Here is a 57671-nt window from a genome sequence, read left to right on the forward strand (position 1 = left end):
TAATCAATTAATTAAAATAATAATATTGAATATCTAAAAACAAAAAGTCGGAAGAAAAAATCTTCCGACCATGACTAGAAAAATTTCCTGTCTTTTTATTTTAATGATAAGTGATAAATAATGCAATGCTTGAATGTAACGCAGAGATTTAGTAACTACAGTTGTATTTTAGGGAGCAAAGATGGGAATCAACTTCATTGATTCTTTCTAAGCGAATGGATACCATCAGACCTTGTCGCTTTCTTAGCTCCCTTAAAAGTTTAACAGCAAGTACCTCACCTTTGCGTTAAATTAAACTATGATTATTGTTACAGGTAAATATTTTATAAATTTCAGATTTCCTGTATTTATTTAAAAATCCAATCTTGTGATTAATCTATTCTATTTTCTTCCCAAAAAAGTCTGTTTCACCGTGTAAGTGCCGGATTATTTTCTCAATATTCCGTTCGATGCTGGCTTCGGTTTTTAGATTATTGATATAACGGATCAGCTCATGCCTTCTTGAAGGAATTAGATTTTTGAAATTTTCTGTTGCCAAAGAACTTTCTTTGATGGCTTTTTCCAATTGAGGATGAATAGAAAGACTTCTGTCAGAATCATCATATTCCAGCACCACTTCAATAACTTCTCCGATTCTCTTTGGTGAATTTTTCAGCATCGTCAGGTTGATATACAGCCTCCATTCACCGAGGTATTTCATTAGGTTTTGCTTAAATTCTTTCCCATTCACCATTCCTTTTACAGCAATGGGACTTTTATTTCTCCCAGATTCATCAAAAATGTTTTCCAAAATTTCTTCCGGAATAAAAACAAAAGGATTGATTCCTATGATTTCTAATGTAGCTGTGAAACTGTTGTTTTTCATGGATGTCAAATTTAAAAGCTAGAAGCTAGAAGCTAGAAGCTAGAAGCTAGAAGCTAGAAGCTAGAAGCTAGAAGCTAGAAGCTAGAAGCTAGAAGCAAAAATAACTATTTGGTTTAAGATCAACATAAAATTATTTTTTTCATTCACTAAAACCCTCTCACTCACAAACTCTCCTACACTCAACCCCTCTTACCCTTAACTCTGTAACTCAAAATTCATATCTCAGAACCCAATTAATTCCCTATCTTTGTAACAATAAATCTATTTATCAAAATGAAATTTTTTATTGACACAGCTAATTTAGAGCAAATCAAAGAAGCCAGAGATCTTGGAATTTTAGATGGTGTAACTACCAATCCTTCATTAATGGCTAAAGAAGGTATTCAGGGAGCTGAAGCAATCAGAAACCACTACAAAACGATCTGCGAACTTGTAGACGGAGATATTTCTGCGGAAGTTCTTTCTACTACGTATGAAGAAATGATTAAGGAAGGAGACGAATTGGCTGCTATTCACCCAAATATCGTTGTAAAAATCCCAATGATCAAAGACGGTATCAAAGCTTTAAAATATTTTTCTGATAAAGGAATCAAAACGAACTGTACATTGATCTTCTCTCCGGGGCAGGCTCTTTTAGCAGCAAAAGCAGGAGCAAACTATGTTTCTCCATTCTTAGGAAGATTAGATGATATTTCTACAGACGGTCTGAATCTTATTCAGGAAATCAGATTGATTTTCGATAACTATATGTACGAAACTGAAATCTTGGCAGCTTCTATCCGTCACTCAATGCACATCATCGACTGTGCTAAAATTGGAGCAGATGTTATTACATCTCCACTTCCTCCGATCTTGAGCTTATTGAAGCACCCATTAACAGACAGCGGACTGGCTCAGTTTATTGCTGATTCTCAGAAATTAGCATAATCACTGACTCTTATTCAGATATAAAAAATCCCAAAACTTTGCTTCGGGATTTTTTGTTTTCCATCATCTGGAATTATATTCAGATTTAACTAATAGCTGGTATCCGAATCAAAAACAAAAAGAGCCATGAAAAAAAGTATTCTTCTATTGGCATTATTTTCTTTTGTTTTCGGATTCTCTCAAAACATTACTTTTTCAAAAGAAAAACTGGAGCAGCTTAATCAGTTTAATCTTGAAAATAAAAGCCGTGCTTTTATCATTTTTCAGGATGGAAAAATCATTAACGAACAATATTTTGGAACAAAAATTATAGACAAAGCGCCTTTTGATCAAAATTCCAATTGGTATTGGGCTTCTGCGGGGAAATCTCTCACGGCTGTTCTTATCGGAATTGCCCAACAGGAGAAATTATTAAACATCAACGATTCCGTATCAAAATATCTGGGAAAATGGACCGGAATGGATAAAAATTCTGAAGATAAAATCACGATCAGAACTCTTCTGACCATGACTTCCGGACTTGACTATTCCCAGGATCAAACCTGCAATTACAGAAACTGTTTTGCTATGAAAAATCCGGCAGGAAGCTTCTGGTATTATGATACCTCAGCTTATTCTCAGCTGGCAAAAGTAATCGAAAAAGCAAGTCATAAAAGTATTGATCAGTATACTTCTGAAAAGCTTTCAGGATCCGGTATTTCCGGAAAATGGATTCCTTATGAAAACGGCCTTGTATTTTCCAGTACGGCAAAGAGTTTTTTGCAATTCGGAAAGCTTGTTTTAAATAAAGGAAAATTAAATGATAAAGTTTATTATCAATACAACAGTTATTTTCAGCAGATGACAGACACTTCTCAGGAAGTTAATCCTTCCTATGGCTATTTGTGGTGGCTTAATGGGAAAAACAGTATAAGAGTTCCGGGATTTGAGCAGTCTTTCAATCAATCATTGGTTCCTGATGCTCCCAAAGATATGTTTTGTGCTTTGGGTAAAAACGGACAAATCCTTGATATTGTTCCCAGTAAGAATCTCATTATTATCAGAATGGGAGAAAACCCGAATGCATACAGCAATATGATAAAATTTCATAGAGAGCTCTGGAATAAGATTTTACAATAAACGTAAGGCAGCCTCAAGAGTTACATTATATTTCTCCTGAGACTGCCCTTTGCTTTTATGATAAAACAGATCTATTTTATCAGATCCAATTCAAGAATATTGTTTTGTCTTTTGATATTGGCCTTCGCTTTAGTTTCCTGATCTCTGCTTGCCTTTACCGGATCCAGCACTTTTCCTGAGCTGTCTCTCATTTCAACAATGGTTCCCTCCGCAAGCATTTGCTTCTGGCTCTTCATGGGATCCAGACGGTAATCGGTAAGCGCTTTTTTAAACTTCGCTTCATTGATTGTCACCAGAGGGTTATAACGTTCCTTATCTTTGGTACTTTTCCATTCATATCCAGACGAAAGTTTCTTGCTTCCTTTTAATTCGAATGAATGAGAATGGGTATTATCTTCCACTTTTACAATCAGCCCAGGAAGTCCATAAAATTTATACGGTCCATCCTGAATGGGAAGATCTGTTGTGAACCATGCCGTCCATTTTCTTCCGGCGAAATCACAAACTGCTTTCTGTGCATTAAACTCACCTATTTTTTCTTTTTCCGGCAGAATTTTCCAGTTTTGTTTTCTGTTTTCCTGAACCTGGTATTCGTCAGAACCTAGTGTAGTAAAGAAATTGGTAGAATAATCCGGGTACATTTTTTCAATATTGTAGCGTATTTTACCTTTAAATTTAAAATTTCCGAGATTAATATTCAGACTTTGGGTATCTTTTGCTACCATGGTCTGCATGGTGGAGTCTGACTGAAAGTAGTCTTTACTGTAAAATTTGGATCCTTTGGAAGCTACTTCAAGATACATGGTTTCTGTTTCCTGTTTATCTCTGGCGGTAGAGTCTGTGATAAATTTATACTCGTAGATAAATCTTTGATTCTGGGCATTAGCCATCACAGCCATTATCAAGCTGAATAGGATGATTACTTTTTTCATGGTTAGTTTATTATAGTTTTTAGTTTTTTTCTGTTATATTTTTCACAACCTTACAAGGGTTGCCCACTGCTACTACATGATCAGGAATATCTTTCGTTACCACACTTCCTGCTCCAATCACAGAATTATTTCCAATGGAAACACCTGGAAGCACAACCACATTTCCTCCCAACCATACGTTATTACCTACTTTGATTGAGTGTGCATATTCTAAACCTTCATTTCTCTGTTCTGCATCCAGCGGATGTCCTGCCGTATAAAAACTGCAGTTAGGACCAATGAATACGTTATCCCCAAACTCTACTTTAGCACAATCTAAAATAACAAGATTATGATTGGCGTAGAAATTCTCACCCACTTTTATATTATAGCCGTAATCACACCAGAAATTGGGTTCTATACAGATATTTTCTTTGATACTGCCCAAAATTCTTCGAAGGAGTTCGTATCTGTTTTCTGCATCAGAGTTTTTCAATCCGTTATACTCCTGACATAGATCTTTACACTGTATCCTCTCCTGAATCAATTCTTTGTCATAATTGGCATTGTATAAAAGTCCGGCTGCACATTTTTCCTTTTCTGTCATGAGATATAATGTTGATTATTGTTGCTTATTGCTTATTGCTTATTGCTTATTGCTTATTGCTTATTGCTTATTGCTTATTGAAAGATAAGAAATCTGTTTTGATAAACTTAGTTGACATTTATCATTAACCTCTGTACCAAAGATTTGTATTATCTAAAAAAACAAAAACAGGATGACACTCTTGCCATCCCGCTGATATTAGAAAATATATAATTTTACTTGAACAAATCCGGTTCTATTTTATTATTATTTTTTAATCGGTCTTCTTTTGCTCTTTTTTCCATGTTTCTATACACTTCATTCATGTCAATGCTTTTACCATCCTGATTTTTCATTTGCACTACAGCTCCTGTCGGAAGAGTGCTCATGCTCTGTTTCATGTCTTTTGTAGGATCCAGCAGATAATCTTTCCACGCTTTTTTAAACTGTTTTTTGCTGATCTCTATTTCTTTACCTCCAAAACCTATTCTGGTAAGACCGGGTATTTCAACATCTTCTTGCGATACGACTTCCGTTTTTTTGTTACCAATCAGAGTCATTATATGAGAGCCTGTGGTATCTTCAATTTTAACAATGAGTCCTGGCAGTCCATAGAATTTATAAGGTCCATCCTGAAATGGAATATCTGTTGTAAACCATGCAACCCAGCTTCGTCCTCCATAGTTGGTGGTTGCTTTCTGGGTATTATATTCTCCAATTTTCTGTTTTTCAGGAAGAATTTTCCATTCCGGTTTTTGATCTTCCGGCATTTTATAACTGGTATTCCCAATATTTTCTGAGAATGAAACACTGTAATCCGGATACTTTTTTGTAACCGTTGAGGAAATGGTCCCCGGTTTCATTTTTCTTTTGATATTAAAACTTCCCCCGAATCCACTTTTCATCTGCTTAGCAATATCTGCATTTGTTGCGGAATCTGCAACAAACTTTTCGCGACTGTAATATTTGGATCCGTTTTTATCAATGTCCAGAAACATTACATCACTTTTCACATCTGCTTTATTGGTAGAATCAGAGATATACTTGTAGTCATAAAAAAATCTGTTGATTTGAGCGTTGGCAAGCACCCCTAAAAATGCTAATATAATCAAATATTTTTTTCCCATAGTTTATTTAAATATTAGTAAAAAGGCTTCGCCAATCTGAAACTGACAAAGCCTGATGGAACTTTATTTCTTTGTCTCAATTCTTACTTCTCCCTGCTTAAGCTCACCTTTCTTCTGAGTATTGACATTCACTTTTGATATATTGCTTGTATCTAAGGAATTTACATCATCCTGAGAAACTTCTCTCCCATCAATATAATACTTGTATTTTACGTCATCAGTACCGGTTATTTTAAACTTCTTCACCCCATTCATTGCAATGTTTCCGTTGCCGTCTTTTTTGATAAAATCTGCATTCATTACAATAACTCCAGGTGAACCGCTGCTTACTTTAATAAAAGTACCATCTCTGAAACTAGCTGATCTTTTTTCGGCTTCTGCACGGGCTCTTTCAACATCTCTTCGGATTTTATCTCCGTCAATCCTGATTTTTTCGCTCATTACTCTTATTATTTCTCCTTCAGCTCTTGCTCTGTCGCCTTCCATTCGAGCCTTGTCTCCCTCTACTCTGGCTTTGGTTGCTTCGGCCAATGCTTTTTTAGCTTCAGCCATTGCTTTACTTATTTCTTCTTTCTCTTTAGCGCTTAAATCTTTATAATTAACGATTTTGTTTGTTTTAAAATACGTTATTTTCGGTTCTTTTGGCGCTTTAGGAGGTACAGGAATTTGCATTTTTCCTATTCTTTCAGCCTCTCTTTCCGCTTTTTTTGCTGCTCTTTCTATTTTACGGAGATCTTTTTTACTAAGAGGTTCCATATTTTCGAGCTCCTTCATCTGATTTTTCCATTCCGCAGAATTGAAATACTGATCAACTTCAACTTTTGAGGCTACCTCTCCTATCTCTGATGCCAGATTACTTATTTCTTCTATTTTATCACTGAAGAGACCACTTTCAGGATCTAAACCTTCCAGCTCTTTTTCTTTTTCTTTTATTTTCTTTTCAAGACCTGCAATTTTTGTATGTTCTTCAGGCGATACGGTTTTCAGTTCTGCAATTTTTTCCTGACCAGATTTTTCAGGTCTTATCGTATCTTTCTTGATTTCTGAAACTACTTTTTTTATAGAAAGATTTGTTTCTTCAATTTCTCTGTTTTTAGCATTTACCAGATAAGCAAAAGCTATAGAGAATACAACCGGTAATGCAAAAATTCTTCGCGCATATCCGAATTTGGTTTTTGGTTTTTGTAACATCTTAAGTCTCTTTTTAAGGTTTGAACTTAGAAACGGACTGGTAACAGGCAACTGTGTTCCGGAAAAGTGGCTTGCTAAAAGCATCTGCGCAAATGCTTTGGTGTCCGATTGTTTTACGGCTTTTTTATCAGCCAGATATTCATGGATTAAATTAATTTCTCTTTTAATGAGATGAAAGAACGGATTGAACCAGAAAACAGAGGTAATAATCTCGATAAAGATCTTATCAAAAGAATGTTTCTGTTCAATATGTACCATTTCATGCTTTAAAATCTGTTTTCCGATATCAGAATGCAGGGTAATTGTATTCTTCCAGAACAGGTTTTTAAAGTAAGAGAATGGAGCTTCGGTAAGGTCTGTACGGTAAAAATTGATCCCGTCAAAACTTTCTTTCTGAAATTGGTTTTTAAACTGCTGGATTTTGAAAATCCCATACAGCAGCTTTCCTAAAAAATAGAAAGAAACCAGTCCCAGAGCTGAAAAAATAATGTTAAAATAAAGGTTACCATTGTCTATGTTTTTTTCTGTGTTAAAATTCTGAATTTTGTCAAGAAGCATATACATATCATTATTTACCTCTATCGTAAAATCGTCTACTCTGATGAGTGGCAATAAAAGTGATATTACAATCGCTGCCAGCAGATAAAATCTGTTATAATGATGGAATGTCTTGTCTTTTAAAGACAACTGATAGTACAAAAACGTTACACCCGAACATAAAATAGTTTTCCCAAAGTATAAAAGTATTGCTTCCATAGGTCTTAGTCTTTCTTTTTGAGTTCATCTAATAACATCTCAAGATCTTCTACTGTCATTTCATTTTTTTCTACCAGAAATGAAACGGCACTTTTGTAAGAACCTTTAAAATAGTTTTTTACAAGGCTCTTAATCGTTTTCCCGGAGTACTGTTCTTTTGAAACCAAAGGAAAATACTCATGCTGTCTTCCATGTACATCATAATCTACAAACTCTTTATCCTTCAATACTTTTAAAATGGTAGAAACCGTATTGGTATGTGGTTTAGGTTCCGGAAAAAGATCAAGCACATCTTTTAAGAAGCCTTTTTCTAATTTCCATAAATACTGCATTACCTGTTCTTCTGCTTTGGTTAGAGTCTGAATTTTCATATTCTGTTCATTTATTAATTATAGTGATAAACAATCATCACATTCTATATCACTAATAAATTAGTTATACAAATGTAGAAATAAAAATGAATCAAACAACTATTTTTTTAGTGATAAACAATTCGAAAACACAACTTACTGAATATCAGTGAAATAAAAATAGTTAAAATTTATTAAATTTTTAATGAATAGAATTATTGGGTGTTTATTTTACACTAAAAACGTCTAATTATTCTTGGTCTTTAATCAATCGGAAAAAATCCTTGTCAAGGTTCATAACCTTGACAAGGATCAAAGACTAAAAAAATAATATTGCAAAAGGATTTATTGCCGTAAATTTGATATTCTGATATTTCCGAAGAATGATTTTGGCAAGAAATTAACCTCTAAAAGTCAAAATTGCAGGAAGACTGATCAGTAATTCAACATATAAATTAATAGTAAAATCTTTTTTAAATGAAAAAAATACTTTTTATCGGAATGGTGCTTATAGGGATTATAGGACTTTCATCATTTATTAAATCAGATGATTCTACAGGTCCGAAACCTGCAAAATCAATTTATGATTTTAAGATTGAATCCATAGACGGTGGAAAAATTAATTTCTCCGATTACAAAGGGAAATACATTCTTATTGTAAATACGGCATCCAAGTGCGGATATACTCCTCAATACAAAGGATTGGAGCAGCTTTACAAAGATTATGGTGACAAACTGGTTGTTGTAGGTTTCCCATCTGATAATTTTGCAGACCAGGAGTTTCATGACAATGTGGAAATCAAATCTTTTTGCGAAAAGAATTATGGCGTAACCTTTCCTCTTACCACTGCTGTGGATGTAAAAGGGGCAAAAATCACTCCGGTATTTGATTATCTTACCCACAAATCTCAAAATGGGGTAATGGATGCGAAAATAAGCTGGAATTTCAACAAGTTCCTGATCAGCCCCGAGGGAAAATTACTGGAATATTTTGATTCTAAAGTAGTTCCTGAAAGTGAAAAAATCACTCATTATTTTAAATAAATAATCCTTAGAAAACACTACTATTGTTATCATAGTAGTGTTTTTTTATTTATATGCCCTCATCCCTACTATTATTCTTAAACCATAATCGCCAAAGCAGAGAATAATATTCCACAAGGAAAAGCAAATCAGACAGATAAATTGAGTTTTATTAACATTTTTAAATTACAAAAATCACTTCAATAAAGACTCTAAACGCATCATCTATACAACAATGAATACGATACATTATAAATTTGTTAAAATTTATTAAATAAATATTAAAATGTATTTGTTTTAACTGGAAAAATATATTTATTTTAGTGCTTTAAAAATTTCTCATGAAAAGATATAATTTATTGATTGTACTATTACTGCTTATTTTCAATGTTACTACAGCGCAAAAGAAGGGTTCTCCTGCTGCCGATCTTAGCATATTAAAAGATACAAAATCAAAAATCGAAGCTACCGTTCCATTGGTTATCCAACATCTTCAGACGATTGCAACTAAAGAAGGAGATAACAATATTGTCAACAACGGAAAAATAGCAGTAGGTAAACAATACGGAATTTTAGAATCTGAATGGTATTTATACAGAAATAATATGAAAAACTGTATCCTGAACAATTCTTCCAAAAAAGCTAAGAAATGTATGGAATACCATAACAATATGTTCAGAGGTACAATGATCAACTACAACAATTATATTACCAATCTTACAAGAAAAAATGGATATCTGGGTGTTGAAGGAGATACAAAATTTGAATTTAAGCCTGCTGATATCGCAACAAAACTAGGTGAAGCTTACCTGAATGCAAACGAAGCTGCTGGAAGAATGAAAGCTGATCAGAAAAGAGACTTTTTAGGGCAGACGATGTCTGATGACAATAAGCTTACTTCTTATGCTCAACTGGCACAATAATATTTAAATCATATTAAAACATAAAAAAGAGAACTGCAATTGCGGTTCTCTTTTTTATTTAAAAGCAAAAAATCTCCGCCGGAAAAAGCAGTTTTGTGGTACTAATCATAAAACCCTTGGGGAAAAAGTAGAAAATTAGGCAGAGATTTTTTTGCATACACTCTACAGATCAACTGTCCTACCCATGATCTGTAAGAGCTTTACAAAAATAGAACTATCCCCTTCTGCAGGTTGAAAATATATGTAGAATTAAACGTGCACAACTGTAGAACTAATACTACTAAAAAGAAGCTGGAAGCATCCTGTTCCAGCCTCCAGCCTAAAAATCATCTGTCACTTTTCTGTCTATTTCCACCAGTAATAGTAATTATGAAGTCCATCATATTCAAATCCACAGCGTGGATATAATACATTTCCAATATCATTCGTTTTTTCGGTTTCCAGCATCAGTCCGCATGCTCCTGTTTCTTCACACCATTGTTTACTGCGGTCTATTAATGCTACAGAAAGTCCTTTTCCTCTGTAATCGGGATGAACAAACAGGTCACTTAGCAGCCATTGTTTTTGTAATTTAGTATAGTGAAAGAGCTTATAAAGTTGTACAAAGCCTACTGCTTTGCCATCAGCCACTGCAAGGAAAATATCCGATTCACTGTTTAAAAACCGTTCTTTAAGAAAAGCCTTTCCTTTTTCAATATCTGATTCCTGTCTGTAAAAAATACGGTAAAGGTTAAATAATTCTGCCGTTTCATCAAGATCCTCAAGGCTTGCTTTTTTAATACTGTAATTCATAGTTATGTATTTTAATTAACAGGGCAAAAGTAGCCTTAAACAGGACTGGTTTTATATTCCAGATTAGGATTATACAGGTAGTCCAATAGTTTTAATTCTTATCCCTATAAAATAAATACCGCATGTTCCGGATTTTATCATAATGAATATCTTCTGAATTTTGCAGTATTAAATCAAGACAATGAAAGATATCATCCAAAAAATTGAAAATACAGATTGGCAGCAACTTACGGAAACAATGCATAAAAACGGATACGCTGTAATTCCTAATCTGTTATCAGATAATGAATGTGAACAATTAAAATCCAACTACGACCATTCCGCTCTTTACCGAAAAACAGTGGTCATGGCCAGACATCGTTTTGGACTGGGTGAATATAAATATTTTAATTATCCGCTTCCTGAAATCATTCAGACCATACGAGCCAATATCTACCCGTATCTGGCTCCTATAGCCAATTTATGGTTCAACGCTTTACATATCGACACTCAATTTCCATTGGATCATCAGGAATTTTTACAGCAGTGTTATGTTAACGGACAGCAAAAAGCGACTGTCTTAATTTTAAAATATGCGGAAGGTGGTTTTAATACTTTGCATCAGGATTTGTATGGAGATATATACTTTCCTATCCAGATTGTGTTAATGCTCAGCGAGCCTGATCAGGATTTTGCAGGTGGAGAATTTATTCTTACCCAACAGATTCCCAGGGCACAATCAAAGGCTATTGTTTTAAAACCTAAAAAAGGGGATGTTCTTATTTTTACCACCCAATTTAAGCCTGAAAAAGGAACTAAAGGATATTACAGAGTGAATATGAAACATGGAGTGAGTGAGGTCAGAGAAGGCAGCCGCTATGCCTTAGGAATTATCTTCCATGATGCAATAAGTTAGTTATCGTAAATCATACATTACAATGATTCAGCATTCTCAAATATCAAGCGAAAATCTAAGGCGCAAAATTCACAATGGAGAAGTTCATTTTGGAGGAAATAAAAAATTAAAAATCTATGGATTATTAAGCTGTGGATCAGGTAAAAAAATGAAAAAAGAAAACAGGGTTTTCTTCAACAATGAAAAAGAAGCACTTGAAAATAAGTTCCGGCCTTGTGGGCATTGTATGAGAGAAGCTTATAAAAAATGGAAGGAATGTCTATATTAATTAAACACAAAGATTAAATAATTGATGTTAAACTTTTAAGGGAGCAAAGATGGAATCAACTTCATTGATTCTTTCTAAGCTAATGCATATCATACACCTTCATCATCTGCTTTCTTTCTTAATCCACATTATAAAAATGTGTATCTTAGTGCTATTCAAGCTTGAGATTGCTTCACTTTGTTCGCAATGACGGCCCATAAATAAAAAAAGAGAAGCAATAGTATTGCTTCTCTTTCGTTTAGTAGCGGGAACCGGACTCGAACCGATGACCTTCGGGTTATGAGCCCGACGAGCTACCTACTGCTCCATCCCGCGATATTGGATTGCAAAGGTACGAATATTTTTTACAAATCCTAATTTTTCTTTTAAATAAAGGACTTTTATGAAAACTATTTTATTATTTGTATCTTTGTTTTATGGCAAAAATATTAAAAATTTATCCAGACAACCCACAGGAAAATCTTGTGAATGAGGTTATTAAAACCCTTAATAATGGCGGGCTGATTATCTATCCTTCAGATACGATTTATGCGTTAGGCTGTAATATTTTTGATATAAAAGCCATGGAAAAGCTGGCACAGCTCAAAAAAATGAAGCTTGAGAAGTCAAAATTCTCGATTATCTGTAATGATCTCAGTCATCTTTCTGACTTTACAAGACCTATTGAAACTTCAGTTTTCAGATTTCTGAAAAGTCATCTTCCAGGACCATTTACCTTTATTCTTGATGCCAACAAAAGTTTACCATTAGCCTATAAAGGCCATAAAACAATCGGTATCCGTGTTCCTGACCACCCGATCCCACAACTTATTGTCGAAAAACTGGGACATCCTATTGCTTCCACTTCCATTAAGGATGATGATGAAATTATTGAATATTCTACCGACCCTGAACTTATTGCAGAAAAATATGATCATTTGGTAGATATTGTCATTGATTCCGGATATGGAGATAATGTGGCTTCCACTATTGTAGACCTTACTTCTGGAGAACCAGAGATTATTCGTCAGGGAAAAGGGATTATCTAGTTAAAAAATTCAAAGTTTAAGGTTTAGAATTCAACGTCTACGGTTGAGAGATTAGGTTATGGGGATTAATGGGAAATATTCTATAGGAATTTTACTCACTTTTGTGCTTTTGGCGGCTGCAATGCTTTACGCTTTTCCTATTGTTACAATAATAACGGGAGTGCGGGGGATTACAGAAACCAATTTTCTTCTTACCAGATTTATCATTTGGGGGATTTTCCTTATGGTATTTCTTTATAGTATTTTTATCGAAAAGGGTTCATTTTTATTAAAAAAAGAGACCCGGTATTCAATATTATTCTATATAAAAGCAGTGATCTGTCTCTATTTTATCTGTAGTATTGGTGGAGCATTATTGAATGTGATGATTCATCTTCTGTTTCAGGAAAAGATCAGTGACAAGCTTTTTGAACTCACACCTATTTTTAAAAACAATTATTTTTTACTTATTTTTACATGCTTTACGGCTGGAGCTGTGGAAGAATTCTTAATGAGGGGCTATATACAGCCCAGGATTGAAAAACTATACAATAGTTCCACTTTAGGAATTATTTTTTCTGCAGTTTTATTCGGAATTTTGCACAGCACTTACGGAACCATAGGTCAGGTTGTGATACCTTTCTTTATTGGAGTCGTTTTTGCTATGTTTTATAAAATTTATTCAAATATTAAAATCCTGATCATCTGTCATTTTCTGATTGATTTCATTTCTCTGATGGCTATGAATTTTATGGATATTAAACACTTATCTTTATTTTAGCATTATGAAAATTATAACATCACCTGCCAAATTAATGAACGTAGAAAACGCAACGGATCTGTTGAAATCTTCTACTCCAAAATTCATTGAAGACGCAGCATTGATACAGTCTTATTTAAAAGAAAAATCACCAAAATATCTTTCCGAACTGATGGAAATATCGCCTAAGCTGGCTGATGAAAACTGGGAAAGAAATCAAAAATGGAAATCCAAACCTACCGCAAAAGAATCGGCTCCGGCTATGTTTGCTTTTACAGGAGAGGTTTACAGAGGATTGGATGCCAAAACACTGGATAAAAATGCAGTAGATTATCTGCAGAAAAATTACAGAATGCTTTCCGGGCTTTATGGTCTGTTGAAGCCATCTGATAAAGTAATGCTTTACAGATTGGAAATGGGACGCCCTTTTGCGTTTGAACAGTACAAAAACCTGTATGAATTCTGGAGAGAAAAAATCACGGAACAACTGAATTCTGAAATGAAAAAAGGAGAAATCCTGCTTCACCTTGCCAGCAATGAGTATGGAAAAGTAATCGACAGAAAAAAACTCAACCACAAAGTAATTGATTTCGATTTCTACGAATTAAAAGATGGAAAACTGAAAACCATCGTAGTGTATACCAAGCATGCAAGAGGTCTTGTGGTGCGATTCTGTGCAGAAACCAATGCCAAAACACTGGAAGATGTAAAAGCGTTCAACTATGAAGGGTACAGAATTGATGAAGAAAAATCTACGGATACAAAACTGGTTTTTACAAGATAAATGACAATTTCAACATTTAAAAAATATTTCAAAACAGAACTTTCCGACCTTTATACTGAGTCGGAAAGCCTGTTTTTATCATCACTTTTCATTCATCAGATCGTAGGTTTTGACCATTTTCAGCAAAGAAGGTTTTCTGAACAGCAACTTCTGATTGATGATGAAGAAAAACTTTGTCAACTGGTTTCAGAACTTAAAACAGGAAGACCTTATCAGCAGATTCTTGGTGAAACAGAATTTTATGGAATGAAATTCTTTGTAGATGAAAATGTCCTGATTCCACGTCCTGAAACAGAAGAACTGTTGGAAATTGCTATTCGGGAAATTCAAAATTCAAAGTTTAATATTAAAAATATAAAGATTTTGGATATAGGAACCGGAAGCGGTGTGATTCCTTTGGTTTTAAAAAAGCATTTTCCGGAAGCCGAAGTTTCATCCATAGATTTCTCTGAGAAAGCGCTGGAAACTGCGAAAAGAAATGCAGATTATCATCAGTTGGAAATACAGTTCATTCATGCTGATTATCTTCATTTTGAGCCGATTGAAAATTATGACATCATTATTTCAAATCCACCGTATATTGCTATTGAGGAAGAGATTGAAATTGCCGATTCTGTGAAAGAATTTGAGCCTAAAACGGCCCTTTTCTCCCCTAATGCTGATGCTTTGATTTTTTACAGAAAAATAGCAGATGATGCTAAAAAACATTTGAATAAGGATGGTCTTTTGTTTCTAGAAATCAACCAGAAATTAGGTCCTGAGACCCTGGAGTTATACCAATATTTTTCTAACGCTCAATTATTGAAGGATTTATCTGAAAATGACAGGTTTATTTATGGAAGGAAATAAGTAATTTTGCTTTCATACACCTAACCTATGAAAACTTTAATATGGAATTCCCTCATTGGTATTTCACTGATTACACAACTGTTTTCCTGCAAACAGCATCCTAAGGATGTTGTGAGTAAATATTACAATAAAGGAGAATTCAATGGCTCTGTTCTGATCGTAAAAAATGGCCAGATTGTTTGTGATACAGTTTTGGGCTTCCGTAATATTGAAAAAGGGCTGAAAGCAGATAAAAATACTTCATTTTATATTGCATCCCTCAGTAAATCTTTCACTGCCACGGCGATTTTAATGTTAGAACAAAAAGGATTATTGAAACCTGATGACAAAGCCTCTCATTTCATTGCACTTCCTGATTACGCCCAAGATATCACTGTAAGGCAGCTTTTGCATCATACTTCGGGGATTAAGGATTACGAGAATTTATTTTCGAAAAAAGGATTGGCCAATGAGGAGGTGATAGATTGGCTGTTTCATCTTAAAAACCTGGATTTCATTCCGGATAGCCAGTTTAAGTATAGCAACAGCGGATATATCATTCTGTCCCAGATTATAGAAAAGCTTTCCGGAAAAACCTATTCTGCTTTTATCAACGGACATATTATCAGTCCTTTAAAAATGAACAATACCTATGTGTATGAACCAGATACCGTTATTCAAAATAAAGCGTTTGGATATAATAAACAGAAGAAACCTGATGATTATTCAATCTTAACGACTGGCGACGGTGGCATCTATTCTACTCCTGAAGATTTGTATAAATTTGATCAGGCGTTACGGAATAATACTCTGATCAGTAAAGAAAATACAGCTCTCATGTATACTCCATTCAAATTATCTGACGGTCAGATTTCCAACTATGGATTTGCGTGGTTTTTGGAGGATAAACATGGTGAAAAAACCGCTATGCATACTGGTGGGCTCAATGGGTTCAAAGCTTTATTCTGGAGAGACCTTCAGCATAACAGCTGTATTATAGCCCTTACCAATCAGGGAGATACATTTCCTTTAGACCATTTTTTACATGATATAAGAAAAACAATTCAATAACAAAATGACTATTCAATCTCACGAAATTAATTCTATAAAAATTGCGGAAGTTATTTCCGATGATATGATCATCCAATCTGTTCAGGACGGGCTGGATCTTATGGGAAATATTTATTATCAAGGTTTTGATAAAGTAATTCTTTACGAAAAAAATATTACGCCCGAATTCTTTGATTTAAAAACCAAAATTGCAGGAGAAATTCTTCAGAAATTCTCGAACTATCGTATCGGACTGGCTATTGTAGGAGATTTCAGCAAATACGAAAGCAAAAGTATGAAGGACTTTATTTTTGAAAGTAATAAAACAAAACATATCAATTTTGTAAGCACTCTGGAAGATGCGTTAAATAATTTTCCAAAATAGACTCTTTTTCAATTCTTTATAATAAAAAAGGGAAAATTTTTCTTCATTTTCCGTTATCAATACCTCTATAAAATCTATTTTTTAAGATTTCTTAATACAATACAAAGATTAGCATAATAAAAACAATCTCATTTATTTGTGAAATACGTAAAATTTTAAGCCAAAATATGTTAATTATTAAGGAAAATTTAGAATTAATTCTATAAACACCAGCCTATTGATATTTCTTTGTATATTTGCAAAAAAACACGAGGGAATATGAATCTTACTTATTTAAGAGCTTATACGGCTACATAATTCAAATTTATTTTTCCGACTATTTCAGATAAGGCATGAAGTTGTCCTCTATAGGGCATTATGTTATATCTGTTATTGGCTTTTAGAAACCCAAAGATTTCTTCATGTCATTCTATGAACACAATTCATTATTCAAATGAACTGTTGGTGATACTTATTCCTTTATGGAAACGACCTGGCTGAAAAAATGCCCTCAAAAAAAACATAAAAAAACATACACAAATTAAAAATTATTAAGAACATCATGATTAAAAAATTATTTCTACCAATCGTTTTAGTAAGTTCATTTTCGTATGCACAAATTGGGATTAACACACCCACACCAGATGCCAGCGCAGCTCTTGATATTTACAGTCAAAGTAAAGGAATGCTGATGCCAAGGCTTACTACAGCACAAAGAAATGCTATTGTCAATCCGGCTAACTCCCTTCTTATCTATGATACTGATAAGAAATGCTTAAGCCAGAATGTAGGTACACCTACCAGCCCTGATTGGCTATGTATCAGCAATAATGCAGTAAAAATGTTTTACATGCCTAGTGTTTCTTTTGATACTTCTACTACCGCAATTGGTAGGACTAAAGATTTATATACATTATATAAAACTCAATTCGGATCTCCAAGAGCAAAAAGTACAAGTGCTCCTGCATCCATTCCTTTTTTTCCTTCCAGCAAAGACCTTTACTATTATGTAACTGATGCTGATACTAACGTATTCAGTAATATTACTATTACTGATGATGGTGTAATGAAGTATGATGTAAAAGCAGCGGCTACAGACTGTTCTTTTATTAATATTGTTTTCGTTGTTAAATAATTGAGCTATGATAAAAAGTACCTCAATTGTACGATACAAAAGACTTTTACTAGCATTTCCGCTGTTTATGCTGTCTCAAAATATAAAGGCACAGAATGAACAGGGAACAGGATATCCGTATTTCGTGAACTTCACTCAGGGGTTACAGCCTCAGGAAGCCTATAAAGTTGCCACAAGTGGTGTTCAGAATGATGCTACTTTCACTACAGACGGATTAAGACTAACCCGAAGTGTGAATAATATTTCAGGAGGGGTAATTCTTGCTGATAAGATATTCAAAAGTGATCAGGGAATTAAATTCGAATTTGAATTCGCCATATATGGAGGAAATACAAACGGAGGAGATGGTATTTCTATATTCTTAGTAGATGGATCTATTCCTAAAACCCAGCTTAATCTTGGATACTTTGGTGGAGGATTAGGATATAGTTTTGTACGTGGTGGTGAGTCTACAGAAGGACTTAGAGGAGCCTATCTAGGGATTGGTTTGGATGAATACGGAAATTTTAAAACAAGCTTTAATCAGGGTGAAAGGGTTAGAAATGGAATTTTTGGTGTTGGATTAGCCGATGGAAGAAGTAATGTTTCTTTAAGGGCTAAACGCGGAAATCAGTCTCTGTCATCAGCTGAGCCTGCCGGATACAATGGTTACCCGCTGCTTTACAGTACAGCTACGAATGCCTCCCCTTCCAGCAGCAACAGGTCTGCTTATCTGGATCCTGCAACGGGAAAATATATCGGTATTAAAAATACGACTCTTCAGCAATTCAGCATTGAAAGTGGTGGAACAACCTTTCCACTTAATGAAAACGATGCGAGATTCCGTAAAGCATTTGTCACATTAGTGCCCAATCCTGCCGGTGGTTACAATATAACCCTGGAAATACAGCACGGAACTGTGAAAGAAAAAGTGATTGATAATTATTATTATCCTACTTCACTGAAATATACTGAAACTACAATATCCAACAGTACAGTAAGAACTTTGGATACCTCAGCTCCTTCTACTTTCAGAATTGGGTTTGCTGCCTCTACCGGAGCCGCTAAAAACATCCACCTATTGAGAAACTTAGGAGTTACCAGACCTTATGCAGCGGAAGTAACAGATGATCTGTTTGCAGGATGTCCGGGGATAAAATCAACGTATTATCCTTTGCTTAATGATGCAGCTTATTCTTCAGCAAGCGGTCAAAACCCGCCAACGCTTTCCTATAACAACCTTGATTTTAATTCATTCCGTTTTTTAGATAACAATGGAGCGGTGATTCCGAATATTACGGGTGGTGTTTATACCAACAGCCAGGGAACGTGGACCTATTACCCTTCTACCGGAGCACTTTCTTTCAGACCTGCGGTTGGATTCACAGGAGTTGCCCAGGTACAATATGATATTAAAGGCGGTGGAAGCAATGGTACCGAAGCTCCTTATAATAGTGAAGAGTACAGATCATTGCCAGGATTGGTACAGGTTAATATTTCAAGTGCAAATAACTGCAGCAAAGCCTGCGTTGTTTCCAACAAAAATGTAACTCAGAAAATCATAAGATAAAGTAATAAAAACCAGCTTTTAAGAGCTGGTTTTTTTATGATTAACAGGATTTTTAATAAAATACTGAATGGCATCTTCGATTGCTTTGTCAACAGGCTGGTATTGAATACCCAACTCCTCTACCGATTTCTGATTAGAATAATAATTACAGATCTGCAGTGCTTTCATATTAGAGGTACTGAGATTTGTTTTTATTTTTAATCTTCTTAAACCGTCGCCCATCAGTCCCAGAAAGCTTAACACTTTATTGGGAATAGCTATCATCATTGGGTTTTGATTGGTAACCCGGTTTACTTTTTTAAAAAATTCTTTATAGCTTAAGTTTTCATTGGCTAAAAGGTATTTTTCGCCTGCTTTTCCGTTTTCAACAGCATTTACTATTCCGGTGGCAGCATCTTCTACGTGTACAAAATTTTTTCCTCCTTTCGGATAAAAAAGCAGTTTCTTCTTCCACGCCCAGAAGATGATTTTTCCGGAACTCGGCTTACTGTCATAAGCACCAATCATAAAGGTTGGATTAACGATAGTTACCTCAGTATTTTTATTGTTTTTTAAAAGATAATCTTCAGCAGCCAGCTTACTTTGGGCATAGAATGAATGGGTAAAAGGATAAATTTGTGGTGCTTTTTCACTTCCCCAGAACGCCGTGTTTCCAAATCCCAGGGTATTTGCTGTACTCACAAACAAAAACTTTTTTACACCCATCAGCTCTGCATAGGTAAACAGGTTCACAACGGTAGCGTAATTCACTTTTTTATATTCATCATAACCGATGAGATTTTGGCGTGTTTCTGCCGCAATATGAATAATACAGTCTATATCAGTAAGAAGTGTTGAAATATCGGATGACAGATCCACTTCCATCAGTTTCAGATTTTCGTTTTCTTCACCCAGCCAGCTGCTTTTCTTGCGCACCAGAGCAATAACAGAATAACCATTTTGTAATAATTTAATGATAACATTAGTTCCAAGAAGCCCTGTCGCTCCTGTTACACACACTTTTTTCATGCTTCGATCTCTCTTTTTATTGCCTGGGTCATCAATGGAAGCTTTATCCATATGGGCAAAATTTTCATCACCAGCCAACTGATTGGGTTCACCATAATTACGGAATCTTTTTTAAACAATTGGCGAATACAGTAGGAAGCTACTTTATCAGGATTTAAAAGGGTTAATCTCCCCATAAAACCTTGCTTTTCTATTCTTTCAGATACATCCCTATTGGTTTTCATTGCTCCAGGATTCACAACACTTACAAAGACGTTGGTGTCTTTCAGTTCTTCATGAAGTCCTCTTGAAAATGAATGGATAAAGCTTTTGGAAGCGGGATACACCGTTTTAAAGCCAATGGGAGAAAAGGCAGCCATGCTTGAAACGTTCAAAATATAGGCTTTAGGTTGTTTGAGAAGATTGGGAAGCAGCTGATGGGTAATCAGTGAAGTGGCTGTTACATTCACCTGTAAAATAGTGTTGATATAATCAGAAGAAGCTTCAGTGAATTTTTTAGTTCCGCCAAGCCCTGCATTATTGATCAGAATATGAATATCAAAAGAACGGTTGAGCCATTCTGTAAGCTTCATTACATTTTCATGAACAGAGAGATCTGTTTCATAGTAATGAACTTTTACATCATACAACTTCTTTAAATCCTCAGAAAATTCTTTGAGGTTCTGATCCGGAAGGCTTACAAGAATAACATTGATCTTTTTCCTGGCCAGATTTTCAGCGAATGATTTACCGAGCCCCTGACTTGCTCCCGTGACCACAGCATATGATTCTTTGGTGTCCATAAGTTTACATTTATGGTACAAAGCTATCTCGAAAAGCAGGTTTAAATGTTCCGGATTATCTGAACGAACTGATTTCCAAACGAAAACTAATAAACACATAAGGTTTTAAAAATCAATTATTTAAAACCATGAACAAGTAAAACCTTATAAACCGGAACTTATTTTTTAAACTCAGAAGGGGTTTGTCCGGTCACTTTTTTAAAAGTGGTATTGAAAGAAGTTTTCGAATTGAATCCGGACTCGTAAGCAATTCCGAGAATAGATAGTTTACTGTTTGGTTCTTTCAAAAGTTTTTTGGCATAATCTACTCTGTACTCATTTACGTATTGGAAGAAATTTTTTCTAAAGCCTGTATTGATCACATAGGAAAGATGATGCGTTGAAACGGATAACATTTCAGCCAGCCTGATCAGGTTAAGTTCACTGTCAAGGTAGGGTTTTTGCACTTCCATAATACTTTCCAGTGAGGTCTTAATCTTTACTAATTCTTCATCTGAAATCAGTTTTCTCTTTACTTCTTCCGGATCGGAATCTTCCTCAATTGAGATTAGTTCCTGTCTTTGTTTTTCTTCTAAAGGGTAAATTTCATTTTGTTTCAAAGAATAATATCCCACCCAATAAATAACGGATAAAAAAACGGCATTGATAAAGAAGTTCAGTGATTTTGGATCATAAAACAGATTATAAATCACATAGATGATATTCACCATAAGAAGTACCAGTATAATATACTCCAGCCAGTTCAGATTTATTCCTTCCGTATTGGAGGAAAACTGCTGGATCTTCCGCTGGTGCTTTCTGATGGTAATATAAGAAAGGCCAGTATAGAAAAGTGCCTGAATCAGAATGAGAATAACACTCAGATAGTCAAATGGTTTTGCATATCCCAATTTGATCAATATAAGACAAACCAGAAAAGCTGTGGGAAGTATTAAAAACTTGAGATCAGTAATTTTAAAGGTAAAAGAGGGGTTGGTATAGAACAATACACTGAAGTAAAAAACAATGGGTGTAAAAAACTGAATGAACCTGACCCAAAACAGAGAATGAAACTCAATGGTGGAACCCGTAATAAGAAACAGAACTTCATCCAGCCAAAAAGTAGACCATAGAAACAGAAAGATCCCGAACCAGAAATTGGCTTTATGGTTTACTTGTAAAGGATTGGCCAGCTTCAGCAGAGAAAGCAAAACCAATGAACCATAGATAAGTATCACGATGAAACTGTTTAACTCTGATGTGTTCATTGGTTTTGATATTTTGATTAAAAATAGTCTTTTTATCCTATTCGCTTCCTTACAAAAATTTCATATCCTAAATAAATTAGCGGAAGCGACATGATTCCTAAGAAAAGAATATTGCTCATGGCCAGCTGCGGATGCATTACAATGGAGTAAACCAGCCCGAAAAAGGCACCTCCAAGGTGGGCAGCATGTCCCAGATTGTCCCATTGCTTTGGATTCAGCATCATATAAACAGAATATCCGAAATATAATGTTCCAAATAACCATCCTGGTAAGAAGTTTACACTAATCTCATTGGGTGCCATAGCTATGGAAGCAAAAATGATTCCCGAAACAGCTCCTGACGCTCCAATAGCTGAATACCACGGTTGATTTTTATAAATCATCAAACTGAATAAATTCCCAAGAATCATAGATCCAAAATAAAGAATTACAAATCCTATTTCACCAAAGAAACTCACAACAACTCCCTGGAAAAAGTACAGAGAAAGCATATTAAAAAATAAGTGCATAAAGTCTGCATGCAAAAATGCAGAACTGATAAGCCTTATATATTCTTTACGATTCGCAATAGCCCCTACATTGAATTTATATTTTTCAAACAAAGCTATATTATTGAATCCCATGTAACTGAAAATACATGTGACTGCAATGATAATTAAAACAACTGTATCCATCGTATTTTTTTATGTTATACCTGAGCAGACATTCTATTCTAAAGTCTATTCATTTTCATTATTCCCATCCTCCTGAAACAGATCTCCGATAATTCCTCCGTCTTCATCCATATCTCCGCTTGGTTCCGGATCTTCGTATACTTCAGGTTCTTCTATAGGTTCAGGAATCGTAATATTAATTGCTTTTACTTTGAACTTTGTAAACTGATTCCCGATTGCTTTTATCCCTTTTACGGCAATAAATTCATCAATGTTTATCGTTTCCGGCTCACGTTCTTTTCCTTTATCTTTCGCAAAAATGATTTCTGCTGTTACATCATTGGCTACAATTACGTTCTCAATGAATGATTTCGGGTGTTCAGAAGGCATGAAGGTCTGTACATTCACCGTATTTTCCAGTAAGAATCTCTTGATAAAGTAAATGTCTTTTTCTCCGTCATAATAGATACAGGTAATCGGTTGTGCAGGTCTCCACTTTTCCAGAACCAGATATTCATCATCAAAACGGTTGCCAAGGTCAAAAGAAACCAGTTTTACTTCACCATTGGTATTGATTGTTAGAATTTTATCATCCCCTTTGAAACTTCCGAGAAATGTTCCTCTTACATCTGCATTCAGTCTCCTTACAGTATCATCAAACCAGATTTTTCTAGGTGCCAGAGTAGAAACTCCCTCTTCCTTCATATCTACTTTCTTTACCGCATATTTTGTCACCAGGTTTCCTTTGGAATCACGTCCTTTGATCGCAAGATCGGAAAAATTAATCTCCATTTTGTTCTTTCTGATTCTTGGATTGGGCTTTAACAATACTGTTACTGTTTCTGCTTCTCCATTAGGATTTGCTGAAAAATAAAGCGTTTCTGAGCCTTTTTTATCTGAAGCGAGCGGATAATCTGTATTTCTGGTAACTCCGGTTACAGAGAACCGTTTCATGTAATATGGTCCTTCTCTGCCTTCACGATAGATCATGTTATATACTGTTCTCTTATCGTTTTTTTTCCAGATGGCAACATGCAGAATATCTTTTCCGACAAATGTTTTAGCTTCTACTTTTACCACTTTCATACTTCCGTCTTTTCTGAAAATGATGATATCATCAATGTCAGAACAATCAAACAGATATTGGTCTTTTCTCAGAGATGTTCCGATGAAACCTTCTTCAAAATTGGCATAGAATTTTTCGTTGGCTACTGCTACTTTTGTAGCATCAATGGTATCAAAGATTCTAAGTTCTGTTTTTCTCTGTTTGTCTTTACCATATTTTTTCTGAATATTTAAATAATAATCAATAGCATAAGCAATCAGATTAGCCAGGTGGTATTTTACCTGTTCTATCTTACCTTCCAGAGATGCAATATTTTCTTTAAATTTATCTAAATCGAATCTTGAAATTCTCTTGATTCTGATCTCGGTCAGTTTTAGAATATCCTCTTCAGTAACAGCTCTTAAAAGATGTTTTGTATGAGGCTTTAATCCGGCATCAATGGTCTTTATTACATCTTCCCAGGTTTTCACCTCTTCGATATCGTGATAGATTCTATTCTCGATGAAAATTCTTTCCAATGAAGAAAAATGCCAGCTTTCCTGAAGCTCATGAAGTTCAATTTCAAGTTCCTTCTTCAATAATGACACGGTATGATCCGTATTCATTTTCAGAATATCGGAAACATTCATAAACATAGGTTTGTCTCCTACGATGACACAGGCATTCGGAGAAATAGTTACCTGACAGTCTGTGAATGCATACAAAGCATCTATCGTCTTATCAGGAGATACATCATTATGAATATGAATCAGAATTTCTACTTTATCTGAAGTATTATCCTCAATTTTTTTGATTTTGATTTTCCCTTTCTCATTGGCTTTTAAAATAGAGTCAATGAGGTCGGTTGTAGTTTTTGAGTAAGGAAGTTCAGAAATCACCAACGTATGTTTATCCGTCTGGGTAATTCTTGCCCTTGCTCTTACTTTTCCTCCTCTGTGACCGTCATTATATTCAGAAACATCAAGATAACCGGCTGTTAAAAAGTCCGGATACAGTTCAAATTTCTTTCCTTTCAAATAGGCTACAGACGCATTAATAAGCTCATTGAAGTTATGCGGAAGTATTTTTGTAGAAAGTCCTACTCCAATACCTTCTACTCCCTGTGCAAGAAGCAAAGGAAACTTTACAGGTAAATCAATAGGTTCATTATTTCTTCCATCATAAGACTTGGTCCATTCTGTAGTTTTAGGATTAAAAACCACTTCCAGAGCAAAAGGAGTAAGTCTTGCTTCAATATATCTTGCCGCCGCCGCAGAGTCTCCTGTATAGATATTTCCCCAGTTCCCCTGAGTATCTATCAACAGTTCTTTCTGCCCCACCTGTACCATAGCATCTGTAATGGAAGCATCTCCGTGCGGGTGATATTTCATCGTATTCCCCACAATATTGGCCACTTTATTATAACGGCCGTCTTCCAGCTCACGCATAGAGTGCATGATTCTTCGCTGAACAGGTTTTAAACCATCATACACCGAAGGGATAGCTCTATCCAAAATTACATAGGAAGCATAATCCAGAAACCAGTCTTTGTATAGACCGGAAACTTTCTTTAAGCTTTCACCTTCATGCGAATGTTCTTCTGTCGTCATTTGTTTTTAATCTTTTTTCTCTTTATTAGTTTTCACTACTTTGTTCAGCGAGAGTTTCAAATCGTTTACTTCTTTCTGGGTCAGATAAGAAATCTGGTACTTAAGTATTGTAGAACCATTATTCTTACTGGAAACGGTAATGTATAGTCTTTTGAAAAAGAGAATACTTACCACATCATATTTTATCAGTTTGTATTTTGGAAACTCATCGTGAAGAGGCTTGTCTAAAAAGGGAATAATATTCCTGTTTTTAAAATTCAAAGCTTCTCCATCGCTGTCATATTCAAAAATCTGCCTTCCGCTGATATAAAAGATAATCAGCAGCAGAACAGGAACAATAATCAATAAATAACTTTCTTTACCTAGTGCATTAAATCTATATTCATTGGCTATAAATATGATGATTCCAAACATGGTCATCATTAAAAGTAAAGTACTTAAAGAGTTATAAATTGATACTTTATTACGGTTGCTTAATCTCATTTTGATTTTTTGGGTGTAATTTTGCTTAATTTTTTATACCTCATCCAAAATGTGTGTGTTTTTTTTCAGTCTTTGCATTGCTTTTAACGAGCTGTTTTTTAAGTTGATCTTTTTAATTATCTACTTCATCCAGTAATTGTTTTTTATCAATATCAGTATCATCTTCTACCACAAGATTTTCAAGAATAAATACCTGTCTGTCCGGAGTGTTCTTTCCCATATAAAACTCCAAAAGCTGGTCAATGGTCTGATCTTTTCCTATCACTACAGGCTCCAATCGGATGTCTTTCCCGATGAAATGTTTAAATTCGTCAGGAGAAATCTCTCCTAATCCCTTAAATCGTGTTATTTCAGGGCTTTTCCCCAGATCATTTAATGCTTTTACTCTTTCGGCTTCTGAATAACAGTATCTTGTTTCCTTCTTATTTCTCACCCTGAATAAAGGGGTCTGAAGAATATAAAGGTGTCCGTTTTTAATCAGATCCGGGAAGAACTGCAGGAAGAAAGTAATCATAAGGAGACGGATGTGCATCCCATCTACATCGGCATCGGTAGCAATAATCACCTGATTGTATCTCAAGTCTTCCAGGCTTTCTTCAATATTTAAAGCGGCCTGAAGAAGGTTAAATTCTTCATTTTCGTATACTACTTTCTTAGTAAGACCATAGCAGTTCAGGGGTTTACCTTTCAGTGAAAATACAGCCTGAGTTTCTACATCCCTGGATTTTGTGATAGATCCTGATGCAGAATCTCCCTCGGTGATGAAGATCTGAGAATCTCCTTTTCTCTCCGCTTTCTGATCATTGTAGTGCTGTCTGCAGTCACGAAGCTTTTTGTTGTGAAGAGAAACTTTTTTGGCTCTCTCTCTTGCCAGTTTCTGGATTCCGGAAAGTTCTTTTCTTTCTCGTTCGGAAATCAATATTTTTCTTTGGATTGCTTCAGCTATTTCCGGATTCTTATGTAAGAAGTTATCCAGTTTGTTTTTAAGAAAATCAATGATAAATGTTCTTACAGTAGGTCCTTTCGGCCCCATATCATTTGATCCTAACTTTGTTTTAGTCTGAGATTCGAAAACAGGCTCTTCTACATTGATCGAGATTGCAGCAATGATAGATTTTCTAATGTCTGATGCATCAAAACTCTTATTGAAAAATTCACGGATGGTTTTCACATACGCTTCACGGAATGCATTAAGGTGTGTTCCACCCTGGGTTGTATTCTGTCCGTTAACGAATGAGAAATAGGTTTCTGTTTGTGATTTATCAGAATGGGTAATAGCCAGTTCAATATCCTCATCTTTCAAATGAACAATCGGATAAAGAATATCACTTTCCAGTTCTTCTTCCAACAAGTCTTTAAGACCATTTTCAGAAAAATAGGTTTCTCCGTTGAAAAGAATTTTTAATCCTGGATTCAGATAGGCATAATTACGGAGCATTCTCTCGATATACTCTTTTCTGTATTTGAAATGCAGGAATATTTCTCCATCTGGGATAAAAGATATCTCAGTCCCATTTCTGTCCGAAGTATCTTTTTCCTCAAGGTTTTCTGTGATCATTCCACGGGAAAATTCGGCAACTTTCATTTTTCCGTCACGGAAAGAACGCACCCGGAAGTAATCCGAAAGAGCATTTACCGCTTTGGTACCAACCCCGTTCAATCCTACAGATTTTTTAAACGCTTTACTGTCGTATTTACCACCGGTATTCATTTTGGATACAGCGTCTACAACTTTCCCGAGAGGAATTCCACGTCCAAAGTCACGGATGGTAACTTTTCCGTCGTCCAGTTTTATTTCGATTCTTTTCCCCGATCGCATCCTGAACTCATCAATAGAGTTGTCTAGGATTTCTTTAAGCAGGATATAAATACCATCATCAGCAGAAGAACCGTCACCGAGCTTCCCGATGTACATGCCGGGTCGCAGACGGATATGTTCCTGCCAATCGAGGGTTCTGATATTATCTTCGGAGTAGGTTGGATTTATTTCTTGTGACATATAGATTTCAGCAAACATACAAAAGTACAAAATTGTCTAAAATTATCCGAATTTTAAAAATCATTTTTTTCTAACTTTTCTCGTTCAGTCAGGAGAGTACTAATAGAATTTTAAGTCAATTAAATTTGTCACAGCACAAAAACAATCAGAGTTTATTCTAAATCCTAAAATTTTCGTTAATATATAACATATTGTAAAAATCCTGCTTTTCACACACCAATAAGTATTTTATTTTATATTTTCCTGTTTATCCACGATATTTTTGAGTATACTAGTAACAATAAGCTTGTGAAAAGGACGTACAGGTAAGAAAATACGACACATGTTTACAATCATTTTCATCGTGAAATCTAATATTCAAGCTATTAAATTTCTCAATTTCAGATTTAAATCTATGTTTTATTTAATTTTATTTCTTTAAGTTCAAACCGTTTTTAAATATTTCATTAATTTCGATCAACAAAACTTTTTTATGATACAACTTCCTTTGTCTAAACTTTCCAATGTAGGAACTACTATTTTCAGCCAGATGACTCAACTTGCCAATGAAAATGAAGCCATCAATCTGTCTCAGGGATTTCCAGACTTTATGCCGGATCCAGAATTATTAAACCACGTAGATCATTTTATTAAAAAAGGATTTAACCAGTACGCTCCACTCGGAGGAATGATTGGTCTGAAGGAAGAAATTGCCCGAAAAATAGAGAACAGCCATCAGGCAGTCTACCATCCTGACGCTGAAATAACAGTTACAGCAGGCGGAACTCAGGCTATTTTCACCGCTATCGCCTCTTTTATCAAGAAAGACGATGAAGTGATTATTTTTGAACCTGCATATGACTGCTATGAGCCTACTGTAGAACTTTTCGGAGGTATTGTAAAACGTTTTGAAATGAAAGCTCCGGATTATGAAATCGACTGGACAGCTGTAAAAAATATGGTGATTGACAAAACCAGAATGATCATCCTTAATAACCCCAATAATCCTTCAGGAAAAATCCTGAAAGAAAAGGATATACAAGAGCTTATTCAACTGGTAAAAGGGACTTCCATCCTTATTTTAAGTGATGAAGTATATGAGAATATTGTTTTTGATGGAAAACAGCATTTAAGCATCTGCAAATATCCTGAATTGAAAGAAAGAAGTCTGCTTGTTGCCTCTTTCGGAAAGCTCTTCCATGTTACCGGTTGGAAAGTGGGATATTGTGCTGCTCCTAAAAGCTTAACTGATGAATTCAGGAAAGTACATCAGTTCAATGTGTTCTGTGTAAACACACCTATTCAGCTTGCATTAGCAGAATACATGAAAAATGAAGATCATTACACCTACCTGAACCAGTTTTTTCAGGAAAAAAGAGATTTTCTGAGAAAAGGGCTGGCAGGAACATCTTTTGAACTGCTGGATTGTGAAGGAACTTATTTTCAGGCTGTAAAATATGATCAAATATCAGATAAAAATGATTTTGATTTCGCTTCTGAACTTACTATTAATCATAAAGTGGCCAGTGTTCCTTTCTCTTCATTTTATAACAATAAACTGAATGAAAATGTGATCAGATTATGCTTTGCCAAGAAACAGGAAACTTTGGAAAGAGCGATTGAAAACTTATCAAAAATTTAATTTTGTTGGTAAGCAGAAAGATAAATAATCGTGGCGGCTCATTCTGAGCCGCCACGATTATTTTAGTTATAACGATTTGTCCAGGATTAAATATTATAAAAACATTCCCCCTGAAACTTCAATTCTTTGTCCGTTGATCCATCTTGCATCTTCTGTACACAGGAAAGCAACTACTCCACCGATATCATCAGGAAGCCCTACTCTTCCAAGAGCTGTAGCACCCGCTACCATGGCATTGATCTCTTCATTATCTCTCACTCTTCCGCCACCGAAATCTGTTTCAATAGCTCCCGGAGCTACCACATTGGCTTTAATCTTTCTTGAACCTAATTCTTTAGCCATATATTTAGTAAGCATTTCTACTCCGGCTTTGATTGATCCGTAAACAGAGGATCCAGGCGTAGCAAACCTTGCCAATCCTGAAGATACATTGACAATTCCACCTCCATCATTGATGAATGGCAATAGTTTTTGAGTCAGGAAAAATACTCCTTTAAAGTGAATATCTACCATATCATCCAGCTGTTCTTCCGTGACTTCCATAATCGGTGAATACAAAGCTGTTCCTGCATTATTGATAAGATAATCAATGTGAGTGCTTCCAGTATTTTGCTGTAAATGATCTGTCACTTCTTTTACAAAAGCATCAAAACTTTTTAAATTTTTTGTATCCAGCTGGAAAGCCACGGCATTCCTTCCTATTGATTTGATCTCATTTACTACAGCATCTGCCTCTTCTTTGTTGCTTCTATAAGTAATGATGACATCCAATCCTTTTTGAGCTATTTTAAGCGCTGAGTTTTTTCCCAATCCACGGCTTCCTCCGGTTACCAGTGCGATATTTGTTTTTGTGTTCATTGTATTTTGATTATTTTGATGGTACAAAGTTGGGATATTTTCACATTGGCGTGTTTGCTTGAATCAATCTGAAATTTGCAAAATTCAAATCACGAGCGAAATTCCATGGGAGTAAATGAAGTCTTTCTTTTAAAAAAGTTGGAAAAATGGGCTATTTCTTCAAAACCCAGTGCATAAGAAACTTCCGAAACGTTCCATTTGGTCTGTCTTAAGAGAATCTTAGCTTCCTGGATAATACGGTCAGAAATAAATTCAGTTGTTGTTTTTCCGGTACTCTCCTTTAATTTTTTATTCAAATAATTGACATGAACTGCTAATCTGTCGGCATAATCTTTTGCTGTTTTCAGCTGTAATCTCTGATCTGAGGACTCAATTGGAAACTGTCTTTCAAGGAGTTCAATAAACAATGACACTACTCTTAGCGAGGCATCATTGGAGGCTGAAAGTTTTGCGGCAGGCTGCAATTTCTGTCCATAATGAATCAATTCCAGTACATAATTTCTAATCAGGTCATATTTGAAAATATAATCTGAAACTATTTCCTTTTTTATTTTTGCAAAAAGAATTTCTATTTCATCTGCCAGTTCATCCTCAATTTCAAACACAGGAATATTACCCGGCTGAAAAATGGGCAGATCTTCTAATGAAAACCGGGATTGCGCCTTGATAAAAAAATCTTCTGTAAACACACAGAAACTTCCCGACTGATCAGGATCTTCCGGCACCCAGTGATAAGGAACTTTTGGGGTAGCAAACAATAAAGCATTTTTTTCAACGGTAATGATTTTATCTGCATATTCCGCCCTGTTTTTCCCTCTTATAAGGCTTATTTTGTAGTATTTCCTCCTGTTATAAGGCATTTCTGAAGTAGTTCTCACTCTTTCAATGGTCTGCTTTATATCAAAAACATTAAAGTGTCCGATATCTTTATGAAGTCCTTTTGGAAAAATACTTTCGAGGTCTTTTCCCAGTTTGGCAGCCATCTCTTTATAGAAATCTTCCAGTGAGGTATGTGCTACTTTTTCCATTGCAGATGATTTGTAAAATTCAAATATACGAACTTATGAAATAGCTTGCTTTAAATAGGTTACAGATTGCTCGCCAGAATTCCAAACTCTTTCTTAAAAGCAAATGAAAAATGGGATAAATCCTCAAATCCTAAATCAATGTAAATATCTGAAGGCCTCTGTTTTTTTTCTTCGATCAGAAATCTGGCTTCCTGTAAACGCCTTTTGACCAGCCAGCGGTTGGGTGTTTCGTTGAATATTTTTTTAAAATCTCTTTTAAAAGCAGACAAACTACGTCCGGTAAGGAATGCAAAACGTTCCAGATTAACATTAAATTTATAGTTTTTCTGCATAAATTCTTCCAGATCCAGCCGTCCGGGAATAGCAAAGTCAAACAAAACGTCTGATAATTCGGGATGCAGCTGTAACAGAATGAGCAATAATTCTTCTCTTTTTAAGTCTGAAAATGCATTATTTATTTGCCCAGATTCTGTATAATAAGGTTCCAGTGAAAGCAGAAAACTATTGATCAGCGGATCTTTTTTAATGGGAATAAAAGCATTTTTGGACTCGTGATTCTGAAAAGAGAGACTGTGTTTTTTATGAAAGTTCATCAAAAACTGTTCATCAAACATAAAAATAACTTTTTCAAATTCGTTATTGTCTTTCTGTTTGTTATAACGAGCCAGGCGGTTTTTGCGTACAATACAGCTGTCACCAGGTTTTAAAACATAATGTTTATTACCGTCATATCCGTTCATTGTTCCTTTGGCCAGAAACAAAAAGAAATGTTCAGCTATAAATTGTTCCGGTGAAACTACAGGACCTACGAAACAGGATTTTATCTCAGTTATTTTCATTGTTCATCATTTTATAGTTTTCCACCATTGTTTAAACAACTGTGTACTTTCATCCAGCCTTACCTTTTCACCAATCATAGGAGTGGCAAGACGATACTGTTTTCTTTGTGACAGTGCAGAAATACGTTCTAAAGGTTCATTCCACGGGTGTCTTGCCAGGGTAAATTTGGAATGATGAACAGGCAGCATATTTTTCGCTTTTAATTCTGTAGTTGCCAATGCTACTTCTTCAGGCAATTCATGTACAGACTGCCATGCTTTATTGTATTGGCCGCACTCCATGATTGCCCAATCGATTGCAGGATATTTTGCAGCAATCTTTTTAAAACGATCGCTATACCCGCCATCTCCGCTGTAATATACATTCATAGCAGGAGCCTGAATGAAAAATGAGAGCCATAGGGCTTGTGAGCTTTTAAAACCTCTCCCTCCGTCATGATGAGTACTCTCAGCAAAAATGGTAAAATCTGGTTTCACCTGTACTTTTTCACCCCAGTCTTTCTCAATGATCTGCTGCTTAGTATATCCCCATCGTTCATAATGAGCTCCGGCTCCCAACCCGCAAACAACATATTTTACTTTTCGCTGTAATGCAGTTACAGTTTCATAATCAAGATGATCATAATGGTCATGTGAGAGCAGCATGTAATCAATCTCAGGTATATCATCTGCTGTATAAATATCACTTCCCTTGTAAGCAGTTACTCCCCAAGGCAATGGTGATGCTTTTCCACTAAAAATAGGGTCTACTAAAATTTTCACTCCGTTTAGCTGTAAAAAGAAGGAAGAATGCCCGAACCATACTATTAAATTTTCGTGGGCAGGAATTGCTTTCAGGTCCGTTTTTATAGATGGAAGTACATCAAGAGGCTCTGTATGAGGAAACTCTTTCGTAAGGGATGTCCATATTTCTCCTACCATGCTATACCCTTTGGTAATTGTAGGTTTTTCTTCCAGATTTCTAAACTTTCCTTCTTTATAATGGGGTGATTTTTTGATCAATTCCAGCCTTTCTCCTTCTGGTAACGCCCCAAACTGAGGTTTTTTCATATAAAACCAGGTTATAAAAATCATAATCAGGGCAAGGGATAGAACGGCAATTAATGTCCTTTTTACTATTTTTAAAAATGTCTTCATCGGGCTGATATTTTAATATCTTTCACTTCCAGAACAGCTTTAGGATAACCTTTGGAAACGCAGTGAATCATTGCTAATCCCACTTCTTCCATTTTGCAGATCCAATCAGGAAATATAAGGTACCACAACGGTGATATTGCATCAAAAATACGGTAAATAAAACGAACATTCTTCTGTTCTTTTACAGGCCTCATGAATCCGGGACGAAAATTATACACTGCTTTAAAAGGGAGTTTAAGCAAAGCGTTTTCCGTGCGTCCTTTTACTCTTGCCCACACTACTTTCCCTTGTTCAGTACTGTCAGTACGGTTTCCTGAAACATAGATAAAAACCATGGAGGAATTTATTTCGGATAAGGTTTCTGCAAACGGAACAACAAAATCATAGGTTTTTCTGGTAAAAGTTTCTTCTGTTTCGCCTACAGAACTTGCTCCTGCACAAAACAAGCAAGCATCATATCCGCTCAGTTCAGAAGCATAGTTTTTGATTTCTGAAAAATCTTTTACTATCAATTCTTTCAGCTTATTGTGCTTATGATTAATTGGTTTTCTGCTGATGCTTACAACTTCTGTTACTTCCGGATTTTCCAGACAAACCAGTAAAACTCCTTCACCTACAAGTCCTGTTGCTCCTGTAATAATAACTTTCATTTTTTTAAATCTGATTAAATTTAATTAAACTTTCTGCTGCTGCCAAAATAGCTTCGTCGGCCTTTCTGGGTTTCCACCCCAAGAGTTTTATAGCTTTTTCACTGCTTGCTCTTTTTACCAGTCCTAAGTGTGGAACAATCATTTCCAATTTTGGATTAAAAATAGCGAGCAACCTAATGAGCCAATTGGGTAATTCTTTTGTGGGAGCTTTCTCTGCAGCTTTTCCTAATTTCTTTCTGAGAATAGCCGCCACTTCCAACATAGAAAGTGCTTCTCCTGATACCGCAATAAAGCGCTGGCCGTTTGCTTCAGGCATACTAAGGGCTTTAAGATGCAGATCTGCAACATCACGAACGTCTACAAATCCTGTAATCAGCTTGGGACAGCCTTTCATTTCTCCATTGAGCATTTGTTTTATGAGCTGAATAGAATGGGCATAATCATTCGATAAAACAGGTCCCATTACCGTTGTTGGATTCACTACAGATAGTTCCATCCCATTGCCTTCATTTTGGATAAAATCCCACGCCGCTTTTTCCGAAATGGTTTTAGAGCGTTGATAAGGAGCAACCGTGTCATTAAGTACGGTCCAGTCTTCTTCTGTATAGGGTGTATTTTTCCAGGTTCCATAGCTTACCGCTCCAAATGCTGAAGTGAGCACTACTCTTTTAACCCCTGCTTTTTTTGCAGCTCTCAATACAAACAACACTCCGTTTTTGGCAGGAATGACAAAATCATCTTCTGTTTTGGCGTTGGTATGAGGAGTGGGTGAAGCAGTATGAATAACATATTGACAGCCATCTGCTGCTTTTTCCCAGCTTTTTTCGTCTTCTAAATCCGCTTTTGCAAATGATAAATCTTCAAAAGACAATATTCCTCCTTCTTTCAACATTTGTTTTACCAGTTCGCTTTTCTCCAAAGAACGAAGTGAAGCTCTTACTTTATATCCATTGTTAAGCAGGGCAATTATGCAATAGCAGGCTATGAAACCTGAACCTCCTGTTACCAAAACGGTTTCTTTATTTTCCATTTTCTACAATATTAGTAAGACAAATTTCCAAAATAAAACTTTTTATCACTGTGTTGAAAAGTCCATTTTAATTGTGCTGAAAGGTTCAATAACCTATTAATATCAATTTGAAATTAATTACCAATCTTACCATACATTATTAAAATATTTCTTCATTTTATATAAACATAGTGATATAATTCATTTATTTTTATTATTTTCGTTAAAACCAAATCATTAAAAATCAAACCTATGAAAAATCAAATCAATCAAATCGGAAAAAAACTGAACAAAAAACAATTAAGAGTCATTACTGGTGGAAAAGAAATGTGTCTGCTTCCAGATTTAACATGTAAGAAGTTTTCTTTTGCTTGTGCAGAGCTACAATGCCAGCCAGGTATTGAATTGTAATCTATAAAAAAACTAAACCATAAAAACTTTAACTAATGAGAAAACAACATTTAAACAATGGGAAGAAACTCAATAAAAAAGAGTTGAAAACCATTAAAGGTGGAGTAAAGATATGCAGTATACAGAATGGAACTATATGTACACAAATTCATCCATCATGCTATGAACCGCAGTGCCGAACTGGTCAGCCAAATCTAACATGTACAGATATAGTTGGCAACTGTGTTATTGTCTCCATAAGCTGCATAGAGCCAAAATGCCGATTCGAAACAGGTATCTAGCTTTAAAAATAAAACAAAAGAACTGTTCTCTGATTTCAGGGAGCAGTATTTTTATCAACAGCATTTGTTTCGAACTTCAAATAAGAAATATAGATGCTGTAAGTACACGCAAAAAGCGCTCCCAAATACATGGAAGCGCTTTTTATTATAACGAACTTTAATATTTTCTTATACGTTGAATCTGAAGTGCATGATGTCCCCATCCTGTACAATATATTCTTTACCTTCTACAGATAGCTTTCCGGCTTCTTTTATCTTTACTTCAGAACCGTACGTGATATAATCATTATACTTGATTACTTCTGCACGGATAAATCCTTTTTCAAAGTCTGTGTGGATTACTCCTGCAGCCTGTGGAGCTGTCCACCCCTGTCCGATAGTCCAAGCTCTTACTTCTTTTACTCCTGCAGTGAAATAGGTCTGAAGTTTTAAAAGATCATATGCTTTTCTGATCAAACGGTTAACTCCCGGCTCAGTAAGACCTAACTCATCAAGAAAAATTTCTCTTTCTTCAAAAGTTTCAAGTTCATTGATATCTGCTTCAATTTGCGCTGCTAATACTACCACTTCAGCTCCTTCATTCTTAGCCATTTCTTCAATCTTACCAATCCAGTCATTTCCATTCTTGATAGAATTTTCGTCTACATTACAAACGTAAAGAACCGGCTTATTGGTCAACAACTGAACTTCTCCGATAACTGATTTCGCAAAATCATCAACAGCAAATTCTCTTGCATTTTTACCATCTTCTAAGAATTTCTGTAAATTCTGAAGGGTTTCATAAGTAAGGATATCTTCTTTCTTCCCTGACTTGATGAATTTTTTAGCTTTCTCAACTGCTTTTCCTACGGTTTCAAGGTCTTTAAGCTGAAGCTCTATATCGATAATTTCTTTATCTCTTAACGGATCTACAGAACCTTCTACGTGAACGATATTTCCATTGTCAAAACATCTTAAAACGTGAATAATAGCTTCACACTCACGGATATTAGCCAGGAACTGGTTCCCCAATCCTTCTCCTTTGCTGGCTCCTTTTACAAGACCTGCAATATCAACAATCTCAACTACAGCTGGTAAAACTCTCTCAGGTTTTACGATTTTCTCCAGTTCAAACAATCTTTGATCCGGTACAGATACTGTTCCAAGGTTCGGCTCAATAGTACAGAAAGGATAGTTTGCTGATTGAGCTTTTGCATTACTCAAACAGTTAAAAAGTGTTGATTTACCTACATTCGGCAGGCCTACGATTCCACATTTCATATTGTAAAATTCAAAGTTTAAGGTTTAGGAGCAACCCAAGGTATTCTCAACTTTAAACATTGAACTCAGAACCTTGAATTACGAGTGTGCAAAGATAGTGATTTTTGAGGGAGTTTCATAATAAAAAAATCTGCCAATATTCTGACAGATTTTCAAAAGGTTTGTATTCACCGGATATTTTATGGATTGTTTCCCGTGGCATTCTGAGCCAGCGGAACATCATTCGGTGCTTCCTGTAAAGTTTTATCTAAAGTAAATAAAGATTCGTCAGTAGCTCTGTCACCTCCTGCAATTTTCAATTTATCTATTAAATTCTGAGCCAGTGTTTCTTCCTCAATCTGCTCCTGCACAAACCACTGCATAAAATTCCAGGTTGCCCAGTCTTTTTCTTCCATAGAAAGATCTACAATGTTGTAAATAGCAGTTGTATTATCCACTTCATGTTTAAAAACACCATCAAAACATGCCGTGAGTGTTTTGGGGTCAGCCGGAGGAGCTGGAATAGCGTTTACTTTTGGTTTTCCGCCTCGGTTTAAAATGTATTCCATGAATTTGATGGAGTGATTTCTTTCTTCCTGAGAATGTCTGTAAAGAAAATTGGCAATTCCCTGATAGCCTTTGTCATCTGCCCAAATTCCATACGATAAAAAAATGTGTGATGCGTGAATTTCTTTGTTCATCTGGTCACTAAGTGCTTTTTCCATTTTTGCGGAAAGTCTTTTAGTATTCATAATGTTATATTTTGGTGATTATAGAATGAATCATGCAAAAACAGTTCCGATAAGATTATTATTTTATACCAAATCTCAAAACAAGCTTTAAAACACATCTGTATTTCAATAATTTAAGTTGATAATTTATAGTTATTCTAAAATAAAAACCAGCTCTTTTTCGAGAACTGGTTTTTAAAATTATGATTCAGATTGCTTCGCCTTTTGTTTCGCAATGATAATTTTTTGCTTTTTGTCCAAAATGCTATTTAATTTTTCTGGCTGTATAATCACTTTCATTTCCTAATCTGTCGATGGCTTTAATGGCAACAGCATTCAGTTTTTTTCCATCTTTAAATTTAGGAATGTCTTTTGAAAGGGTATCCAATGTTAAGATTTCGGTCTGCCAAACTCCATTGTATTGTGTGAAAAGAGTCCATAGGAAGACATCAGCAGCATTTTTTGTACTCCAGTTTGTCTGTGCAAAGCTCCCATTATCCGTAATGAATAAGGTAGGAGTCCGCAATGGTACAGCTTTGATCCATGGGGATTTCGGAACCAATGCTTTTTCACTGTATGGTCCGCTTTTCAAAGCAGGAAGCATGTTCGGGTTTTTGGTAAGCCCGGCAATACTCCAGTGAATTTCTCCGGCATCATTTTTCAGGATATTTCTGGAAATAGCAATCTGGTTTTTGATTTCTGTCGGACGGTCTGAGACTTTAATCTCAACAGTATTCAATCCCGGCCATAAGTGACGGTTCATTGTATTTTCAGACTGCCACCAGCTTAACAGGGCTTCAAAGCTTTGTCCCTTGGAGTCAATAGGCCAGTAAAGCTGTGGTGAGAAATAATCTACCCAGCCTTTATTTAACCATAGTTTTGCATCTGCATATAATTCGTCATATTGAGAGGAACCTACAATTCCTGCAGGATATCCGGGTTTCCATATTCCGAACGGGCTGATCCCGAATCTTACATTATTTTTTTCTGCGTGAATTTCTTTATAGATTCTTTCTACAAATTTATTCACGTTATCTCTTCTCCAATCTGCTCTGGATAATGTACCTCCGCTGCTTACATAAGCATTCCATGTTGCATTATCTGGGAAATCTGCTCCTTTATTGTAGGTAGCATAGGGATAGAAATAGTCATCAAAGTGAACAGCATCAATATCGTATCTTTTTACAATATCTTTCACCACATTAGATACGTGGCCTTGTGTTTTCGGATTAGCCGGATCAAACCAGTACATTCCGTTCTTTAATCTTATCACAATATCAGACAGCTTATTGGCCATTGACAGGCTATTCACAGCACCGCCGTTGGTGTGGTGTGCACGGTAAGGATTTAACCAAACATGGAGTTCTAAGCCTCTTTTATGAGCTTCTTCAATCCAAAACTGAAGCGGGTCATAATTTGGAGAAGGAGCAGTTCCAGTTTGCCCGGTAAGGAAGTAAGACCATGGTTCAATGTTACTTGTATAAAGTGCATCCGCAGAAGGTCTGATCTGGAAAATAGCAGCGTTGAAATTGTTGTCTTTCAACATATCAAGCATGCTGATTGCTTCTGCTTTTTGTTGATCCACCGTAAGGTCATTTCTTGAAGGCCAGTTGATATTGGCTACACTCGCAATCCATGCACCACGAAACTCTCTTTTGATTTCCGGAAGGTTGGTTATGAAATTTTCATCAGTTGAGGCAGTAGTTCCTGTAGTTGGTTTTGTTGTTACGACAGGTACTTTTGGTGGAGTTGTATTGTTGGTGGGTTTTGTCGGGTTCTTTGTGGAAGGTGTTTTTACAACATTATTCTGTACAGAACATGAGGTGGTGTAAGAAGCAAAGAAGCCCAATAAAACGATAAGTTTTAATTTATTCATTCTCATAGTCACAAAACTACATTAAAATTTATTTTTATTCTTAGAGATTATTATGCCAAAATAAGCATTTTAATGGGTTGGCATAGAAAAAAAGCCCCGAAAATCGAGGCTTTATTATATTTTAAGAATTTGAGATTATGCTTTCGCTCCTCTTTCAACTCTTTTTCTTTCTTCTTCAGAAAGGATTTTCTTTCTCATACGGATGAAATTTGGAGTTACCTCGATCGCTTCATCACCCTGGATGTATTCCATACACTCTTCAAGAGAGAATAAGATTTTTGGAGCAACACCTGTATCTTTATCTTTTCCTGAAGCTCTCATGTTGTTCAACTGTTTTGCTTCTACGATGTTTACTACCAAGTCTCCTGGTTTGTTTTGTTCACCAATGATCATTCCTGTGTAGATTTCTTCACCCGGATCAACAAAGAACTTACCTCTATCCTGTAATTTAGCAATAGAATATTCTGTAGCAGGACCTGTAGTTTTGCTGATCAAAACACCATTGTTTCTTCCAGGGATAGTTCCTTTGAAAGGCTTATATTCTGTGAAACGGTGTGCCATAATAGCTTCACCAGCAGTAGCTGTTAACATTTGAGAACGTAGTCCGATTAAACCTCTTGAAGGAATTTCGAACTCCATGTGCTGCATTTCACCTTTAGTTTCCATAATGTGAAGGTCACCTTTTCTCTGAGTAGCCAAGTCGATTACTCTTGAAGCAAATTCTTCAGGAACGTCAACAACCAAAGATTCATAAGGCTCACATTTTTCACCGTCAATTTCTTTGAAGATAACCTGCGGCTGACCGATTGTCATTTCATACCCTTCTCTTCTCATTGTTTCAATCAAAACAGATAAGTGAAGAATACCTCTACCGAATACAAGGAATGTATTGGCATCGTCAGTCTGCTGAACTCTTAATGCAAGGTTTTTCTCTAATTCTTTTGTTAATCTTTCTTTCAGGTGGTTAGAAGTAACATATTTACCGTCTTTACCGAAGAAAGGTGAGTTGTTGATAGAGAACGTCATGTTTAGCGTAGGCTCATCAATTGCCGTTCTTTCCAATGGTTCAGGATTTTCAAGATCTACGAAAGAATCACCGATCTGGAAAGCATCGAAACCTACTACAGCACAGATATCTCCAGCTTTTACTTCAGTTACTTTTTTCTTTCCTAATCCTTCGAAAACGTAAAGTTCTTTTACTTTTCCTTTTATAATTTTACCTTCTGCCTGAGCAAGACCAATCCACTGAGATTCTTTGATCTCACCTCTTGTTACTTTCCCGATTGCAATTCTTCCTAAGAAAGAAGAGAAGTCAAGAGAAGTAATCTGCATCTGAAGATTTCCTTCTGTAACTTTCGGTTCTGGAACATATTGTAAAATACCATCCAATAATGGTAAAATATCTTCAGTCTGCTCTAATGAAGTGTTGAACCAACCTTGTTTTGAAGATCCATAGAATGTAGGGAAATCCAATTGCTCTTCTGTAGCCTCAAGGTTGAAGAACAAGTCGAATACTTTATCATGAACTTCGTCCGGACGACAGTTTGGTTTATCTACTTTATTGATCACCACTAATGGTCTCAATCCTAATTCCAATGCTTTCTGTAGTACGAATCTTGTTTGTGGCATTGGTCCTTCGAACGCATCCACCAACAAAATAACCCCATCAGCCATTTTCAATACTCTTTCTACTTCTCCACCAAAATCGGCGTGACCGGGAGTATCAATTACGTTAATTTTTGTGTCTTTATAAGTAACAGAAATATTCTTGGATAAGATGGTGATCCCTCTTTCTCTTTCAAGATCGTTGTTATCCATAATTAACTCCCCACTCTCCTGATTTTCTCTGAAAATGTTGGTAGCGTGAATGATCTTATCAACCAAAGTCGTCTTTCCGTGGTCAACGTGTGCGATAATCGCAATATTTCTAATGTTTTGCATAAAAGATTTTTACGGGTGCAAAAGTAGTGAATTTTAATGAAAAAATATTTAGTTATACAAATATTTAATATTTTGTTTAAAATACTTATTGCCAGGATCATAAAAAAAGAGTGTTCAAAAAACACTCTTTAAACTATCTATATGCAGATCTGTACTTCGCATGGATCTACTGCAGGCGGTTCTCCACATATAATGTCGAATTCACCGCAATTGCTGGAGAATCCGGTTCCCCACCCCCATTTCACTATACATGTATCAGCATCTTTACATCTTACCATTCCTTTTGCAATTCCTCCCTGAACTAATTTCATCTCAGTTCTGGAAATTTTTCTAAGATTTCTCATGTTGTTTTGTTTATTTGTTATTAGCCTGATAAAAATAAAAAAAAATACAATAACAAAGTATGTTATTAAAATATTTAACATTCACTATCAATGTCTTAACAATCTGTAAAACAAAACCAGGTCTATCAGCACAACCAATACAAATTTCATGAGAAAAGATTTTTTGGAAACTTTATGATTGAAGAGAATCATTCCGGCAGTGGCTCCTATAAATCCACCCAACAGAGAAATTCCTAAAAGGGTATTTTCGGAAATTCGCCATTGATGCTTTTTGGCCTGCCATTTATCAAAACCAAAAGCACCTAATGCAAGCACGTTTATTATCAACAGAAAAGGAATCATTCTTCATTTAATTTGCCGCAAAAATAGAGCTTAATTTATAGAAGATAATTAAACTTATTAAAATGTTCAATATTTTTAAACCGTTAAGAATGTATTTAAGAAGTATAGTTAAGATTAATCATTCTGATTTTTTTAAGCTTACAATGAAGATTATTTAATATGATCTTAATGTTTTAAATTTGCTCTTTTAAAAATAAATCAATGACAGTACACGATCTGGTGGGAAGTTACTCTATTGAAGGGAGTAACCAGGAGGAATCTTCTCTGCCAACTTATCATGGTATATTAACCTTATCTGTTGATGAAAATAACCGCATTATTGCTCAGTGGATGATTGGTGAACATCAGCAAAACGGAACAGGATTCTATAAAGATCAAATTTTAGTGATCAATTTCAACTATGAAGGTGAAGATCATACAATTTATAAAGGAGTTGCGGTATACCGCTGCCTGAATAAGGATGTGCTGGATGGATTTTGGTCTGAGAAACACGGCAACCCTTTGTATCTTGGGAGTGAATACTGTGAGAGAATTCAGCATTCAAAGATTTTGAATTAATTTCTTTTGGATTAAATAAAAAAGCTGCCCTCATGAAGGCAGCTCAGTAGTTATTAAGATTTAAATAACTTATTTTTTAGCTTTTACATCGATAGCAATCTCGATATCTTTGCTGATCATCCATTCTGCAGGATCTGCTTCAGAAGTACCGAATTTAAGTCCCCAATCTGCTCTGTTTACAGTAAATTTAGCCTGAATAGCTGCTGAGTTTTCAGCAACGTCTACTTTAGCAGGGAAAGTAACATTCATTGTTTTTCCTGATAATGTAAGGTTTCCGCTTACTGTTTTATTAGCTCCTGCTACAGCATCTTTTGGTGCTTCTTTCAAATCTGTAACACTTGTAATTTTGAAATCTGAAGTAGGGTTTTTCGCTACATCAAAGAAATCAGGATTTTTAAGGTGCGCCTCAAGATCTGCCGGTTTTTTATCTTTTTCTGTTACTGAAGCCGGATCTACTTTGATAGAATTCATATCGATTACAAAGTTTCCAGCTGCAACTTGTCCTCCATCAATGCTAAGATCTCCAGACTTTACGGTAAGAGTTCCCCAACGTGGAGCCATACCTCCTTTGTGGAAAGCTTTCCAGTTTACTACTGAACCTACTGTATCTACTGCCAGTGTTTCACCTTTGCTTTCTGCTACGGTTTGTTCCTGAGCGGTAGCTGCAGTTTCTGCCGTTTTTCCTTTATCACATGATGCCAAAAGCAATCCTACTCCTACTAATGCAATTACGCTAATTTTTTTCATATTGAACTGTTTTAAAAAGTTTATTGAAATTTTGTTGTTTTCGGGTACAAAAATAGAAAAACCTGCTTTGCATCATCTTAACATATATCAAGAAATGACTTTTTTTGTTTTTTTATTGATGGTGTAAATTTATAATTCTCAGTTTTCTTGATGTAAATGTATAAAATTATTAAATTTTTCAATACAAAGAACTGTAAAATACACTTTTAGCATTTACTTAAGTCTTAGCTTTATTGTTTTATAATTTTCATTATTCCAGATCATAATAAAAATGTAATTTTGGCGCTTTGTAGGAAAAACGCAAATTTTAATGGAATATGTCAAAAAAACTAATAACACTCTTAGCAATAAGCGCCATCTATTGCCTTCATGCACAAACCAAGGCTGAAGAAGCTCTTAAAACATTTGAACAAAAATATCCTCAGGAAAAAATACATCTATTACTGGACAAAAGCAGTTATACAGCAGGGGAAAACCTGTGGTTTAAGTCTTTTGTATTTGATGGCTATACTACCTCTACTATTTCCACTACCCTTTTTGTAGAGCTGTATGACAGTAATAAAAATCAGATCAGCAAAAAATTAATTCCATTAATTAACGGAGAAGGAAGTGGTAACATTTCTCTTGCAAGTTCTTTAAAAGAGGATGTTTACTATATCAGGGCTTATACCAGCTGGATGGCCAATTTTAATGAGGATTTCCAACTTATAAAGCCTATTGTTGTTTACAATCCTTCGTCTCCTGAGAAATTAATAGCCAATCCAACTTCCTGGGCTGCTTCAGCATATCCAGAAAGCGGTAGTTTTATCGATGGAATTACTACAAAAGTTGCGGTAAGGCTACAATCCAATGGAACAGTTCCTTCTGAGTGGGAAGGCTATATTGTGGAGTCTGATAATCCTGACACAAAAATCACAACATTTAAAGGGCTTGACCCAAATATTGGATTATTTACGATCACCCCTAAAGCCGGAAAAAAATATCAATTGATTGTTCAGGATAAAAATGGGCAAAAACAGAACATTCTGCTTCCTGAAGTCTCTACATCCGGGATCAACCTACAGGTAACAAGTGATAAAGACCATGTAAAATATACAATAAAGGCTAAAAATCAGCCTCAGGATTCGCAATATTATACTGTTTTAGGAACCATCAACAATCAGCTTGTTTATAAGGCTAAGATTAACAAAATCAATAATGAAACTCAATATTCTATTTCCAACAATCAACTAGTTAGTGGAATTTTGCAGCTTACCGTTTTTGATGATAAAGAGAATGTTGTTTCCAACAGACTTGCTTTTGTGCAGCCTCAGCTATTACAGTTCAAACAGCCTTCACTGCAATCTGTTTCATTGAAAGATACCCCACGAAGCAGGAACTCATTTGATATTCCTAAAGACGCCAATTATTCCAACTATACCGTTTTAGTGCTTGATGCTAATACTAAAAGTACGGAAGAAGATCAAAGTTTATTAAGCTCTTTATGGCTCACCGGAGATATCACGTCATCCATTACCAATCCGACTCAATATTTTACAAAAAACCGCAATACTGAAGCATTGGATGCCTTATTGATTTCAGAAAAATGGAAACGTTTTGAGTGGAAATCTATTATGACAGGAAATTATCCGATGATCAAGTATCAACCGGAAAGTTATCTTTCATATAAAGGAAAGGTAAATATCCAAGGGAAGCCAGCTCCCAATACGGAAGTAAACTTAATTTTCGGTTCGGAGCCAGGCTCCAGAATGTCTCAGATAAAGTCTGATAACAATGGCTTTCTGACATTGAATAATCTGGTTTTTGAGGATTCAATGAAGTTTTTTTATCAGTTAAATTCTGAACCAAAGGATCTCAATAATAATTATTCTGTTTATTTCCAGCCCACATCCAATTTTGTTCCTTACAAAAAGAATCTTCCTGTAAGTTCTTACAAACTGGTTCAACGTCCGGCTGACGACAATCCTTCTAATGAGGTCAGCAGATCTCTTACAGCCCTTAATGCTCAAAAAGTGATCAGTGAGAATATCACCAATATTGAAGAAATTAAATTAAAGGGAGAAGTAAAGAATAAGACTAAAAAATTAAATGACGAGCTGAGCAGCCCACGATTCAAAAGTATGAATGAGCAGGTTTTTGATTTTGTAAATGACTCAACAATGGTAACTTCAACTAATATTCTGAAGTGGTTACAGGGAAGAGTGGCAGGTTTAACAATTCAAATGCAGCGTGGTAGCTACACGGCATCCCTAAGAGGAGCGGAAGTAGGTATCTATCTTGACGAAATGCTTGTTGATCCCAGCCAGGTAGACAATATTTCTACATCAGACATTGCTATGGTAAAAGTGATTAAAGGATTTTTCGCAGGTGGTTTTAGTGGTGGTGGTAACGGAGCCATCGCAATTTATAGCCGTCGAGGTGCTTCTTCCGATAGAATTGTGTCATCAAAATTAAGACAGATTACCTTAACCGGATATGACAAAGAAGCCCCATTTGAAAGCCCAGATTATGGTAATGAAAAATTTAAAGGTGTTGCTCAGGATACCCGAAGTGTTCTTTACTGGAATTCTTTTCTTGAAGCACAGCCTGAAGAATCATCTAAGGTACAGTTTTACAACAATGATGATGCAAAAAAATATAAAGTAATCATCATGGGATATGATAAAAGCAATGATACTCCGCTTTATTATAATGAGGTCCTTCCTTAATTAATCTAAAATCTATGATACAGCCTGATTGCATTTTATTGCAATCAGGCTTTTTTATGCAGTAAGCACTCTACATTCACCTTTTCTATTTCCTGGAAATTCCGTACCTTAGGATTCCATAATCTACTGATTTTGTCTTTACTTACATCTCACAGATTATTCCATAAAACTTCAATTACCAAATTCAAAAAAAATGAATCAGCAACTATTCGAAAAAGTAGACCATTACATTAGTAATCTGGTAGCACCTGAAGACCATTTTCTCCAAGAAACAATTCAGTCTTTAGATGATGCTTCCATGCCTCAAATCAGTATAACTCCTACGCAAGGCAAGTTTTTGCAGGTTATGATGCGTATGTGTAAAGCCAAGCGTGTATTAGAATTAGGCACTTTAGGAGCCTACAGCACTATTTGGATGGCAAGAGCGATTCCTGCAGACGGTAAGGTTATCACTATAGAATACGACCCTCACCATGCTGATATTGCCAGCCGGAATATTGCAAAAGCAGGACTTTCTGATCAGATTGATCTTCGGGTTGGCAAAGCGATGGATCTATTAAAAGAACTTATTGCAAAGAATGAAGAAGCTTTTGATTTTATTTTTATTGATGCCGATAAACCACCTTACACCGAATATTTTGAATTAGCACTTAAGCTTTCACATTCTGGGACAGTGATTGTTTGTGATAATATAATCAGGGAAGGTAAAGTGCTGGACGAAAATACAAGTGATGAAAGAGTGAAAGGTGTACAGCGTTTTAATAAAATGCTGGCCAGCAATCCAAAAGTTACCGCTACTATTATGCAAACAGTGGGAGCAAAAGAATATGACGGAATGTCAATTGCTGTTGTCAATTGATTTGAGACCGTAATTTTGGGCAATAAAAAATATTTTTAAAGGTGGGGAAACTCACCTTTTTTCTTTATAAAAATCTTATTTTAGCTATCCGAAAACAGAACAATGACGACCGTAGAATTTATACAGAAACAGCTCAATATTTCTGAAAAGAGCATCAACAATACTTTACAATTATTAGCAGAAGACTGCACCATTCCCTTTATTTCCCGTTACCGAAAAGATAAAACCGGAAATCTTGATGAAATACAGATCGAACAGATCTCCAAGATCAGCAAGCAGTTTGAAGATATTGTCAAGAGAAAAGAATCTATTTTAAAATCGATAGAAGAACAGAATGCCCTGACTCCTGAGCTTCAACAAAGAATTGAAGACAGCTTCGATATTCAGGAACTGGAAGACCTTTATCTTCCTTTCAAAAAACGTAAAAAAACAAAAGCTGATACAGCGAAGGAAAAAGGACTTGAACCTTTAGCCAGGATCATTATGAGCCAAAAGAATAACGATGTGCAGTTTTTGGCTTCAAAATACCTGAACAATGAAGTTTCCTCTGAGGAAGAAGCACTTCAGGGAGCGAGAGACATCATGGCAGAATGGATTAACGAAAACATGTACGTCCGTAAGAACCTCAGAAGGCTTTTTCAACGCAAGGCAATGGTTACCTCAAAGGTTGTAAAGGCTAAAAAAGATGAAGAAGACGCACAGAAATTCTCTCAATATTTTGAATGGGAGGAAAGTCTTAGCAGAACTCCTTCTCACAGACTTTTGGCCATGTTAAGGGCAGAAGCTGAAGGTTTTGTAAAAACAAATGTAGGAATAGACAAAGAAGAAGCCATTGACTTCATTGAAAAGGCTATAATCAAATCCAATAATGAAAGTTCTGAACAAATTTCATTGGCCATAAAGGACAGCTATAAAAGACTTCTGGAACCAGCTATTTCCAATGAAGCACTGCAGGAAGCCAAAGAAAAAGCAGATAAAAAAGCCATTGAAATTTTCTCTGAAAACTTAAGCCAGCTTCTACTAGCTCCGCCCTTAGGAGAAAAAAGGATTCTGGCAATAGATCCGGGGTACCGAAGCGGATGTAAAGTAGTTTGCCTTGATGAAAAGGGAGATTTACTGCATAATGAAACCCTCTACCCTCACGCTCCACAGAACGAAAGCGGAATGGCCATGAAAAAAATCCGTTCTATGGTAAATGCTTATAATATTGAGGCTATTTCTATTGGTAACGGAACTGCAAGCCGTGAAACCGAATTTTTCATTAAAAAGATTGCTTTTGATAAGCCTTTACAGGTATTTGTGGTATCAGAAGCAGGAGCATCTGTCTATTCTGCAAGTAAAATTGCAAGAGAAGAGTTTCCAACATATGATGTAACAGTGCGTGGAGCAGTTTCTATCGGAAGAAGACTTTCTGACCCGTTAGCAGAGCTGGTAAAGATTGATGCCAAGTCTATTGGTGTCGGACAGTATCAGCATGATGTAGATCAGACTCAATTAAAAAATGAGCTGGATTCTACGGTGATGAAATGTGTAAATTCTGTTGGAATTAATCTCAATACAGCAAGCAAATCACTGCTAAGTTATGTTTCCGGAATTGGAGAGAAGATGGCTGAAAACATCATTAATTACCGTGCTGAAAACGGAGCTTTTGAAGACAGAAAACAGCTTAAAAAAGTTCCAAGGCTTGGAGAAAAAGCTTTCCAACAGGCAGCTGCTTTTGTGAGAATTGCTAATGCTAAAAATCCACTGGATAATTCTGCCGTACATCCGGAAGCCTACGGAATTGTAGAAAAAATGGCAAAAGATTTAGGTATTAAAACCGATGAACTGATCGCCAATAAAGATAAAATAGCCATGGTAAAACCAGAAAGCTATATCACAGGGGAAATCGGAATTTTAGGAATTAAAGATATTTTAAAAGAACTTGAGAAACCTGGATTGGATCCAAGAAAAGCTGCAAAAGTATTTGAATTCGATCCAAACGTTAAAAGCATTAAAGACCTGAAAGCAGGAATGATTCTTCCGGGAATTGTCAATAACATTACAGCTTTTGGATGTTTTGTAGATCTTGGAATCAAAGAAAGCGGACTGGTCCATATTTCTCAGTTGAAAGACGGATTTGTATCAGACGTAAATGAAGTGGTAAAACTTCATCAGCACGTTCGGGTAAAGATAACGGAAGTAGATGAGGCAAGAAAAAGAGTACAACTGAGCATGATTTTGTAATTTTTATTTACAAATTAAAATATAAACACAAAATATTTATTTTGAGCACAAAACATTTAATTTTCGATCTGGACGGAACATTATGGGATTCCAGAGCCACGATCATCAAAATATGGAATGAAGTATTGGGCAGACATCATTTGATCCAAAGAAACCTGAAACCTGAAGATATGAATCAATACATGGGATTATTGGCTCATGATATTGTAAAAGATATTATTCCAGGTATTTCAGATCTACAGGCGCAGGAACTTCTTTCTGAAATTGTTGCTGAAGAAAATAAAACACTGCACCTACAGGGCGGAATTTTATATGATGGTGTTGAAAATACTTTGAGAAGCCTGGCTAGCACCCACTCTCTTTTTATTGTAAGCAACTGTCAGGATGGTTATATTGAATCCTTTTTAGATTATTATCAATTCAATGATCTGTTTGTCGATTTTGAATCTCACGGACGAACCCAAAAACCAAAATCTGAAAATATACAGCTCCTCATGGAAAGAAATCAGCTATCCACTGATGATTCTGTATACATTGGCGATACTCAAACCGATTATGATTCCGCAAAGGCGAATGGATTGCCATTTATTTTCTGTACATATGGATTCGGAAAACTTTCTGATTCACTATACGAGCCATCAATTCTTGCATTTTCAGACTTGAGAACTCTTATTTCTGCTGTTACAAAATAGAATATCAGAATATTTTAAATTTTTAAAATATATAAGCCAAAAACAATATTGTTTTTGGCTTATATATAAAATCATTATACTTAATTAATATTTTATAATAGGCATTAAAGCTGTATTACGTGGACGAGAAACACCATTTGCAACATCATTAGTCATATCAAATGGAGTTATCAAACCTCATCGCACGTTAGTGTAAAAGGTGACGGAAGTAGATGAAGTGAGAAAAAGAGTACAGCCAAGCACGATTTTGTAAATAAAATAACAACCCCTGAAGATTCAGGGATTGTTACATTACTTCACATTTTCTAAAAATGATTTTATAATTTAGCTATGCTAAATCTGAAAAATGCTGGATTCCATGCTTTAGTAACTCCCACAGCATCTCCATTACTTTCCTTACCTTGAACCGTTATTATATCATTTGCTAAAAAATGATGTATACCCACTAAATTGCATAATGTATTATTCGCCACCCCTGCTGGAGCCTGCATTGTTTGTATTAGTGTTGTTCCCTTATACAAATAAAGTACTATTCCGTTATTATTAATCGATCCCCCAGGGAAACCAAATTGTACCTGTACTAAAAAGTCTCCATCCTGATTAATCTTAATCTCATCATCAGAAATATTAACCCCTCCCCAGGTATCTTGTTCGGTTGTATCAAATTTCAATATCTGCGCGCTATTATTTGTGAAATTCATAGCTTCTCCTGATTTTACAGTTGCAACTACAGGTGTCACACTTGTAGTAACCCAAGTAGGTGAAGATGCATTTCCTTGTGAAGTCAGCACCTGCCCTGAAGTTCCGGCATTCCCATTAGGCTTTAATGCTCCACTGAACTGAACGTTTCCTACAACATCTATTTTTTCCGTAGGAACAGTTTTTCCTACTCCCACATTACCTGTATTGGTTACCGTAAAATCATTAAGCTGCTGAGCTGCTGTTGGAGCTCCGGTAGAAGGATTATCCTTAGCTCCATCAATGTTCAAAGTCCCTTGAGGGTTTGTGGTGTTAATTCCAACCTGTGAAAATCCCAAAATTGAAAATGAGATTGCTGTTAAAATTATAAGTTTCTTTTTCATCTTATTAAAAATTTTAATTATGTATTAAATTACCAGATAACATCTTTATTTACATAAAATCCAATAAATAATATTTGATAATTATCTTAGGGTCAAAAGTATTTTATTCTGGTCATATTAAACAAAAAATAGCATATCACACTCATATCTCACTAATACAACTGTTTAATTATCAATATTATTTAAATATTTCAAACCCAAAAGTTCAGGAAGAAGACATCTAAGTTTCTAGCTTTTAATCGTAAACCGAATCTATTAAGGTGCATTTTCTATAGTAAAATTTCAAAACTGCAACTCAATATAATTTCTTAAATTAAAAAACACTGATCAACAAAATCCTATTAAGCTTTTAACCTCCCTACAGGTAAAATAAAATTTTCACCAATAATTGAATAATAGGGGATGAATGAGAGAATAGGGAGGCAAAAGCAATTAAATTATTTAAAATTTCGAGTATTCTGCAATATAGTACAAGTTGGAATATATGTCTTCGCCAAGGTTGTTTTTAACACCCTGTAAAGTTATTGTAAATCCTGGGGCAGTACTAGCGTCAATAGACATAGTTCCACTTTCAGGAGTATTTGTCGTACAAACATTAGTTCCGTTACCCCCTATAGCACTACAGGCTAATACGCTGTTTTTTTTCACCATTATTCCTGTAATAGCAGCCTTTCCAGAAAGATTAAATAAAGATACAGTTACGCTTTTTAAGTAGGGATATCCGGCAGGCGCTGTTGTTGCCGGAATAGTTTGTGTTTTATCCCAATGAGCTCCAAGAATTTCTCCTCTCACAACAGTGGTACCGCTTTCTGATGCTGGAACCTTAACTACATTACCATTTGAGTCTACTGCTATTGACTCAACACCAGAAGCCCCTACAGGAATATTTCGTACACGAAGCTCTCCATTAATATCTAATTTTTTAGTTGGTGCAATTATTCCAATACCTACATTTCCATTAGCGGTAACTGCAAAATCGTTGGCCTGCTGAACCACTGTGGGAGCTCCTGAACTGGCATTATCTTTAGCGCCATCCACATGAAGGGCAGCCTGTGGATTTGGAGTGTTCACTCCTATTTGGGAGAACATTAACAATGGGCTAAACATTGCTAATAAAATCACTAATCTGTTTTTTTTCATCCTTGTTGTTTTTTTCATCTTTGTTTTATTTAAATGTTAATATATTTTCATAAGATTTCATGTTTTATAATTAACTATGGGTTCGTTATAAATAGTGTTTAATTATTTTAGAGAAGATTAATATCAATTCACAAAAGTTATACTGAAATTTTCTCTGCGCAAAACTATTTTCTTTCATTAGTTTAAACAAAAAATCAGATATCACACTCATATCTCACACATACAAGCAATTGAAAATAAAATAGTTAAAATAAAATTGTAAAAAAGATTGACTTGCATCTTTAATGGTTCTTCAAAAATAAAACTGCAGAATCAATACTAAAAGTAAGTGACAATTTCATCATATTCAATTAAATTTCAAAAACAGAATCTGACCCATAAGATTGTTGAAGTTGCAAAAATTCATTCGGGAAAAGTGAGTGACATTATGATCTCAATAATAAAGTTATCTTTAAGCATAATTCTTTTAGCATTTAATTTTCTATACAGAAATTGAAAATAAGTAAGAAGATCATTAAGTACATATTTTATTTATATCCAGCAAAACCAGAATTAAGTTTATTCATCTACTTTTCAAAAAAATGCCTGAGATATATACTATCTCAGGCTTAACAAAACATTAAAAATCACACATTTATTTATAAATTATCAATCCATAGATAAATATCTTTTCCAGGAGGAATATTCAATTTTTTACGCATCCTGTTCTTTCTGATTTGAATAGCTCCTGCTGTCACTTTATTACATCCAGCAATTTCGTTTGTGCTGAAATTAAGTTTTAAATAAGCACAAAACTTGAGTTCAGAATTAATAAGATCAGGCTTTATTTGTAGAAGTTTTTCGCAAAACTCAGGATACATTTCTTTAAATCTCAAAAAAAAATCTGAAGTATTGTTTTTGCCTAAAATGATAAGCTCTTCTTTAGCATTATAAAGGCTTATATCCTGATGATTAGTAATTTGCTTAAGATCCGTAATATTATTCTTTTTATTCAATCTCCATATCCTTTCCATAACAATTCCTACAACTACAGTTCCTAACACTATCCCATACCAAAGGTTTTTATCCTTTAGATCAGATTTATAAAATAACTTATCAGCAGATAGTATTTCTTTATTTTTCCTTTTCACTATTTTCTTCCTTTTTATATTTTTGTAAGTAAGATATCAAGTAGTTAAAAAATCATATCTGATATTTTTTTGTAGCAAATGTATTTGTTTTCATAAATTCTAAAGAAAAACATACTATCACATAGATATCTCTAAAGGCACAAAACTCTAATAATCAAAAAAATTACTCATCTACTAACAAAGTCGTAAATGTATCCATTAAAGTTGATGAAGAAAAGAAGAAAATTGTGTTTACTGTTTTTAATACTACTAAGAATGGTACTTTGGTAAATACTATTTGTTTTAAAACCTTGAAAACCAAAAACAGTTTATGCAAAAGAATGCGTAATTACAGAATAAAAAATAAAAGTCAATAATTGATTCACAGCCCATCCATCCACAGGTAAATATCCTCACCAGAAGGAATGTTTAATTTTTTTCGGAGCCTGTTTTTTCTGATCTGAACAGCTCTGGGAGTAACTCCTATAAACGTAGCGATTTCTTTTGTAGTGAAATTAAGTTTTAAATAAGCACAAAATGCAATTTCAGTATTCACCAGATTAGGTTGAATTTGTATAAGCTTTTCATTGAGTTTAGGATATGCTTCTTTGAATTTCATCGTAAATTCAGGTGCATCTTTTTTGCCTAAAATGATAAGCTCTTCTTTAGCATTATAAAGGCTTATATCCTGATGATTAGTAATTTGCTTAAGATCCGTAATATTATTCTTTTTATTCAATCTCCATATCCTTTCCATAGCAATTCCTACAACTACAGCTCCTAACAATATACCGTACCAAACTTTTTTATCCTTTAGATCGGATTTATAAGATACCTTGCCAGCAGATAGTGTTTCTTTATTTTTCCTTTTCACTATTTTCTTCCTTTTTTATGTTTTTGTAAGCGAGATATCAAATAGTTAAAAAATTATATCTGATATTTCTGTGTAGCAAATGTATTTGTTTTCATAAATTCTAAAGAAAAACATACTATCACATAGATATCTCTAAAAACACAACACTCTAATAATCAGAAAACTATTCATCTACGAACAAAGTCGTAAATGGTATCCATTAAAGTTTTTAAAGAAAAGAGGTAAAATTGTATTTATTTTTAATACTACTAAGAATGGTACTTCTGCAGCTACCATTTGTTTTTAAAACCTTGAAAAGTCAAAAATAGTTTATACAAAAGAATACTTACTTACAGAATAACAAGTAAAAGACTGAAAGTCAATAATAGATTCACAATCCATCCATCCACAGATAGATATCCTCATCAGAAGGAATGTTTAATTTTTTTCGGAGCCTGTTTTTTCTGATCTGAACAGCTCTGGGAGTAACTCCTATAAACGTAGCGATTTCTTTTGTAGTGAAATTAAGTTTTAAATAAGCACAAAATGCAATTTCAGTATTCACCAGATTAGGCTGAATTTGTAAAAGCTTTTCATTGAGTTCAGGATATGCTTCTTTGAATTTCATCGTAAATTCAGGCGCATCTTTTTTGGCTAAAATAATAAGTTCTTCTCTGGCTTTATCCAATCTTGTATCCTGAAGCTTATTAATTTGGGTTTCTTTCAGATCAATAATACTATTTTTTCCTTTGTTTATTCTTTTTATTCTGATGAGAGCAATTACTATAATAACTGCTAAAATTAAAACTCCCAATAGCAACTTGCGATTCAGACTTTTATTTTTTGAAATTGTAATCTCATCAGAAATTCTATCAGCTGAAATTTGTACTCCTGCAGCACTAGCTTTAGTCAAACTGTCTTTTGTACTTACATATTTGTTTACATAAAATAATTCATCTTCATTTTTTTTTAATGCCCGGTAATTATCTGCTAACAATTTATATATAGATATTCTGTCTTCAATATTACTTTTCTTTTTTGCAAGAGCCAAAACTTTAAAGCTATATTCTAATGATTCTTTATAATTTTTTTGGCTATACAAAATCTCAGCTTTTTGTCTAAAACCTGAACATTTAAAATAATCAAAAGGATTTGTTTTGACTATCTTAAGAAGCTGCTCATTATAATATGATGCTGAATCCAACCTTTTTCCATTATAAAAATAATAGTTGGCTAAATTAAAATGCAGAATCGTTTTAGACATATAACCAAGTCCACGATAATTTTTATATATTGCCTTTACTTTGTTAAGATAATATATGACACTATCTGATTTATAATTTTCGTAACATGCTGAAAGTTGTATATTGGCATTAGACAATATTTCTAATTTTTCATTCTGCGTGCGTCCTAAATCAGCAATAGTAAGCTCTTTTTTAAACTCTGCTATTGCCTGTTTTCTAAAACCTAAAGCGAGATAATTTCTTCCGGTAAGATTTGTCAATTGGAACCTAAATTCTAAATTTTCTGCAATATAATCACTATAATCCTTTACTAATCTATTAATATAGACAAAGCTTTCCGAATAATTCCCGGCATTACACAACCCAAATGCTATCAAAAGATTACTTTTTGCAATTCTTTCTTTATCTTCTATATTCACAGAATACAGTAAAGCTTTTTTAGCCAAAAATATTGTTTGGGCAGGATTTTGAGTATCCAATGCTATTTTAGCTAAGTTTAACAAGGAATCAACCTCCTTGGCATTTCCCGAGGCAGCTTTGATGTTCGAAGTTAAGAAAACAACAAAAACCGGAATAAATACTATTTTCAATATTATATTCCATGCTTTTTTTCCCATCCAAGTATATTTATTGCAAAAATAATTAATTTTTTTATATTTTTTATGTTTTTTCGAATTATATCTAAACACTAAAAAAATCACTATTTCTGCAATAAAATCATTTACTTATAATCTTTTGAACTTCTTCTTGGTTCTTTTACTTCCGGCCATTTCACTATCTCTCCTTTTTCATCCTGAGGCATTACCCTCTTTTCTCTGTTGCTGAACTCAGGATCTTCGGAAGCCATATAAGCTAATGCTGCCGTTAATATCACATTATTCTTCACCTCATCAAAAACAATTTTGTCATACGTATCTTTCGTTGTATGCCAGGTGTATCCGAAATACCCCCAATTCAGAGACCCTAAAGAAATTCCGGGTACTCCTGCTGCCACAAATGAAGCATGATCAGAACCTCCTCCTCCAGGCATTCCCGGGAAATCTGTTTTAATATGGCTTTTCACTGCTTTTGGAACTCCGTCCAGCCATCTTCCGACATAATCATAAGCTTTTACAAATCCCTGGCCGCTGATGTTTACCACACGTCCGGTTCCGTTATCCTGGTTAAAAGCAGCCTGTACTCCTTTAATAATCTTAGGATTATCCGCTACAAAACCTCTCGAACCGTTTAATCCCTGCTCTTCACTTCCCCAAAGCCCTATCACGATCGTTCTCTTGTTATTAGGGTAATATTTCTTCAGAATCCTCATGGTTTCCAACATAGTGATTGTTCCGGTTCCATTATCTGTAGCCCCTTGAGCTCCATCCCACGAATCAAGGTGAGCCGAAAGAATCACATATTCATCAGGTTTTTCTTTTCCTTTGATCATTCCGATCGTATTAAAACTTTTGGCTTCAGGAAGTATTTTAGACTGAGCATCAATTTTGATTTTAGGCTGAGTTCCTTTTTCTGCCATTCTGTAAAGCATTCCGTAATCTTCCACATCGATATCAATCATTGGAATTTTGGTTGTTTTCGCACCAAAAATTCTGTTGGCACCCATGATTCCAGTCCAGTTTGAAATAGCAATCCCTGCCGCCCCTGCTTTCTCCAAAGCATCTGGAAGGCTGTTATTGTCATATCCAATATTCTTGATATAAGCAGTAAAATCTTTGGCAGCCTGTTCTTTTTCTGCTTTAAGTTTTTCATAGAGTTCCGGAGTGGCAAATTCTTTGATCTGCTCATCAGAACGCCCAATTTTCTGATATTGAGCCATGAGTACTATTTTTCCTTTTGCAGAAGGAAGCCATTGATCAAATTCTGCTTTAGAAGCTACTTTCGGAAGAATAATCACTTCTGCTTCAATTGCTTTCTTTGTAGCAGGGCTCCATGCAAGCTGCGTTGCAGAAAGAGATTTCACACGCGGATACGTCATATCTACATGAGTAGTACCTCTCTGCCAGCCCTTCCATGTTCCAAACTGTTGAAGATTGGCATCTACTCCCCAGGAACGAAGTTTATTGGCACTCCATTCGTTGGCAGCCAGCATTTCAGGAGTTCCTACAAGAC

General features: G+C 35.1%; 54 protein-coding genes and 1 tRNA gene (1 of these 55 running past the window's edge). 21 read left to right on the plus strand and 34 right to left on the minus strand.

Annotated elements, in window-relative coordinates:
• Positions 1–376: 376 nt before the first annotated feature.
• Positions 377–865 (minus strand): YdeI/OmpD-associated family protein, encoded by a 489-nt coding sequence (locus CQ046_RS18035; RefSeq protein ID WP_105703617.1) that lies wholly within the window; start codon positions 863–865, stop codon positions 377–379.
• 273 nt (positions 866–1138) lie between these two features.
• Here CQ046_RS18035 and fsa point away from each other — a divergent pair, with 273 nt between their 5' ends.
• A complete protein-coding gene (gene fsa, locus CQ046_RS18040) occupies positions 1139–1792 on the plus strand; it encodes a fructose-6-phosphate aldolase (RefSeq protein WP_105703618.1) in 654 nt (217 codons plus the stop codon).
• A 126-nt stretch (positions 1793–1918) separates the two neighbouring features.
• Positions 1919–2911 (plus strand): serine hydrolase domain-containing protein, encoded by a 993-nt coding sequence (locus CQ046_RS18045; protein WP_105703619.1) that lies wholly within the window; start codon positions 1919–1921, stop codon positions 2909–2911.
• A 71-nt stretch (positions 2912–2982) separates the two neighbouring features.
• On the opposite strand, the gene CQ046_RS18050 is transcribed toward CQ046_RS18045, so the two are convergent.
• The 5 genes from CQ046_RS18050 to CQ046_RS18070 form a co-directional block, all read right to left on the minus strand.
• Positions 2983–3843, minus strand: a complete 861-nt coding sequence (locus tag CQ046_RS18050; RefSeq protein ID WP_105703620.1) for a GLPGLI family protein — start codon at positions 3841–3843, stop codon at positions 2983–2985.
• Between the two features lie 19 nt (positions 3844–3862).
• Entirely contained in the window at positions 3863–4429 is a 567-nt protein-coding gene (locus CQ046_RS18055) for a sugar O-acetyltransferase (protein ID WP_105703621.1), read from the minus strand.
• Positions 4430–4644: 215 nt separating this feature from the next.
• Complete coding sequence (locus tag CQ046_RS18060) at positions 4645–5535, minus strand: GLPGLI family protein (protein WP_105703622.1); 891 nt, start codon at positions 5533–5535, stop codon at positions 4645–4647.
• Between the two features lie 63 nt (positions 5536–5598).
• Positions 5599–7482, minus strand: coding sequence for a M56 family metallopeptidase (locus CQ046_RS18065; protein WP_105703623.1), 1884 nt, complete (start codon positions 7480–7482; stop codon positions 5599–5601).
• A 5-nt stretch (positions 7483–7487) separates the two neighbouring features.
• Positions 7488–7853 carry a BlaI/MecI/CopY family transcriptional regulator gene (locus CQ046_RS18070; RefSeq protein ID WP_105703624.1) on the minus strand — a complete coding sequence of 122 codons (366 nt, stop codon included), beginning with the start codon at positions 7851–7853 and terminating at the stop codon, positions 7488–7490.
• 456 nt (positions 7854–8309) lie between these two features.
• Here CQ046_RS18070 and CQ046_RS18075 point away from each other — a divergent pair, with 456 nt between their 5' ends.
• Complete coding sequence (locus tag CQ046_RS18075; RefSeq protein ID WP_105703625.1) at positions 8310–8876, plus strand: glutathione peroxidase; 567 nt, start codon at positions 8310–8312, stop codon at positions 8874–8876.
• A gap of 320 nt (positions 8877–9196) precedes the next feature.
• Positions 9197–9778: a hypothetical protein gene (locus CQ046_RS18080; RefSeq protein WP_105703626.1), complete on the plus strand. Its 582-nt coding sequence runs from the start codon at positions 9197–9199 to the stop codon at positions 9776–9778.
• A 345-nt stretch (positions 9779–10123) separates the two neighbouring features.
• On the opposite strand, the gene CQ046_RS18085 is transcribed toward CQ046_RS18080, so the two are convergent.
• Positions 10124–10570: a GNAT family N-acetyltransferase gene (locus tag CQ046_RS18085; RefSeq protein ID WP_105703627.1), complete on the minus strand. Its 447-nt coding sequence runs from the start codon at positions 10568–10570 to the stop codon at positions 10124–10126.
• 181 nt (positions 10571–10751) lie between these two features.
• On the opposite strand from CQ046_RS18085, the gene CQ046_RS18090 reads away from it, so the two are divergent.
• Positions 10752–11465: a 2OG-Fe(II) oxygenase gene (locus tag CQ046_RS18090; RefSeq protein ID WP_105703628.1), complete on the plus strand. Its 714-nt coding sequence runs from the start codon at positions 10752–10754 to the stop codon at positions 11463–11465.
• A 22-nt stretch (positions 11466–11487) separates the two neighbouring features.
• A complete protein-coding gene (locus tag CQ046_RS18095; RefSeq protein ID WP_105703629.1) occupies positions 11488–11733 on the plus strand; it encodes an Ada metal-binding domain-containing protein in 246 nt (81 codons plus the stop codon).
• Positions 11734–11975: 242 nt separating this feature from the next.
• Here the strand turns inward: CQ046_RS18095 and CQ046_RS18100 are convergent.
• Positions 11976–12048 (minus strand) — tRNA-Met (locus CQ046_RS18100).
• Between the two features lie 101 nt (positions 12049–12149).
• Here CQ046_RS18100 and CQ046_RS18105 point away from each other — a divergent pair.
• From CQ046_RS18105 to CQ046_RS18140, 8 genes are all read left to right on the plus strand, one after another.
• The gene (locus CQ046_RS18105; RefSeq protein WP_105703630.1) at positions 12150–12761 is read left to right on the plus strand and encodes an L-threonylcarbamoyladenylate synthase; all 612 of its coding nucleotides are present in this window, start codon (positions 12150–12152) and stop codon (positions 12759–12761) included.
• A 58-nt stretch (positions 12762–12819) separates the two neighbouring features.
• Positions 12820–13521 (plus strand): CPBP family intramembrane glutamic endopeptidase, encoded by a 702-nt coding sequence (locus tag CQ046_RS18110; RefSeq protein WP_105703631.1) that lies wholly within the window; start codon positions 12820–12822, stop codon positions 13519–13521.
• A gap of 4 nt (positions 13522–13525) precedes the next feature.
• Positions 13526–14284, plus strand: coding sequence for a peroxide stress protein YaaA (gene yaaA / locus CQ046_RS18115; protein ID WP_105703632.1), 759 nt, complete (start codon positions 13526–13528; stop codon positions 14282–14284).
• A complete protein-coding gene (gene prmC / locus CQ046_RS18120; RefSeq protein ID WP_105703633.1) occupies positions 14285–15133 on the plus strand; it encodes a peptide chain release factor N(5)-glutamine methyltransferase in 849 nt (282 codons plus the stop codon).
• A gap of 27 nt (positions 15134–15160) precedes the next feature.
• Positions 15161–16183, plus strand: coding sequence for a serine hydrolase domain-containing protein (locus CQ046_RS18125; protein WP_105703634.1), 1023 nt, complete (start codon positions 15161–15163; stop codon positions 16181–16183).
• A gap of 4 nt (positions 16184–16187) precedes the next feature.
• On the plus strand, positions 16188–16547 hold the full coding sequence (locus CQ046_RS18130; RefSeq protein ID WP_105703635.1) for a DUF4180 domain-containing protein: 360 nt from the start codon (positions 16188–16190) through the stop codon (positions 16545–16547).
• A gap of 541 nt (positions 16548–17088) precedes the next feature.
• Positions 17089–17661: a hypothetical protein gene (locus tag CQ046_RS18135; protein ID WP_105703636.1), complete on the plus strand. Its 573-nt coding sequence runs from the start codon at positions 17089–17091 to the stop codon at positions 17659–17661.
• A 7-nt stretch (positions 17662–17668) separates the two neighbouring features.
• Positions 17669–19210 (plus strand): lectin-like domain-containing protein, encoded by a 1542-nt coding sequence (locus tag CQ046_RS18140; protein ID WP_228406991.1) that lies wholly within the window; start codon positions 17669–17671, stop codon positions 19208–19210.
• Between the two features lie 18 nt (positions 19211–19228).
• Here CQ046_RS18140 and CQ046_RS18145 read toward each other — a convergent pair whose 3' ends face one another.
• The 7 genes from CQ046_RS18145 to CQ046_RS18175 all read right to left on the minus strand — a co-directional run bounded on the left by CQ046_RS18145 (position 19229) and on the right by CQ046_RS18175 (position 28037).
• Positions 19229–20218: an NAD-dependent epimerase/dehydratase family protein gene (locus CQ046_RS18145; protein ID WP_105703684.1), complete on the minus strand. Its 990-nt coding sequence runs from the start codon at positions 20216–20218 to the stop codon at positions 19229–19231.
• Complete coding sequence (locus CQ046_RS18150) at positions 20215–21000, minus strand: SDR family NAD(P)-dependent oxidoreductase (protein WP_105703638.1); 786 nt, start codon at positions 20998–21000, stop codon at positions 20215–20217. The genes CQ046_RS18145 and CQ046_RS18150 overlap by 4 nt, the downstream gene beginning before the upstream one ends.
• A gap of 158 nt (positions 21001–21158) precedes the next feature.
• Positions 21159–22247, minus strand: coding sequence for a helix-turn-helix domain-containing protein (locus CQ046_RS18155; RefSeq protein ID WP_105703639.1), 1089 nt, complete (start codon positions 22245–22247; stop codon positions 21159–21161).
• A 32-nt stretch (positions 22248–22279) separates the two neighbouring features.
• A complete protein-coding gene (locus CQ046_RS18160; protein ID WP_105703640.1) occupies positions 22280–22921 on the minus strand; it encodes a rhomboid family intramembrane serine protease in 642 nt (213 codons plus the stop codon).
• Between the two features lie 45 nt (positions 22922–22966).
• Positions 22967–25555, minus strand: a complete 2589-nt coding sequence (locus CQ046_RS18165; protein WP_105703641.1) for a DNA gyrase/topoisomerase IV subunit A — start codon at positions 25553–25555, stop codon at positions 22967–22969.
• Positions 25556–25561: 6 nt separating this feature from the next.
• Positions 25562–26038, minus strand: coding sequence for a hypothetical protein (locus tag CQ046_RS18170; RefSeq protein WP_105703642.1), 477 nt, complete (start codon positions 26036–26038; stop codon positions 25562–25564).
• Between the two features lie 112 nt (positions 26039–26150).
• Positions 26151–28037 (minus strand): DNA topoisomerase IV subunit B, encoded by a 1887-nt coding sequence (locus CQ046_RS18175; protein WP_105703685.1) that lies wholly within the window; start codon positions 28035–28037, stop codon positions 26151–26153.
• A gap of 472 nt (positions 28038–28509) precedes the next feature.
• On the opposite strand from CQ046_RS18175, the gene CQ046_RS18180 reads away from it, so the two are divergent.
• Positions 28510–29658, plus strand: a complete 1149-nt coding sequence (locus CQ046_RS18180) for a methionine aminotransferase (protein WP_105703643.1) — start codon at positions 28510–28512, stop codon at positions 29656–29658.
• A 93-nt stretch (positions 29659–29751) separates the two neighbouring features.
• Here CQ046_RS18180 and CQ046_RS18185 read toward each other — a convergent pair whose 3' ends face one another.
• The 6 genes from CQ046_RS18185 to CQ046_RS18210 all read right to left on the minus strand — a co-directional run bounded on the left by CQ046_RS18185 (position 29752) and on the right by CQ046_RS18210 (position 35200).
• On the minus strand, positions 29752–30516 hold the full coding sequence (locus tag CQ046_RS18185) for an SDR family NAD(P)-dependent oxidoreductase (protein WP_105703644.1): 765 nt from the start codon (positions 30514–30516) through the stop codon (positions 29752–29754).
• Between the two features lie 89 nt (positions 30517–30605).
• Positions 30606–31544: a helix-turn-helix domain-containing protein gene (locus tag CQ046_RS18190; protein ID WP_105703645.1), complete on the minus strand. Its 939-nt coding sequence runs from the start codon at positions 31542–31544 to the stop codon at positions 30606–30608.
• Positions 31545–31603: 59 nt separating this feature from the next.
• Entirely contained in the window at positions 31604–32383 is a 780-nt protein-coding gene (locus CQ046_RS18195) for a helix-turn-helix domain-containing protein (protein ID WP_105703646.1), read from the minus strand.
• A 6-nt stretch (positions 32384–32389) separates the two neighbouring features.
• Positions 32390–33520 (minus strand): MBL fold metallo-hydrolase, encoded by a 1131-nt coding sequence (locus CQ046_RS18200; protein ID WP_105703647.1) that lies wholly within the window; start codon positions 33518–33520, stop codon positions 32390–32392.
• Positions 33517–34170: an NAD-dependent epimerase/dehydratase family protein gene (locus CQ046_RS18205; protein ID WP_105703648.1), complete on the minus strand. Its 654-nt coding sequence runs from the start codon at positions 34168–34170 to the stop codon at positions 33517–33519. Before CQ046_RS18205 ends, CQ046_RS18200 begins: the two co-directional genes overlap by 4 nt.
• 4 nt (positions 34171–34174) lie before the next feature.
• Positions 34175–35200 carry an SDR family oxidoreductase gene (locus CQ046_RS18210; protein ID WP_105703649.1) on the minus strand — a complete coding sequence of 342 codons (1026 nt, stop codon included), beginning with the start codon at positions 35198–35200 and terminating at the stop codon, positions 34175–34177.
• Between the two features lie 231 nt (positions 35201–35431).
• On the opposite strand from CQ046_RS18210, the gene CQ046_RS23680 reads away from it, so the two are divergent.
• Positions 35432–35590: a hypothetical protein gene (locus CQ046_RS23680; RefSeq protein WP_165790550.1), complete on the plus strand. Its 159-nt coding sequence runs from the start codon at positions 35432–35434 to the stop codon at positions 35588–35590.
• Positions 35591–36039: 449 nt separating this feature from the next.
• Here the strand turns inward: CQ046_RS23680 and ychF are convergent, their stop codons facing one another.
• The 6 genes from ychF to CQ046_RS18240 form a co-directional block, all read right to left on the minus strand.
• Positions 36040–37131 carry a redox-regulated ATPase YchF gene (ychF, locus tag CQ046_RS18215; protein WP_105703650.1) on the minus strand — a complete coding sequence of 364 codons (1092 nt, stop codon included), beginning with the start codon at positions 37129–37131 and terminating at the stop codon, positions 36040–36042.
• Positions 37132–37310: 179 nt separating this feature from the next.
• Positions 37311–37862, minus strand: a complete 552-nt coding sequence (locus tag CQ046_RS18220; protein ID WP_105703651.1) for a ferritin — start codon at positions 37860–37862, stop codon at positions 37311–37313.
• Between the two features lie 244 nt (positions 37863–38106).
• On the minus strand, positions 38107–39723 hold the full coding sequence (locus CQ046_RS18225) for a glycoside hydrolase family 10 protein (protein WP_105703652.1): 1617 nt from the start codon (positions 39721–39723) through the stop codon (positions 38107–38109).
• A gap of 129 nt (positions 39724–39852) precedes the next feature.
• The gene (gene typA, locus CQ046_RS18230; protein ID WP_105703653.1) at positions 39853–41658 is read right to left on the minus strand and encodes a translational GTPase TypA; all 1806 of its coding nucleotides are present in this window, start codon (positions 41656–41658) and stop codon (positions 39853–39855) included.
• A 137-nt stretch (positions 41659–41795) separates the two neighbouring features.
• Complete coding sequence (locus CQ046_RS18235; protein WP_123906642.1) at positions 41796–42002, minus strand: bacteriocin-like protein; 207 nt, start codon at positions 42000–42002, stop codon at positions 41796–41798.
• A gap of 87 nt (positions 42003–42089) precedes the next feature.
• Positions 42090–42344 carry a DUF1294 domain-containing protein gene (locus CQ046_RS18240; protein WP_105703655.1) on the minus strand — a complete coding sequence of 85 codons (255 nt, stop codon included), beginning with the start codon at positions 42342–42344 and terminating at the stop codon, positions 42090–42092.
• A 201-nt stretch (positions 42345–42545) separates the two neighbouring features.
• Here CQ046_RS18240 and CQ046_RS18245 point away from each other — a divergent pair, with 201 nt between their 5' ends.
• On the plus strand, positions 42546–42902 hold the full coding sequence (locus CQ046_RS18245) for a hypothetical protein (protein ID WP_105703656.1): 357 nt from the start codon (positions 42546–42548) through the stop codon (positions 42900–42902).
• Between the two features lie 69 nt (positions 42903–42971).
• On the opposite strand, the gene CQ046_RS18250 is transcribed toward CQ046_RS18245, so the two are convergent.
• Positions 42972–43649: a YceI family protein gene (locus CQ046_RS18250; RefSeq protein WP_105703657.1), complete on the minus strand. Its 678-nt coding sequence runs from the start codon at positions 43647–43649 to the stop codon at positions 42972–42974.
• Positions 43650–43966: 317 nt separating this feature from the next.
• On the opposite strand from CQ046_RS18250, the gene CQ046_RS18255 reads away from it, so the two are divergent.
• The 4 genes from CQ046_RS18255 to CQ046_RS18270 all read left to right on the plus strand — a co-directional run bounded on the left by CQ046_RS18255 (position 43967) and on the right by CQ046_RS18270 (position 50134).
• Positions 43967–46357: a hypothetical protein gene (locus CQ046_RS18255; protein ID WP_105703658.1), complete on the plus strand. Its 2391-nt coding sequence runs from the start codon at positions 43967–43969 to the stop codon at positions 46355–46357.
• Between the two features lie 193 nt (positions 46358–46550).
• Positions 46551–47216 (plus strand): O-methyltransferase, encoded by a 666-nt coding sequence (locus tag CQ046_RS18260; RefSeq protein WP_105703659.1) that lies wholly within the window; start codon positions 46551–46553, stop codon positions 47214–47216.
• Between the two features lie 102 nt (positions 47217–47318).
• Positions 47319–49442 carry a Tex family protein gene (locus CQ046_RS18265; RefSeq protein WP_105703660.1) on the plus strand — a complete coding sequence of 708 codons (2124 nt, stop codon included), beginning with the start codon at positions 47319–47321 and terminating at the stop codon, positions 49440–49442.
• A gap of 41 nt (positions 49443–49483) precedes the next feature.
• Positions 49484–50134, plus strand: a complete 651-nt coding sequence (locus CQ046_RS18270) for an HAD family hydrolase (RefSeq protein ID WP_165790551.1) — start codon at positions 49484–49486, stop codon at positions 50132–50134.
• 317 nt (positions 50135–50451) lie between these two features.
• Here CQ046_RS18270 and CQ046_RS18275 read toward each other — a convergent pair whose 3' ends face one another.
• The 6 genes from CQ046_RS18275 to CQ046_RS18300 all read right to left on the minus strand — a co-directional run.
• Positions 50452–51216 (minus strand): hypothetical protein, encoded by a 765-nt coding sequence (locus CQ046_RS18275; protein ID WP_105703662.1) that lies wholly within the window; start codon positions 51214–51216, stop codon positions 50452–50454.
• A 441-nt stretch (positions 51217–51657) separates the two neighbouring features.
• Positions 51658–52305 carry a hypothetical protein gene (locus CQ046_RS18280; RefSeq protein WP_123906643.1) on the minus strand — a complete coding sequence of 216 codons (648 nt, stop codon included), beginning with the start codon at positions 52303–52305 and terminating at the stop codon, positions 51658–51660.
• Positions 52306–52994: 689 nt separating this feature from the next.
• Positions 52995–53486, minus strand: coding sequence for a hypothetical protein (locus CQ046_RS18285; RefSeq protein WP_105703664.1), 492 nt, complete (start codon positions 53484–53486; stop codon positions 52995–52997).
• Between the two features lie 361 nt (positions 53487–53847).
• Positions 53848–54339 (minus strand): helix-turn-helix transcriptional regulator, encoded by a 492-nt coding sequence (locus CQ046_RS18290; RefSeq protein ID WP_105703665.1) that lies wholly within the window; start codon positions 54337–54339, stop codon positions 53848–53850.
• A gap of 370 nt (positions 54340–54709) precedes the next feature.
• On the minus strand, positions 54710–56179 hold the full coding sequence (locus CQ046_RS18295; protein WP_105703666.1) for a hypothetical protein: 1470 nt from the start codon (positions 56177–56179) through the stop codon (positions 54710–54712).
• 104 nt (positions 56180–56283) lie between these two features.
• Positions 56284–57671, minus strand: partial view of a M20/M25/M40 family metallo-hydrolase gene (locus CQ046_RS18300; RefSeq protein ID WP_105703667.1) — the 3' portion only. It continues 184 nt past the right edge of the window; 1388 of the gene's 1572 nt are visible here — the last part of the coding sequence; its start codon lies off the right edge, out of view; its stop codon occupies positions 56284–56286.

The sequence above is a fragment of the Chryseobacterium sp. MYb7 genome (genome assembly GCF_002979455.1).
Lineage (GTDB): Bacteria > Bacteroidota > Bacteroidia > Flavobacteriales > Weeksellaceae > Chryseobacterium.

Bases quoted from the DNA above. Each gene is read 5' to 3' on its own strand.
- CQ046_RS18035 (WP_105703617.1), bottom strand. From the start codon at position 865: ATGAAAAACAACAGTTTCACAGCTACATTAGAAATCATAGGAATCAAT.
- fsa (WP_105703618.1), top strand. From the start codon at position 1,139: ATGAAATTTTTTATTGACACAGCTAATTTAGAGCAAATCAAAGAAGCC.
- CQ046_RS18045 (WP_105703619.1), top strand. From the start codon at position 1,919: ATGAAAAAAAGTATTCTTCTATTGGCATTATTTTCTTTTGTTTTCGGA.
- CQ046_RS18050 (WP_105703620.1), bottom strand. From the start codon at position 3,843: ATGAAAAAAGTAATCATCCTATTCAGCTTGATAATGGCTGTGATGGCT.
- CQ046_RS18055 (WP_105703621.1), bottom strand. From the start codon at position 4,429: ATGACAGAAAAGGAAAAATGTGCAGCCGGACTTTTATACAATGCCAAT.
- CQ046_RS18060 (WP_105703622.1), bottom strand. From the start codon at position 5,535: ATGGGAAAAAAATATTTGATTATATTAGCATTTTTAGGGGTGCTTGCC.
- CQ046_RS18065 (WP_105703623.1), bottom strand. From the start codon at position 7,482: ATGGAAGCAATACTTTTATACTTTGGGAAAACTATTTTATGTTCGGGT.
- CQ046_RS18070 (WP_105703624.1), bottom strand. From the start codon at position 7,853: ATGAAAATTCAGACTCTAACCAAAGCAGAAGAACAGGTAATGCAGTAT.
- CQ046_RS18075 (WP_105703625.1), top strand. From the start codon at position 8,310: ATGAAAAAAATACTTTTTATCGGAATGGTGCTTATAGGGATTATAGGA.
- CQ046_RS18080 (WP_105703626.1), top strand. From the start codon at position 9,197: ATGAAAAGATATAATTTATTGATTGTACTATTACTGCTTATTTTCAAT.
- CQ046_RS18085 (WP_105703627.1), bottom strand. From the start codon at position 10,570: ATGAATTACAGTATTAAAAAAGCAAGCCTTGAGGATCTTGATGAAACG.
- CQ046_RS18090 (WP_105703628.1), top strand. From the start codon at position 10,752: ATGAAAGATATCATCCAAAAAATTGAAAATACAGATTGGCAGCAACTT.
- CQ046_RS18095 (WP_105703629.1), top strand. From the start codon at position 11,488: ATGATTCAGCATTCTCAAATATCAAGCGAAAATCTAAGGCGCAAAATT.
- CQ046_RS18105 (WP_105703630.1), top strand. From the start codon at position 12,150: ATGGCAAAAATATTAAAAATTTATCCAGACAACCCACAGGAAAATCTT.
- CQ046_RS18110 (WP_105703631.1), top strand. From the start codon at position 12,820: ATGGGGATTAATGGGAAATATTCTATAGGAATTTTACTCACTTTTGTG.
- yaaA (WP_105703632.1), top strand. From the start codon at position 13,526: ATGAAAATTATAACATCACCTGCCAAATTAATGAACGTAGAAAACGCA.
- prmC (WP_105703633.1), top strand. From the start codon at position 14,285: ATGACAATTTCAACATTTAAAAAATATTTCAAAACAGAACTTTCCGAC.
- CQ046_RS18125 (WP_105703634.1), top strand. From the start codon at position 15,161: ATGAAAACTTTAATATGGAATTCCCTCATTGGTATTTCACTGATTACA.
- CQ046_RS18130 (WP_105703635.1), top strand. From the start codon at position 16,188: ATGACTATTCAATCTCACGAAATTAATTCTATAAAAATTGCGGAAGTT.
- CQ046_RS18135 (WP_105703636.1), top strand. From the start codon at position 17,089: ATGATTAAAAAATTATTTCTACCAATCGTTTTAGTAAGTTCATTTTCG.
- CQ046_RS18140 (WP_228406991.1), top strand. From the start codon at position 17,669: ATGATAAAAAGTACCTCAATTGTACGATACAAAAGACTTTTACTAGCA.
- CQ046_RS18145 (WP_105703684.1), bottom strand. From the start codon at position 20,218: ATGAAAAAAGTGTGTGTAACAGGAGCGACAGGGCTTCTTGGAACTAAT.
- CQ046_RS18150 (WP_105703638.1), bottom strand. From the start codon at position 21,000: ATGGACACCAAAGAATCATATGCTGTGGTCACGGGAGCAAGTCAGGGG.
- CQ046_RS18155 (WP_105703639.1), bottom strand. From the start codon at position 22,247: ATGAACACATCAGAGTTAAACAGTTTCATCGTGATACTTATCTATGGT.
- CQ046_RS18160 (WP_105703640.1), bottom strand. From the start codon at position 22,921: ATGGATACAGTTGTTTTAATTATCATTGCAGTCACATGTATTTTCAGT.
- CQ046_RS18165 (WP_105703641.1), bottom strand. From the start codon at position 25,555: ATGACGACAGAAGAACATTCGCATGAAGGTGAAAGCTTAAAGAAAGTT.
- CQ046_RS18170 (WP_105703642.1), bottom strand. From the start codon at position 26,038: ATGAGATTAAGCAACCGTAATAAAGTATCAATTTATAACTCTTTAAGT.
- CQ046_RS18175 (WP_105703685.1), bottom strand. From the start codon at position 28,037: ATGTCACAAGAAATAAATCCAACCTACTCCGAAGATAATATCAGAACC.
- CQ046_RS18180 (WP_105703643.1), top strand. From the start codon at position 28,510: ATGATACAACTTCCTTTGTCTAAACTTTCCAATGTAGGAACTACTATT.
- CQ046_RS18185 (WP_105703644.1), bottom strand. From the start codon at position 30,516: ATGAACACAAAAACAAATATCGCACTGGTAACCGGAGGAAGCCGTGGA.
- CQ046_RS18190 (WP_105703645.1), bottom strand. From the start codon at position 31,544: ATGGAAAAAGTAGCACATACCTCACTGGAAGATTTCTATAAAGAGATG.
- CQ046_RS18195 (WP_105703646.1), bottom strand. From the start codon at position 32,383: ATGAAAATAACTGAGATAAAATCCTGTTTCGTAGGTCCTGTAGTTTCA.
- CQ046_RS18200 (WP_105703647.1), bottom strand. From the start codon at position 33,520: ATGAAGACATTTTTAAAAATAGTAAAAAGGACATTAATTGCCGTTCTA.
- CQ046_RS18205 (WP_105703648.1), bottom strand. From the start codon at position 34,170: ATGAAAGTTATTATTACAGGAGCAACAGGACTTGTAGGTGAAGGAGTT.
- CQ046_RS18210 (WP_105703649.1), bottom strand. From the start codon at position 35,200: ATGGAAAATAAAGAAACCGTTTTGGTAACAGGAGGTTCAGGTTTCATA.
- CQ046_RS23680 (WP_165790550.1), top strand. From the start codon at position 35,432: ATGAAAAATCAAATCAATCAAATCGGAAAAAAACTGAACAAAAAACAA.
- ychF (WP_105703650.1), bottom strand. From the start codon at position 37,131: ATGAAATGTGGAATCGTAGGCCTGCCGAATGTAGGTAAATCAACACTT.
- CQ046_RS18220 (WP_105703651.1), bottom strand. From the start codon at position 37,862: ATGAATACTAAAAGACTTTCCGCAAAAATGGAAAAAGCACTTAGTGAC.
- CQ046_RS18225 (WP_105703652.1), bottom strand. From the start codon at position 39,723: ATGAGAATGAATAAATTAAAACTTATCGTTTTATTGGGCTTCTTTGCT.
- typA (WP_105703653.1), bottom strand. From the start codon at position 41,658: ATGCAAAACATTAGAAATATTGCGATTATCGCACACGTTGACCACGGA.
- CQ046_RS18235 (WP_123906642.1), bottom strand. From the start codon at position 42,002: ATGAGAAATCTTAGAAAAATTTCCAGAACTGAGATGAAATTAGTTCAG.
- CQ046_RS18240 (WP_105703655.1), bottom strand. From the start codon at position 42,344: ATGATTCCTTTTCTGTTGATAATAAACGTGCTTGCATTAGGTGCTTTT.
- CQ046_RS18245 (WP_105703656.1), top strand. From the start codon at position 42,546: ATGACAGTACACGATCTGGTGGGAAGTTACTCTATTGAAGGGAGTAAC.
- CQ046_RS18250 (WP_105703657.1), bottom strand. From the start codon at position 43,649: ATGAAAAAAATTAGCGTAATTGCATTAGTAGGAGTAGGATTGCTTTTG.
- CQ046_RS18255 (WP_105703658.1), top strand. From the start codon at position 43,967: ATGTCAAAAAAACTAATAACACTCTTAGCAATAAGCGCCATCTATTGC.
- CQ046_RS18260 (WP_105703659.1), top strand. From the start codon at position 46,551: ATGAATCAGCAACTATTCGAAAAAGTAGACCATTACATTAGTAATCTG.
- CQ046_RS18265 (WP_105703660.1), top strand. From the start codon at position 47,319: ATGACGACCGTAGAATTTATACAGAAACAGCTCAATATTTCTGAAAAG.
- CQ046_RS18275 (WP_105703662.1), bottom strand. From the start codon at position 51,216: ATGAAAAAGAAACTTATAATTTTAACAGCAATCTCATTTTCAATTTTG.
- CQ046_RS18280 (WP_123906643.1), bottom strand. From the start codon at position 52,305: ATGTTCTCCCAAATAGGAGTGAACACTCCAAATCCACAGGCTGCCCTT.
- CQ046_RS18295 (WP_105703666.1), bottom strand. From the start codon at position 56,179: ATGGGAAAAAAAGCATGGAATATAATATTGAAAATAGTATTTATTCCG.